The sequence below is a fragment of the Streptomyces sp. NPDC096311 genome, assembly GCF_044763085.1.
In the GTDB taxonomy this organism is placed as follows: domain Bacteria; phylum Actinomycetota; class Actinomycetes; order Streptomycetales; family Streptomycetaceae; genus Streptomyces.
Window position 1 is genome coordinate 56358 of sequence record NZ_JBIWFN010000020.1, and the last position, 52089, is coordinate 108446.

49 protein-coding genes, 1 tRNA gene and 2 pseudogenes (1 of these 52 cut by a window edge) are annotated in these 52089 nt (G+C 68.9%); 11 read left to right on the top strand and 41 right to left on the bottom strand.

Going from position 1 to position 52089, the window contains the following annotated elements; all coding sequences use genetic code 11:
- A protein-coding gene (locus tag ACIRA5_RS39615; RefSeq protein WP_403699346.1) for an ABC transporter permease crosses the window boundary here: on the top strand, positions 1-179 show its 3' portion. It extends 667 nt beyond the left edge of the window; only the last 179 of its 846 coding nucleotides appear in the window; its start codon lies beyond the left edge, outside the window; the stop codon is at positions 177-179.
- 22 nt (positions 180-201) lie between these two features.
- Here ACIRA5_RS39615 and ACIRA5_RS39620 read toward each other — a convergent pair whose 3' ends face one another.
- Positions 202-534: an ATP/GTP-binding protein gene (locus tag ACIRA5_RS39620; RefSeq protein ID WP_403699348.1), complete on the bottom strand. Its 333-nt coding sequence runs from the start codon at positions 532-534 to the stop codon at positions 202-204.
- 220 nt (positions 535-754) lie between these two features.
- Here ACIRA5_RS39620 and ACIRA5_RS39625 point away from each other — a divergent pair, with 220 nt between their 5' ends.
- Positions 755-1783, top strand: coding sequence for an LLM class flavin-dependent oxidoreductase (locus ACIRA5_RS39625; RefSeq protein WP_403699350.1), 1029 nt, complete (start codon positions 755-757; stop codon positions 1781-1783).
- A gap of 267 nt (positions 1784-2050) precedes the next feature.
- Here ACIRA5_RS39625 and ACIRA5_RS39630 read toward each other — a convergent pair whose 3' ends face one another.
- A complete protein-coding gene (locus ACIRA5_RS39630) occupies positions 2051-2443 on the bottom strand; it encodes an SCO5389 family protein (RefSeq protein WP_067369067.1) in 393 nt (130 codons plus the stop codon).
- A 244-nt stretch (positions 2444-2687) separates the two neighbouring features.
- On the opposite strand from ACIRA5_RS39630, the gene nucS reads away from it, so the two are divergent.
- A complete protein-coding gene (gene nucS / locus ACIRA5_RS39635) occupies positions 2688-3359 on the top strand; it encodes an endonuclease NucS (protein ID WP_168511249.1) in 672 nt (223 codons plus the stop codon).
- Positions 3360-3455: 96 nt separating this feature from the next.
- Here nucS and ACIRA5_RS39640 read toward each other — a convergent pair whose 3' ends face one another.
- From ACIRA5_RS39640 to ACIRA5_RS39655, 4 genes are all read right to left on the bottom strand, one after another.
- Positions 3456-6011: an ATP-binding protein gene (locus ACIRA5_RS39640; protein WP_403699352.1), complete on the bottom strand. Its 2556-nt coding sequence runs from the start codon at positions 6009-6011 to the stop codon at positions 3456-3458.
- 270 nt (positions 6012-6281) lie between these two features.
- Positions 6282-6605 (bottom strand): STAS domain-containing protein, encoded by a 324-nt coding sequence (locus tag ACIRA5_RS39645; RefSeq protein WP_030596935.1) that lies wholly within the window; start codon positions 6603-6605, stop codon positions 6282-6284.
- A 213-nt stretch (positions 6606-6818) separates the two neighbouring features.
- Positions 6819-7667, bottom strand: coding sequence for a 3-hydroxyacyl-CoA dehydrogenase family protein (locus ACIRA5_RS39650; protein WP_099943350.1), 849 nt, complete (start codon positions 7665-7667; stop codon positions 6819-6821).
- A gap of 177 nt (positions 7668-7844) precedes the next feature.
- Positions 7845-8957: an RNA-guided endonuclease InsQ/TnpB family protein gene (locus ACIRA5_RS39655; RefSeq protein ID WP_403699354.1), complete on the bottom strand. Its 1113-nt coding sequence runs from the start codon at positions 8955-8957 to the stop codon at positions 7845-7847.
- Positions 8958-8995: 38 nt separating this feature from the next.
- On the opposite strand from ACIRA5_RS39655, the gene ACIRA5_RS39660 reads away from it, so the two are divergent.
- Positions 8996-9568, top strand: coding sequence for a cob(I)yrinic acid a,c-diamide adenosyltransferase (locus tag ACIRA5_RS39660; RefSeq protein WP_403699356.1), 573 nt, complete (start codon positions 8996-8998; stop codon positions 9566-9568).
- Here ACIRA5_RS39660 and ACIRA5_RS39665 read toward each other — a convergent pair.
- Positions 9565-10149: a hypothetical protein gene (locus tag ACIRA5_RS39665; RefSeq protein ID WP_403699358.1), complete on the bottom strand. Its 585-nt coding sequence runs from the start codon at positions 10147-10149 to the stop codon at positions 9565-9567. The genes ACIRA5_RS39660 and ACIRA5_RS39665 overlap by 4 nt on opposite strands.
- A gap of 152 nt (positions 10150-10301) precedes the next feature.
- On the opposite strand from ACIRA5_RS39665, the pseudogene ACIRA5_RS39670 reads away from it, so the two are divergent.
- From ACIRA5_RS39670 to ACIRA5_RS39680, 3 genes and pseudogenes are all read left to right on the top strand, one after another.
- A pseudogene (locus ACIRA5_RS39670) lies at positions 10302-11560 on the top strand (sensor histidine kinase).
- On the top strand, positions 11557-12198 hold the full coding sequence (locus ACIRA5_RS39675) for a response regulator (protein ID WP_403699360.1): 642 nt from the start codon (positions 11557-11559) through the stop codon (positions 12196-12198). The pseudogene ACIRA5_RS39670 and the gene ACIRA5_RS39675 overlap by 4 nt, the downstream one beginning before the upstream one ends.
- Before the next feature lie 146 nt (positions 12199-12344).
- A complete protein-coding gene (locus ACIRA5_RS39680; RefSeq protein WP_352051563.1) occupies positions 12345-14183 on the top strand; it encodes a glycoside hydrolase family 18 chitinase in 1839 nt (612 codons plus the stop codon).
- Between the two features lie 69 nt (positions 14184-14252).
- On the opposite strand, the gene ACIRA5_RS39685 is transcribed toward ACIRA5_RS39680, so the two are convergent.
- The 26 genes from ACIRA5_RS39685 to ACIRA5_RS39810 all read right to left on the bottom strand — a co-directional run bounded on the left by ACIRA5_RS39685 (position 14253) and on the right by ACIRA5_RS39810 (position 42999).
- A complete protein-coding gene (locus tag ACIRA5_RS39685) occupies positions 14253-14699 on the bottom strand; it encodes a DUF2550 domain-containing protein (RefSeq protein WP_054233219.1) in 447 nt (148 codons plus the stop codon).
- Positions 14700-14828: 129 nt separating this feature from the next.
- Positions 14829-15203 carry a F0F1 ATP synthase subunit epsilon gene (locus tag ACIRA5_RS39690; RefSeq protein ID WP_095852572.1) on the bottom strand — a complete coding sequence of 125 codons (375 nt, stop codon included), beginning with the start codon at positions 15201-15203 and terminating at the stop codon, positions 14829-14831.
- A gap of 163 nt (positions 15204-15366) precedes the next feature.
- Positions 15367-16803, bottom strand: coding sequence for a F0F1 ATP synthase subunit beta (atpD, locus tag ACIRA5_RS39695; RefSeq protein ID WP_352052730.1), 1437 nt, complete (start codon positions 16801-16803; stop codon positions 15367-15369).
- Positions 16803-17717: a F0F1 ATP synthase subunit gamma gene (locus tag ACIRA5_RS39700; protein ID WP_403699363.1), complete on the bottom strand. Its 915-nt coding sequence runs from the start codon at positions 17715-17717 to the stop codon at positions 16803-16805. Before ACIRA5_RS39700 ends, atpD begins: the two co-directional genes overlap by 1 nt.
- A gap of 21 nt (positions 17718-17738) precedes the next feature.
- Positions 17739-19328, bottom strand: a complete 1590-nt coding sequence (gene atpA, locus ACIRA5_RS39705) for a F0F1 ATP synthase subunit alpha (protein WP_319746214.1) — start codon at positions 19326-19328, stop codon at positions 17739-17741.
- 124 nt (positions 19329-19452) lie between these two features.
- Entirely contained in the window at positions 19453-20277 is an 825-nt protein-coding gene (locus tag ACIRA5_RS39710; RefSeq protein WP_403699365.1) for a F0F1 ATP synthase subunit delta, read from the bottom strand.
- Positions 20274-20822 (bottom strand): F0F1 ATP synthase subunit B, encoded by a 549-nt coding sequence (locus tag ACIRA5_RS39715; RefSeq protein ID WP_168495588.1) that lies wholly within the window; start codon positions 20820-20822, stop codon positions 20274-20276. Before ACIRA5_RS39715 ends, ACIRA5_RS39710 begins: the two co-directional genes overlap by 4 nt.
- Before the next feature lie 39 nt (positions 20823-20861).
- Complete coding sequence (locus ACIRA5_RS39720; protein ID WP_310766993.1) at positions 20862-21098, bottom strand: F0F1 ATP synthase subunit C; 237 nt, start codon at positions 21096-21098, stop codon at positions 20862-20864.
- A 78-nt stretch (positions 21099-21176) separates the two neighbouring features.
- Complete coding sequence (gene atpB / locus ACIRA5_RS39725; RefSeq protein WP_403699640.1) at positions 21177-21947, bottom strand: F0F1 ATP synthase subunit A; 771 nt, start codon at positions 21945-21947, stop codon at positions 21177-21179.
- Between the two features lie 273 nt (positions 21948-22220).
- Positions 22221-22658, bottom strand: coding sequence for a hypothetical protein (locus tag ACIRA5_RS39730; RefSeq protein WP_403699367.1), 438 nt, complete (start codon positions 22656-22658; stop codon positions 22221-22223).
- 284 nt (positions 22659-22942) lie between these two features.
- Positions 22943-24325, bottom strand: a complete 1383-nt coding sequence (locus ACIRA5_RS39735) for an MraY family glycosyltransferase (protein ID WP_403699369.1) — start codon at positions 24323-24325, stop codon at positions 22943-22945.
- 126 nt (positions 24326-24451) lie between these two features.
- A complete protein-coding gene (gene glyA, locus ACIRA5_RS39740) occupies positions 24452-25693 on the bottom strand; it encodes a serine hydroxymethyltransferase (protein WP_352052735.1) in 1242 nt (413 codons plus the stop codon).
- 179 nt (positions 25694-25872) lie between these two features.
- Positions 25873-26538 (bottom strand): protein-tyrosine-phosphatase, encoded by a 666-nt coding sequence (locus ACIRA5_RS39745; protein ID WP_403699371.1) that lies wholly within the window; start codon positions 26536-26538, stop codon positions 25873-25875.
- Entirely contained in the window at positions 26535-27182 is a 648-nt protein-coding gene (locus ACIRA5_RS39750; protein ID WP_054233231.1) for an L-threonylcarbamoyladenylate synthase, read from the bottom strand. Before ACIRA5_RS39750 ends, ACIRA5_RS39745 begins: the two co-directional genes overlap by 4 nt.
- A gap of 53 nt (positions 27183-27235) precedes the next feature.
- Positions 27236-28081, bottom strand: coding sequence for a peptide chain release factor N(5)-glutamine methyltransferase (gene prmC / locus ACIRA5_RS39755; RefSeq protein ID WP_054233232.1), 846 nt, complete (start codon positions 28079-28081; stop codon positions 27236-27238).
- 122 nt (positions 28082-28203) lie between these two features.
- Positions 28204-29280, bottom strand: a complete 1077-nt coding sequence (gene prfA, locus ACIRA5_RS39760; RefSeq protein ID WP_054233261.1) for a peptide chain release factor 1 — start codon at positions 29278-29280, stop codon at positions 28204-28206.
- 137 nt (positions 29281-29417) lie between these two features.
- Positions 29418-29639, bottom strand: a complete 222-nt coding sequence (rpmE, locus tag ACIRA5_RS39765) for a 50S ribosomal protein L31 (protein WP_033323852.1) — start codon at positions 29637-29639, stop codon at positions 29418-29420.
- 180 nt (positions 29640-29819) lie between these two features.
- On the bottom strand, positions 29820-30959 hold the full coding sequence (locus ACIRA5_RS39770; RefSeq protein WP_403699375.1) for an LCP family protein: 1140 nt from the start codon (positions 30957-30959) through the stop codon (positions 29820-29822).
- A gap of 208 nt (positions 30960-31167) precedes the next feature.
- On the bottom strand, positions 31168-33066 hold the full coding sequence (locus ACIRA5_RS39775) for a trypsin-like serine protease (RefSeq protein WP_403699377.1): 1899 nt from the start codon (positions 33064-33066) through the stop codon (positions 31168-31170).
- A gap of 126 nt (positions 33067-33192) precedes the next feature.
- Positions 33193-35247, bottom strand: coding sequence for a transcription termination factor Rho (gene rho / locus ACIRA5_RS39780; RefSeq protein ID WP_403699379.1), 2055 nt, complete (start codon positions 35245-35247; stop codon positions 33193-33195).
- A 388-nt stretch (positions 35248-35635) separates the two neighbouring features.
- Positions 35636-36565 (bottom strand): homoserine kinase, encoded by a 930-nt coding sequence (gene thrB / locus ACIRA5_RS39785; protein ID WP_054233236.1) that lies wholly within the window; start codon positions 36563-36565, stop codon positions 35636-35638.
- A gap of 428 nt (positions 36566-36993) precedes the next feature.
- Positions 36994-38052, bottom strand: coding sequence for a threonine synthase (gene thrC, locus ACIRA5_RS39790; RefSeq protein WP_067368991.1), 1059 nt, complete (start codon positions 38050-38052; stop codon positions 36994-36996).
- Between the two features lie 6 nt (positions 38053-38058).
- Positions 38059-39357, bottom strand: a complete 1299-nt coding sequence (locus ACIRA5_RS39795; RefSeq protein ID WP_352052755.1) for a homoserine dehydrogenase — start codon at positions 39355-39357, stop codon at positions 38059-38061.
- A 240-nt stretch (positions 39358-39597) separates the two neighbouring features.
- A complete protein-coding gene (lysA, locus tag ACIRA5_RS39800) occupies positions 39598-40989 on the bottom strand; it encodes a diaminopimelate decarboxylase (protein WP_403699382.1) in 1392 nt (463 codons plus the stop codon).
- A 17-nt stretch (positions 40990-41006) separates the two neighbouring features.
- On the bottom strand, positions 41007-42152 hold the full coding sequence (gene nrtL / locus ACIRA5_RS39805) for an ArgS-related anticodon-binding protein NrtL (protein ID WP_403699384.1): 1146 nt from the start codon (positions 42150-42152) through the stop codon (positions 41007-41009).
- Between the two features lie 379 nt (positions 42153-42531).
- Positions 42532-42999 carry a response regulator gene (locus ACIRA5_RS39810; RefSeq protein ID WP_403699644.1) on the bottom strand — a complete coding sequence of 156 codons (468 nt, stop codon included), beginning with the start codon at positions 42997-42999 and terminating at the stop codon, positions 42532-42534.
- 233 nt (positions 43000-43232) lie between these two features.
- Between ACIRA5_RS39810 and ACIRA5_RS39815 the strand changes: the two genes are divergently transcribed.
- Positions 43233-43304 (top strand) — tRNA-Arg (locus tag ACIRA5_RS39815).
- A 275-nt stretch (positions 43305-43579) separates the two neighbouring features.
- Here the strand turns inward: ACIRA5_RS39815 and ACIRA5_RS39820 are convergent.
- The 7 genes from ACIRA5_RS39820 to ACIRA5_RS39850 all read right to left on the bottom strand — a co-directional run bounded on the left by ACIRA5_RS39820 (position 43580) and on the right by ACIRA5_RS39850 (position 49246).
- The gene (locus tag ACIRA5_RS39820) at positions 43580-43915 is read right to left on the bottom strand and encodes a hypothetical protein (protein ID WP_355436547.1); all 336 of its coding nucleotides are present in this window, start codon (positions 43913-43915) and stop codon (positions 43580-43582) included.
- 129 nt (positions 43916-44044) lie between these two features.
- Complete coding sequence (locus ACIRA5_RS39825; protein WP_403699386.1) at positions 44045-45427, bottom strand: tyrosine-type recombinase/integrase; 1383 nt, start codon at positions 45425-45427, stop codon at positions 44045-44047.
- On the bottom strand, positions 45424-45636 hold the full coding sequence (locus ACIRA5_RS39830) for an AlpA family transcriptional regulator (RefSeq protein WP_266941302.1): 213 nt from the start codon (positions 45634-45636) through the stop codon (positions 45424-45426). Before ACIRA5_RS39830 ends, ACIRA5_RS39825 begins: the two co-directional genes overlap by 4 nt.
- Positions 45626-46996, bottom strand: coding sequence for a replication initiator (locus tag ACIRA5_RS39835; RefSeq protein ID WP_403699388.1), 1371 nt, complete (start codon positions 46994-46996; stop codon positions 45626-45628). The genes ACIRA5_RS39830 and ACIRA5_RS39835 overlap by 11 nt, the downstream gene beginning before the upstream one ends.
- A gap of 379 nt (positions 46997-47375) precedes the next feature.
- Complete coding sequence (locus ACIRA5_RS39840; RefSeq protein ID WP_351701390.1) at positions 47376-47570, bottom strand: hypothetical protein; 195 nt, start codon at positions 47568-47570, stop codon at positions 47376-47378.
- Between the two features lie 12 nt (positions 47571-47582).
- On the bottom strand, positions 47583-48902 hold the full coding sequence (locus ACIRA5_RS39845; protein WP_403699390.1) for an FtsK/SpoIIIE domain-containing protein: 1320 nt from the start codon (positions 48900-48902) through the stop codon (positions 47583-47585).
- Positions 48899-49246, bottom strand: a complete 348-nt coding sequence (locus ACIRA5_RS39850) for a hypothetical protein (protein ID WP_266941297.1) — start codon at positions 49244-49246, stop codon at positions 48899-48901. The genes ACIRA5_RS39845 and ACIRA5_RS39850 overlap by 4 nt, the downstream gene beginning before the upstream one ends.
- A 181-nt stretch (positions 49247-49427) precedes the next feature.
- Between ACIRA5_RS39850 and ACIRA5_RS39855 the strand changes: the two genes are divergently transcribed.
- The 3 genes and pseudogenes from ACIRA5_RS39855 to ACIRA5_RS39865 form a co-directional block, all read left to right on the top strand.
- Entirely contained in the window at positions 49428-50168 is a 741-nt protein-coding gene (locus tag ACIRA5_RS39855) for a GntR family transcriptional regulator (protein ID WP_403699392.1), read from the top strand.
- Between the two features lie 303 nt (positions 50169-50471).
- Positions 50472-50828, top strand: coding sequence for a hypothetical protein (locus ACIRA5_RS39860; protein WP_403699394.1), 357 nt, complete (start codon positions 50472-50474; stop codon positions 50826-50828).
- Positions 50829-50928: 100 nt separating this feature from the next.
- A pseudogene (locus ACIRA5_RS39865) lies at positions 50929-51246 on the top strand (transposase); the annotation flags it as partial.
- 282 nt (positions 51247-51528) lie between these two features.
- Here the strand turns inward: ACIRA5_RS39865 and ACIRA5_RS39870 are convergent.
- The coding region (locus ACIRA5_RS39870) for a tetratricopeptide repeat protein (protein ID WP_403699396.1) at positions 51529-52089 on the bottom strand (561 nt) is incomplete at its 5' end.

Genomic DNA, 52089 nt, shown 5'->3' on the forward strand with positions numbered 1-52089 from the left:
AGAGCATGCGCACGATCGGCGAGAAGATGCAGGAGTACGCCGCTCCCAACGCCCTCGCCAGGATGTTCGCGCTGGACAACGAGAGCAGCGGCGGCGGCGCGCAGCTCGGCCTGCTCGCCGGGGTGACGGCGGCCGCGATCGCCGGCGCGTACCTGCTGCTGGAGCGCCGGGACGTGTGAGTCCGCTCCGGCCCGAAGTGGCCTAGAACCTGGGCGCGTTACGGGACCGCTGCACCCTTGAGGTGCGGCGGTCCTTCGCGTTCCAGCAGGCCTTGTGCCAGTGGCGGCGCTCGTCGACGCCCGAGTGCTCCGGCCAGGCCACCACGTGCGGGACGCCGGAGGGGATCATCTGGTCGCAGCCCGGGCAGCGGTAGGTCTTGCCCTCGGCGCTGGCGCCCGCCACATGACGCACGCTCCACTCCTCGCCCTGCCAGCTCTCCGTGGACTGCCAGCCGCCGTACCGCGCGGAGCGGTCGTCCTCCGCGCTCCGGTCGGAGGGGTCGGAACCCTTGGGACGGTTGCGACGCGGGGACACAGGACACCTCACGGAGCTATACAGGAAGCAGGGTCTGCTCCAGCCTACGCGGAGCGGACAGGGGTAGCCGTACCCCACCAACCCCCTCAGATCGCCCTCCCGTCGGCTCATTCTGCAGACAATCCGCAAATCCCTCCGACAGGCCGTGTCCTCGGCACGTGTCGGGCGGTTATGCCGGTGGGGGAGCTCCGCGTCGGAGCCGAGGAAGCAGGAAAGCACCATGCACGTTGGAAGTTTTGTACTGGCAGCCCAGTTCCCGGGCCAGGGCCAGGGGGAGGCCCTGCACCGCGCGGTGCGCACGGCCGAGGTCGCCGAAGAGGCCGGGCTCGACGCGGTGTGGCTGGCCGAGCACCACTTCGTGCCGTACGGGACGTGCCCGTCGGCGGTCACCCTGGCCGCCCTGCTGCTGGGCCGCACCAGCCGCATCCGCGTGGGTACGGCGGTGAGCGTACTGCCCACCGTCCACCCCGTCGCCCTCGGTGAGCAGGCCGCGCTGCTGCACGTGACGTCCGGCGGCCGTTTCATGCTGGGCGTGGGGCGGGGCGGGCCCTGGGTGGACCTGGAGGTCTTCGGCGCGGGCCTGGAGGCATACGAGAAGGGGTTCCCGGAATCACTCGATCTGCTGGTGCGCTGGCTGCGCGAGCCGTCCGTGGAAGGGCGGGGCGAGCGGTTCAGGTTCCGCGAAGTGCCCGTCGTGCCCCGGCCGTCGGAGTCACTGAGCGGCTCCCCCGGCCCCGAGGTCGTCGTCGCGTGCACCTCGCCGGCGAGCGTGCGGCTCGCCGCCGAGCGGGGGCTGCCGATGCTCCTCGGTATGCACGTCGGTGACGAGGAGAAGGCCGAAATGGTATCCCTGTGGCGACAGTTGGCGCGTGTGGCGGGCCATTCGACGGACGAGATCCTCGGGGCGGCCCATGTGTCGGCCGGCGTCTGCCAGATCGCGGACCGGCGCACCGACGCCGTCGAGACACTCCTCAAGGCGATGCCGGGCTGGCTGAGGCAGGGGCTGGACGCGCATGTGACGGTCGACGGCCGCGCCCGCGCGATGCGGGACCCGCTGGCGTACACGGAACTCCTGTGCGGGCTGCACCCGGTGGGCACGCCGCGCCTGTGCGCCGACCGTCTCGCGGCCACCTCGGAGCGCACCGGCATCTCCCGCTTCGCCCTCCTCGTCGAGGGCTCCGGGGACCTGGCGGCGACAGAGGAGAACGTCCAACGACTCGGCTCCGAGGTACTCCCCCACCTCGGCTGAGACAGGTCACCGCGGACGGCGTGGGCCCGGGAGAGGGTGCGGGCGCCCTGGGCCCACCAAGGGTCTCCAGGGCCCCACAACCGGCTTTGTCCCGCCCCGCGGCCCGGACAAAACCCGGTCTCCCTGACCCGACGCACACACCCACCCACCCACGATCCGCGTCCCGCCGTCGGCCAGGGGACCCGGGGACCCGGGGGAGCCTGCCGCCCCGTACAGATGCACCTCCCGCGTACAGAGCGGCAAGCAATGCGGCATCAAGGCGTCACGTCAGCAGTCTCGGAACTCCGGCGACTGATTCAGCAGCTGACTGCGCACCGAGGTGAAGCGTGCCAGTGTGTCGTCCACTGAGGTGTCCAGTGGGAACACCGCCACCCGATGGCAGTTCTGGAAGGCCAGCCGCACACCGAAGTGCCGCTGCAGCGCGCCGCGTATCGCGTCACTCGCGAGCGCACGCAGCAGCTGGCCACGCGCCTGCTCGTCCGGCGGAGGCGTCTGGTTGTCGGCGAAGTTGCCGCCGTCCACCTTCAGCTGAGCCACCAGGGAGCTGATCATCTCCCATGCGTAGGGCAGGGAGGTCCGGACGCAGTCGACGAATTCTGCTTCGTCGACCTCGCCTCGCTCGGCCTTCTCGAGTAGGGCCGGTGAGACGTCGAGCGACATGGGTTCTCCTCTCGCACCCCCAGACCTCGGGGGTTGCCGGACAGGTAAGGGACATTCGCGATGTCGAACACTCTGAGTACACGCATCGCGACCTCCCGTTTATACGGTAAGCAACGTACGGTGACGGCACCAGGAGAATGCGCACATAGCGAACTCCCAGTAGGCCCACAATCAGCCACGACCGAACAGGCGTCTTCCAGGGCGAATCGCGTGGACCTCTGCCCGTCGAGTAGCGTTGCGGACCATGCGTCTCGTCATTGCCCGCTGCTCCGTTGACTACGCGGGCCGGCTCACCGCCCATCTCCCGTCGGCCCCCCGTCTCATCCTGGTGAAGGCGGACGGCAGCGTCTCGATCCACGCTGACGACCGGGCCTACAAGCCCCTCAACTGGATGTCGCCGCCCTGCACCCTGAAGGAGGGCTCGGGCGACGAGGAGGGCGTCTGGACCGTCATCAACAAGGCGGGCGAGAAGCTCATCATCACGATGGAGGAAGTCCTCCACGACTCCTCGCACGAACTCGGCGTGGACCCCGGCCTGATCAAGGACGGCGTGGAAGCGCACCTCCAGGAGCTCCTCGCGGACCGCATCGAAACGCTCGGCGAGGGCTACACGCTCATCCGCCGCGAGTACATGACGGCCATCGGCCCCGTCGACATCCTGTGCCGCGACGGCGAGGGCCGGACCGTCGCCATCGAGATCAAGCGCCGCGGCGAGATCGACGGCGTGGAGCAGCTCACCCGCTACCTGGAGCTGCTCAACCGCGACCCGCACCTCGCGCCGGTCCGTGGCGTCTTCGCCGCGCAGGAGATCAAGCCGCAGGCCCGCGTCCTCGCCACCGACCGCGGCATCGGCTGCACGGTCCTGGACTACGACGCGTTGCGGGGCATCGAGGACGACAAGCTGCGGTTGTTCTGATTCGAACGACTTTGACTCAATCGGCCATGTAGTTCACCGGTCAGAAGTGAGGGCCGGGTCCGAAATCGGACCCGGCCCTCACTGTTGTCGTGGTGCTCAGATCACCGAACCGTTCGGCGACCCGGCGGCGCCGCTGCTCGCCGGAACGCTCACAGAACTGCCTTGCGGAGCGCTGGCAGTGGTGCTCGCGGGGACGCTGGAGGCGGGGCCGCTGGCGGTGTTCGAGGTGGACGGTGGCGTCGTCGGGGTGGTGGCGGTCGCGGAGGGCGACGTCGACGGCGAGGGATCCGTCGAAACCGACGGCGAAGGGCTCGTCGACGGCTTCGGCGAGGTCGACGGCTTGGACGTCGGCGGCTTGGACGTCGACTTGGACGGCGACGTCGACGTACCGCCCCCGCTGTGCGTCCCACTCGGACTGCTCGAAGGCCGCCCGCTCGTGCTCGTCGGCGGCGTCGGGTCGTCCGAGGTCCCGTACGTGCCGTCGGGGCCCGGATCCGTCGGCGTGGTCACCACGCCCGCGTCACCGCTGTCCCCGCCGCCCTTCTTCGCCTTGTCGGCGCCGAGGCTGTCGTCCTGGCCGCCCTGGCTGGCCGAGGGGTTGACCCCGACCTTCTCGGACGGGTTGTCGGTGTTGTTGTTCGAGGTCGCGCCGAGCGTCACCACGGTGCCGAGCACCGCGACGAGCAGCGCGCCCGCGCCCGCGGCCACCAGGTTGCGCCGGGTGCCGGCCACCAGACGACTGCCCACGCCCACGCGCTTCGACGCCGGACCCGGTTCGGCCCGGTAGGTGACCAGCGTCGAGGGCTCCCCGACCGGAGCGGAGAGCACGAACGCGGCCGGTACGCCGCCGGGCGGCGATGCCGACTCCTCGTGCCGCGCGTCGGGTACCTCCTCGCCCGCCGCCGTGCGCCCGCCGGGCAGTACGGCTCCGGAGCGGTCGGCGACCAGCGCGAGGGCCCGGCGGCCCGCGACGGTGCCACGCTTGTCGGCGAGGGCACCGCGCAGCCCGATGGAGGACTCCAGCTCGGCGCGGGCCCGGTCCAGCTGACCGCCGCAGAGCGCGAGGATGCCCAACTCGTGGTGGAAGTAGGCCTGTTCGCCGACCTCGCCGGCGAGCCGGGAGGCCTCCGCGCCGGAGCGCAGCGCGCGCTCCCAGGCGTTCCAGTTCAGTCCCGCGGCGAAGGCGGGCGCGGCCGTGCGGGCCAGCTGCACGACGACGCTCTCGTCCTGCTCGTCGGCCGGGGCCGTGGTGAGCGGGACCAGGACGGTGAGAGCGGCGAGCACGGCGTCGGCCTCGGCGCAGACCCTCTCCGGGGTGACCGAGGGATGTCCGGCCCACCAGGTGTAGTGCTGGGCCGCGATGCGGGCCTGCTCCTCCAGCCCGTCGGCGTATCCGGCGGCCTCCAGCTGGGCCCGCACACCGGCGGCGAGCCGGTAGCGGGAGCCGACCGGGGAGACCAGCGCGCAGCCCGCCAGTTCGGCGAGCGCGGCGTCGGCGTGGGTGTCGTCCACGAGGGCGGGCAGATGCGTCTGGTGCGGCACCTCACCGCCGAGCGCGATGGCGAAGCGCAGGGTGGCGCGGGCCGACCCGCTGAGGCGGGAGGCGAGCAGCGCGGCGGGCGCGGCCCCCTCGGCGAGCGAGGGCAGCGGTACGTCGTGGCCGTCGGCGGCCTCGAACGGCGCGTCGACCGGCAGATCGACCGGGGCGTCCTGGAAGACGCCGAAGTCGTCGAAGGCGTTCTCCTTGGCCTGCAAGTTGTCGCGCTGTCGCAGCAGGGCGCCGGCCTGCATGAAGCGCAGCGGCAGACCCTCGGACTCGAACCAGAGGTCGCCCGCCCAGTTCGCCTCCTCCTCGGTCAGCACGCGTCCGACGGTCCGCTCCAGGAGCTCGAGGCCGCCGCTGCGGTCGAGTCCGCCGAGGAAGACCTCTTCGAGGAGGGAGTCGGTGGAAGGCGCGGGGACGTCGGGAGTCGCGGCGATGGCGAAGGCGCACTCGGGGGTGGCGTCGAGGAGTTCGTCGAGCGCGGTGCCGCCGATCTCCACGTCGTCGAGGACGACGACGGCGCCGATCCCGTGGACGAGTTCGAGCAGTTCGTCCCGTTCGGGGCGGTACAGGGGCGCGTTGTAGACGGCGGCGAACAGGTCGTGCAGCAGGTCGGTCGCCGTGCGCCGGTATCCGCAGAGGCGGACGACGCCGTCGGGGGCGAGGTCCGCGCAGTCGTCGGCGACGGCGTCGAGCAGGCTGGTGCGGCCGGAGCCGGCGGGGCCGGTGAGGCGTACGGAGCGCCCGCGCGCCAGCAGGCGGACGAGCCGCTCGCGCTCCTCCTGGCGCTCCAGGAGCGGCAGTCGGGGCTGGGCGGGGCCCGGCGGTACGGGCGGCAGGGCGGCGCGGGCCAGATCGGCTCGCTCGGCGGCGCTGAACTTCGTGGGCCGCTGCGGTCGCTCTCCCGGCGGGCAGACCTCTATCTCGCTGCCGTCGACGGGGTTGACCGTGAGCAGGAAGTCGCCCGAGACGAGTTGGACGGTACGGGCGAGTGCGGGTGTGTGCTGACCCAGGTCGGCGGTGAGCGCATCACGCGGTGGGCGCGAGCGAGGCGCCTGGCCGTCGTCGTCATGGCCGTACTCTTCGGGTCCCCGGTTGATCGGGTCCATGTTCCAAGCCCCCCAAAAGCGTCGTGTGCGGATCTTGTCGCCGGGAGTCCGGTGACAAGGACCCAGGCCCCTCCCGGCCTTGCTGCACACCGCGCTGTCGCTTCTGGTCCGGTGCCCGCTCGTAGGGTTTCGGGTGGCGGGCAGCCGAACCCTAAACCTTCGCACAGTATCTCCGACAGGCCGGGGTACCGCGCCGTCCGAGACGTCACAGTCTCGTGAGGATTGTGCGCGAGATGCGGTGCGTACGCCGCTCAGGAGGCGTACGCCGGGTCACACCCGGGGCAGTGACTCGACTCCGATGCCGCCCTCGATCGCGAGGATCCGGTGCAGCCGGGTGGCCACCAGCAGGCGCTGCATCTGCGGTGGCACGCGGCGCAGCACGAGCCGCCGGCCGCACCGCCCGGCCCTTCGGTGGGCCCCCATGATGACACCGAGGCCGGTGGCGTCCCAGGAGTCCAGCTCGGACAGGTCCAGCACCAGGTCGCCGACTCCGTCGTCGACGGCCGAGTGCAGGACCGTACGGGCGTCCGCCGCGCTGCGTACGTCGAGGCGGCCCCCGACGACCAGCTCGGCGTGGTCGCCCCTGATGTACATATGCGCTCCCCGAGAGTGCGTCTCGTACTCTGCGTCAGTCTCTCTGCGTCAGTGTCGGTGTCGGTCCGCGTTGTGCGTGTGCACCGTCTGACTGGCTTGAGGCCGCAGAGGTTGCCGTCTGTAAGCGAACCGATACCGAATTCACCTCATGGGGTGACACCCCAGAGGCACGTGCGGTTTCCGTGACGGGTGATGCTGGATGACTCGCTTGATTCAGTGCTTGTAGAAGCCCTGCCCGCTCTTGCGCCCGATGTCACCGGCGTCAACCATCCGGCGCATCAGCTCCGGCGGGGCGAACTTCTCGTCCTGGGTCTCGGTGTAGATGTTGCCGGTGGCGTGCAGGAGGATGTCGACGCCTGTGAGGTCGGCCGTGGCGAGCGGGCCCATGGCGTGGCCGAAGCCCAGTTTGCAGGCGAGGTCGATGTCCTCGGCGGTGGCCACGCCGGACTCGTACAGCTTGGTGGCCTCGACGACGAGCGCCGAGATGAGACGGGTCGTCACGAAGCCGGCCACGTCACGGTTGACGACGATGCAGGTCTTGCCGACGGACTCGGCGAACTCCCGTGCGGTGGCGAGGGTTTCGTCGCTCGTCTTGTAGCCGCGCACCAGTTCGCACAGCTGCATCATCGGTACGGGCGAGAAGAAGTGGACGCCGACGACCCGCTCCGGGCGCTCGGTGGCCGCGGCGATCTTGGTGATCGGGATGGCGGAGGTGTTCGAGGCGAGCACGGTGTCGTCCCGCACGATCTTGTCGAGCGCGCGGAAGATGTCGTGCTTGACCTCGAGCTTCTCGAAGACGGCCTCGACGACGATGTCCGCGTCCGCGGCGGCGTCGAGATCGGTGGTCGCGGTGATCCGGCCGAGCGCGGCATCGGCGTCGTGCGCCTCCAGCCTGCCCTTGCTCACGAACTTGTCGTAGGAGGCCTTGATGCCGTCGAGGCCTCGCGTGAGCGCCTCGTCGGTGACATCCCGCAGAACGACGTCCCAGCCCGCCTGCGCGGACACCTGGGCGATACCGGACCCCATGAGCCCGGCTCCGATGACGGCGAGCTTCCCTGCCACTGTGCGACTCCCCTGACGCGGTGTATATGTCTGCCTCTCGGGCGGACACTAGCGCTCGTGAGGGCCTGTGTGACGAGTTAGTAATGCGTGTCACGGTCTCACGCCGTGAGACGGTCGTCACGTCTCAACCGACGGACTTGGCGATCCTCCCCCGACCGAAGTCAAGGGGATTCCGACCTAGGCGGTCGGTGCGTTAATTCCTTGCGGTTTCACGCTGGTTGGCGCTTCACGGACCGGCTGACGCCGAGGTCTCCACGGCCTGTGACCCGCATGCCCGCGGGCCGGTGTGTCCTTCGCGCCGACCGTGTCAGCGTGCTCCTCGTGACCGCAGGCGGTGCACACGAACCTCGCTCGACTCTTGCGATTGTCCGGATGCACATGCCCACGGACAGGGCACGTCGTTGACGTACGAGCGGGATTCACCGTGCGCACCGTGGCGCCGGTACGTCGGGCACGGTTGCGGACCGCCAACTCGAAGGAATGCCAGCCTTTGTCCAGGATGGCAGGGTTGAGTCCGTACTTCTGCCGAACTCTGACACCGGGCTCCGCCACGGATCCCCTGGCAGTGGCGGTCATGGCCGCGATGTTGAGGTCTTCGAGGACCACGAGGGCATTGCCGTCCACCATCTGACGGGCGCTCTGCGCATGGAAGTCCTGGCGCCGGTCACGGACCCCGCGCATGATGACCCGCATCTTCGCCCGGCAGGCCCTTCGCCTCTCGGATCCCTTCCGCGTGCGGGCAAGCCGCTGCTGGAGGCGCCGGTACCGTGCGGCCTCACCAGGAGAGACGAAGCCACGGTCAAGGAATTGGCCGTCACTGGTGGCGGCCGGAGTGACGACTCCCCGGTCTCCACCCCTCCGGCGGCGCTCCAGCGACACGGCGGGTGCCTTGACGCCGTCCTCCACCAGAAAGCTGACGTACCAGTGTTTGCCGTCGCGGGTCACGGTGGCTGATTTCACCGCGCCGCCGAGCGAGCGGGACCACCGAAAGGTCACCCACCCCGAGGGCTGCCATCGCTGCTTGGACTTCCCTCGCCCGCGGAATGTGCCATGCCTGCGGCACGCTGTGTCCACGTCCCGGAGCGTCTGCTGAAGAATGTGGGACGGCGCGGCCTTCGGCCAGGAGTGCTCGACCTTCGCCTCGGCCACCGCACGCGCCTGCCGCACAGAGCCGACCCACGCACCTCGGCGTCGGTACCCGCGGCGCTGCTCGAGCCCGGTGTTCCCTACCGCCCGGCGGATATTGCCGAACTCCTCCTGAACACAGGCGCCGAAACAGTGCGCAGTCACACATCGGCTCCCCTCGCGAGACCGTCTAAATTGGCCCCATGGTCAATCTGACGCGCATCTACACCAGGACCGGCGACCAGGGCACCACCGCTCTCGGGGACATGAGCCGGGTCGCCAAGACCGATCCCCGGATCTCGGCCTATGCGGACGCCAACGAGGCGAACGCGGTCCTCGGGACGGCGATCGCACTGGGCGGCCTCGACGAGGAGGTCGTCGCGGTCCTCACCCGGGTGCAGAACGACCTCTTCGACGTCGGCGCGGACCTGTCGACCCCGGTGGTCGAGGACCCGAAGTTCCCGCCCCTGCGTGTCGAGCAGTTCTACATCGACAAGCTGGAGGCGGACTGCGACCGCTTCAACGACGAGCTGGAGAAGCTGCGCTCCTTCATCCTGCCCGGCGGCACCCCGGGCGCGGCGCTGCTGCACCAGACGTGCACGGTCGTACGCCGCGCCGAGCGGTCGACATGGGCGGCGCTGGAGGTCCACGGCGACATCATGAACCCGCTGACCGCCACCTATCTGAACCGGCTCTCCGACCTGCTGTTCATCCTGGCCCGCACCGCGAACAAGGAGACCGGGGACGTGCTGTGGGTCCCGGGCGGCGAGCGCTAGGTCCCGTCGGAATGCGACGACAGGCCCTGGCCGCCGGACCGGCCCTGGGTGACCGGGGCCCGTTTGGGCCGGAGCAGATACGTCAGGGCGATCAGGCCGTGGAGCCCCACCGCCCGTAGCGCCACCCACTGGAAGGCGCGCAGCGACGAGGTGTCGCCGGCCCCCACGAACCAGACCGCGCCCTGGAGGAGGGCGCACGCGACGGTCGCCGCGAGGAGGGTGCGCAGCCAGAGGCGGCCCTCGTGGGCGGCCCGGGGCAGGCCGAAGCGCGGGGGCTTCGGCGGGGGCGGGCCACCGGCCAGGCGGTGGGCGGCGTGGCCGTCCAACCAGCGGATGGTGTAGTGGCCGTACGCGACGGTGAAGCCGATGTAGAGCGCGGCCAGGCCGTGTTCCCAGCTCGGCTCGGCGCCGTTTCTGAGGTCGATCGCCGTCACCACGAAGAGCACCACCTCCAGCAGCGGCTCGCACAGCAGCAGGGCCACACTCGTGCGGCGCAGCCCCAGCAGATAGCGGACGGCGAGGCCCGCGGCCAGCAACAGCCAGAAACCGGCCTCGCACGCGACGATCAACCCGACGATCACGGTTCGCTCCTCTCGGTCACCCCTCCAGGCTCGCGTCCGGGGCGGCTCGGATCGTCATCGGCGGTGACGAAGTCCCGGTACATCGAAAGATGCAGTTCCGGACCCTTCCCGGGCATCAGGCGGTGAGCCGGTGCGCCGTGTTGGATGGGGTCATGGCCATGCGACTCCCCCGCCCGCACCGCGACGACGTACGCATCGCGGTCGGTGGACTCCTCGGCGGACTCCTCCTGTGGGGCCTCGGCCTGTTTCCCCGGCGACCGGACGACGCGCTCGTCCTCTGGTCCGGGAACGGGAACGCCCTGGTGCCTCTCGTGGTCGCGGCGGCCTGCGAGCTGCTGCGGCGTACCCGGCCCCGCCCGGCCCTGCTGATCGGCACCGCCGCGCTGACGGTCGACACCATCACGCGGGGCAACGTGGCCACCGTCGTGATGTTCACGGACCTGGTGTACGCGGCCGTCCTGTACGGCACCCCCGCCTCCGCCCGGCGCATCCCCTGGATCACCGGGCTGCTCACGGTGGCCGGTGCGGTGGTGCCCGCCGCGCTCTGGCGCGTTCCCGGGGCCCTGCTGATCGGCGTCGGTATCGGCGTCGTGGCTCTGGCGCCCGCAGCCACCGGCTGGGTGGTCCGTAACCACCGCGACACCGCCGTCGCCGAACGACTGCGCGCCGAACAGACCGCCCTGCTCGCCGAGATGGACCGCGCCCAGGCCGTCGCCGCCTGGGGGTACCCCCTGCTCGAAGAGCTTGGGGGAGGGCGCGGATGGCGCGGGAGTTGCACGACATGGTGGCCAACCATCTCTCCGCGATCGCGATCCACTCCACGGCCGCTCTCTCCATCGGCGACCCGAACACGTCCAAGGACGCGCTCACCGTCATCCGTGAGAACAGCGTCGAGGGGCTCGCCGAGATGCGCCGGCTGATCGGGATGCTGCGCGACGGCAGCGGTGACCGCGAGCCGTCCGCCGCCCCCACCCTCGACGGCCTCGGCTCCCTGGTGGCCGGCGCCCGCACCAACGGACTCGACGTCACGCTCACCACCGCGCACGGCAAGGTGCCCGCCCCGGTCGAACTCGCCGCGTACCGGATCGTCCAGGAGTCGCTGACCAACGCCCTCAAGCACGCGCCCGAGGGCCGTGTCACGGTGACGCTCACCCAGCGCGGCGGCCGGCTCGCCATCGCGGTGACCAGTCCGTACGGCGGTCCGAGCGGCCCCCGCGCCCCCGGTTCCGGCGCCGGTCTGGTGGGGATGCGGGAGCGGGCCGACCTGCTGGGCGGCAGCTTCGAGGCGGGGCCCGAGCCCTCCCCCGAGAGCGGGAACGTCAAGAACGGCAAGGGTGGCAAAGGCGGCAAGGACGGTGCGATCTGGGCCGTACGCGCCACTCTGCCCCTCGTCCAGGGAGAACCCGAATGATCCGCGTGCTCGTCGCCGAGGACCAGTCCGCCGTACGGGCCGGGCTCGTCCTCATCCTGCGCAGCGCGCCCGACATCGAGGTGGTCGGCGAGGCCGCGGACGGCGAGCAGGCGGTCGCACTCGCCCGCGAACTCCGCCCGGACCTGGTGCTGATGGATGTGCAGATGCCCCGGCTCGACGGGGTGTCCGCCACCCGTCAGGTCGTCGCCGAACAGCTCGCCGATGTGCTCGTGCTCACCACCTTCGACCTCGACGAGTACGTCTTCGGGGCGCTGCGCGCGGGCGCCTGCGGGTTTCTGCTGAAGAACACGGAGGCGAGGGACCTGCTGGTGGCGGTGCGGACGGTGGCGAGCGGCGAGGGGCTGATCGCCCCGGCCGTGACGCGTCGGCTGATCGCCGAGTTCGCCGCGAAGCCGGTACGGGAGCCGAGCGCCGACCCGGCCGTGCTCGACGCACTGACGCGCCGGGAGCGGGAAGTGCTGTCCTGCCTGGGTGAGGGGCTCTCCAACGCGGAGATCGCGGGGCGGCTGGACATGGCGGAGGCGACGGTGAAGACGCACGTCAGCCGTCTGCTGGGGAAGCTGGAGCTGCGGAGTCGGGTCCAAGCGGCCGTACTGGCCCAGGAGTTGGGGGCCTGACTCACCTCGCGGGCGCACTGGTCCAGACCTATTGACCTATGGTCCAGACCTTTCTATTCTCGCCGCACTGCGCTTGGTCATGCCCCCGACACCTCCCCCACCGCAGGGGCGCGCCGGTGGCGAACAAACAAAGAAGGAGGCGCAGCATGCGCTTCAGAACCAGAGTCCGACAGCGAACCGTGGCAGGACTCACCACCCTGCTGCTTCCGCTCGCCGCCCTCGTCGGGCTCGCGAGCCCCGCCTCGGCAGCCACCTCCGCCACCGCCACGTACACCAAGACCCAGGACTGGGGTACGGGCTTCGAAGGCAAGTGGACGGTCACCAACACCGGTACCACCAGCATCAGTTCCTGGACGATCGACTGGGACTTCCCCTCCGGTACGTCCGTCACCTCGGCCTGGGACGCGGACGTCACCTCCTCCGGCACCCACTGGACCGCCAAGAACAAGTCCTACAACGGCACCCTCGCCGCGGGCGCCTCCGTCTCCTTCGGCTTCAACGGCGCCGGCACCGGATCTCCGTCCAACTGCACGCTCAACGGCGGCAGTTGTGACGGTGGCACCACCGTCCCCGGTGACAACCCGCCGAGCGCGCCCGGCACCCCCACCGCCTCCGCGATCACCGACACCTCGGTGAAACTCTCCTGGAGCGCGGCCACCGACGACAAGGGCATCAAGAACTACGACGTCCTGCGCGGCGGCACCAAGGTCGCCACCGTGACCACGGCCTCGTACACGGACACCGGTCTGACCGCCGGCACCGACTACTCCTACACCGTCCAGGCCCGTGACACCGCCGACCAGACCGGTCCGGTCAGCGGCGCGGTCGCCGTGCACACCACCGGTGGCGGCACCACCCCGCCGCCCACCGGCAACGCCGTCAAGCTCGGCTACTTCACCGAGTGGGGCATCTACGGCCGCAACTACAACGTCAAGAACCTGGTGACGTCCGGCTCGGCCGCCAAGATCACGCACATCAACTACGCCTTCGGCAACGTCACCAACGGCCAGTGCGCGATCGGCGACTCCTACGCCGACTACGACAAGGCCTTCACCGCCGACCAGTCGGTCAGCGGCGTCGCCGACACCTGGGACCAACCGCTGCGCGGCAACTTCAACCAGCTGCGCGAGCTGAAGGCCAAGTACCCGAACATCAAGATCCTCTGGTCCTTCGGCGGCTGGACCTGGTCCGGCGGCTTCGCGCAGGCCGCGGCCAACCCGGCTGCCTTCGCCCAGTCCTGCTACAACCTGGTCGAGGACCCGCGCTGGGCCGACGTCTTCGACGGCATCGACATCGACTGGGAGTACCCGAACGCCTGCGGTCTGTCCTGTGACACCAGCGGTGCCGCGGCCTACAAGAACCTGATGCAGGCCCTGCGCGCCAAGTTCGGCACGGGCAACCTGGTCACCGCGGCCACCACGGCCGACGGCACCTCCGGCGGCAAGATCGACGCCGCCGACTACGCGGGCGCCTCGCAGTACGTCGACTGGTACAACGTGATGTCGTACGACTTCTTCGGAGCGTTCAACGCACAGGGCCCGACCGCCCCGCACTCCCCGCTCACCTCGTACAGCGGCATCCCGACGCCCGGCTTCACCACGGCCGACGCGATCGCCAAGTTCAAGGCGAAGGGCGTGCCCGCGAGCAAGCTGCTGATCGGCATCGGCTTCTACGGCCGCGGCTGGACGGGCGTCACCCAGGACGCGCCGGGCGGCACGGCCACGGGGCCGGCGCCGGGAACGTACGAGCAGGGCATCGAGGACTACAAGGTGCTGAAGACGTCCTGCCCGGCCACCGGCACGATCGCCGGAACGGCGTACGCGCACTGCGGCAGCAACTGGTGGTCCTACGACACCCCGGCGACCATCGGCACGAAGATGGCCTGGGCCAAGAGCCAGGGCCTGGGCGGCGCGTTCTTCTGGGAGTTCAGCGGAGACACCAGCAACGGCGAACTGGTGAGCGCCCTCACCGGCGGGCTCGGATAGCCGCCAGGCGGCGTTGACGCTCCCCCAGACTTCGTCCGGGGGTCCCCACCCAGCGAGTGAGTGCGGCCTTCAGGCCACATTCACTCGCTGTCCGGGCGGGGCCGCCTCCAGCCACGCGAGGAAACCGGTCAGCGCGTCCTCGCTCATCGCCAGTTCCAGTCGGGTGCCCCGGTGCACACAGGCCAGGATGATCGCGTCGGACAGCAGGGCGAGCTCCTCCTCGCCGTCCGGGGTGCGGCGGCCGGCCACCTCGATCGCCGAGCGTTCCAGGACGCGGCGCGGGCGGGGGGAGTACGAGAAGACGCGGTACCACTCGATGCGGTCGCCGTTGTAGCGGGCGACGCCGTAGCCCCAGCCTTTTCCGTTGGGGTCGCTCTTCTCCGGGACGTCCCAGCGCAGGCTGCAGTCGAAGGTGCCCCCGGAGCGCTGGATCAGCCGGCGGCGGAGGCCGAAGACGAACAGCCCCACCACCACGAGCGCCACTACCAATCCGCACACAGTCAGAGCGAGGACCATCGACACCGACCTCCTCGTCTCCTAGGTAACGGAAAAGAAAAAACCTCCGCATTCGCCTCAGCCGCGGCGGGGTCCGGAGTGATCCGGTCCCCGCCGCGGCTGAGGCAAAGCATCACACAGCGCGGCGACTCAGCGCGCCGACACCGCCCGCAGACGGACGTCCGCGCGGCGCTCGGCGGAGGCATCGCCCTCCGCCTTCGCGCGCTCGAGCTCCCGCTCCACGCGCTGGACGTCGATCTCGTCCGACAGCTCGGCGATCTCGGCCAGCAGGGACAGCTTGTTGTCGGCGAACGAGACGAAACCGCCGTGCACCGCGGCGACGACCGTTCCACCATCACTCGTACGGATGGTCACCGGGCCCGACTCCAGCACACCGAGCAGCGGCTGGTGACCGGGCATGACGCCGATGTCGCCGGACGCGGTACGCGCGACGACCAGGGTGGCCTCGCCGGACCAGACACTGCGGTCCGCGGCGACGAGCTCGACGTGCAGCTCAGCAGCCAAGGTGGGCTCCTCGGGTCACCACCCGGCATGGCCGCCGGGTGTTGGGTCAAAGTCTAATGGGCGTACGGAGGGGGACGGGACGCGCCCCGCGAGGTGCGGTCCCGTCCCCCTCCCTTACGAACACGAGTTCCTCAGGAACCGGAGTCCCTCAGGTACGCGAGGTTCAGGAGACGCCGAGCTCCTTGGCGTTGGCCTTGAGGTCCTCAATGCCACCGCACAGGAAGAACGCCTGCTCCGGGAAGTGGTCGTACTCACCGTCGATGATCGCGTTGAAGGCCACGATCGACTCGTCCAGCGGGACGTCCGACCCGTCGACGCCGGTGAACTGCTTGGCGACGTGGGTGTTCTGGGACAGGAAGCGCTCCACGCGACGGGCACGGTGGACAGTGAGCTTGTCCTCCTCGCCCAGCTCGTCGATACCGAGGATCGCGATGATGTCCTGAAGGTCCTTGTACTTCTGAAGAACCGACTTGACGCGCATCGCGGCCGCGTAGTGGTCCGCCGCGATGTAGCGGGGGTCCAGGATGCGGGACGTGGAGTCCAGCGGGTCCACGGCCGGGTAGATGCCCTTCTCGGAGATCGGACGGGAGAGCACCGTCGTCGCGTCGAGGTGGGCGAACGTGGTGGCCGGGGCCGGGTCGGTCAGGTCGTCCGCGGGGACGTAGATCGCCTGCATCGAGGTGATCGAGTGACCACGGGTCGAGGTGATGCGCTCCTGGAGGAGACCCATCTCGTCGGCCAGGTTCGGCTGGTAGCCCACCGCGGAGGGCATACGGCCGAGCAGGGTCGAGACCTCGGAACCGGCCTGCGTGAAGCGGAAGATGTTGTCGATGAAGAACAGCACGTCCTGGTTCTGGACGTCACGGAAGTACTCCGCCATCGTCAGACCCGCGAGAGCCACGCGCAGACGGGTGCCCGGGGGCTCGTCCATCTGACCGAAGACAAGCGCGGTCTTGTCGATGACGCCCGAGTCCGCCATCTCCTCGATGAGGTCGTTGCCCTCACGAGTGCGCTCACCGACACCGGCGAACACGGAGACACCGTCGTGGTTGTTGGCGACGCGGTAGATCATCTCCTGGATGAGCACCGTCTTGCCGACACCGGCACCACCGAACAGGCCGATCTTTCCACCCTTGACGTACGGGGTGAGAAGGTCGATGACCTTGACGCCGGTCTCGAACATCTCGGTCTTCGACTCGAGCTCGTCGAAGCGCGGGGCCTTGCGGTGGATGGACCAGCGCTCGCCCTCGTACTTCTCGTCGGAGTTCAGCACCTCACCGAGGGTGTTGAACACCTTGCCCTTGGTGAAGTCACCGACCGGGACGGTGATGCCCGTGCCGGTGTCGGTGACCGCGGCCTGGCGGACCAGACCGTCGGTGGGCTGCATGGAGATCGTGCGGACCAGGCCGTCACCCAGGTGCTGGGCGACCTCCAGGGTCAGCGTCTTCTTCTCGCCGTCCTTGGCCGGGTCGGCCACCTCGACGTGAAGGGCGTTGTAGATGTCCGGCATCGCGTCGACGGGGAACTCCACGTCGACGACCGGGCCGATGACCCGGGCGACGCGGCCCGTGGCAACGGCCGTCTCAGAAGTCGTCGTCATTACTTGTCACTCCCCGCGGTCGCGTCGGCAAGGGCTGCGGAGCCACCGACGATCTCGCTGATTTCCTGGGTGATTTCGGCCTGGCGGGCCGCATTGGCAAGACGGGAGAGCGTGGTGATCAGGTCTCCCGCGTTGTCGGTCGCCGACTTCATCGCGCGGCGGGTGGCGGCGTGCTTGGAGGCAGCCGACTGGAGCAGCGCGTTGTAGATACGGCTCTCGACGTACCGAGGCAGCAGGGCGTCGAGGACGTCCTCCGCCGACGGCTCGAACTCGTACAGCGGAAGGATCTCGCCCTTGGGCGCCTCTTCCGCGACCTCTTCGAGGCGCAGTGGCAGCAGGCGGCCGTCGACCGCCGTCTGCGTCATCATCGACACGAACTCGGTGTAGACGATGTGGAGTTCATCCACGCCGCCGTCCGCCGTCGCCGTTTCGATGGCCTCGATGAGCGGCGCCGCAACCTTCTTGGCGTCCGCGTAGGTGGGCTCGTCGGTGAAACCCGACCACGACTCCACGACCTTGCGCTCGCGGAAGTGGTAGTGGGCCAGACCGCGGCGGCCGACGATGAACGTGTCGACCTCCTTGCCCTCCGCCTCGAGACGGGCGGTCAACAGCTCCGCCGCCTTGATGGCGTTGGAGTTGAAGGCGCCGGCCAGTCCGCGGTCGCTCGTGAGGAGCAGCACCGCGGAACGGGTCGCCGTCTCCGCCTCCGTGGTCAGCGGGTGCTTGGTGTTCGAGCCGGTGCCGACCGCCGTGACCGCGCGGGTGAGCTCGGTCGCGTACGGCGCGGAGGCCGCCACCTTGCGCTGCGCCTTGACGACGCGCGAGGCGGCGATCATCTCCATCGCCTTGGTGATCTTCTTGGTCGCGGTGACGGATCGGATGCGACGCTTGTAGACCCGGAGCTGGGCTCCCATGAGTCAGGTCCCTTCCTTACGTCACTTGGCCGCGGCCGGAACGTCTTCGCCGAGAAGCTTGCCGTCCGAGGTCTCGAACTGCTTCTTGAAGTCCGCGATGGCGTCCGCGATGGCGGTGAGGGTGTCGTCCGACATCTTGCCGCCCTCCTTGATGGAGGTCATGAGTCCCTGCTCCTTGCGGTGCAGGTACTCCAGGAGCTCCTTCTCGAAGCGGCGGATGTCGGCGACCGGTACCTCGTCCATCTTGCCGGTGGTACCGGCCCAGACGGAGACGACCTGGTCCTCGGTGGCCATCGGCTGGTACTGAGCCTGCTTGAGCAGCTCGACCAACCGCTGACCGCGCTCCAGCTGGGACTTCGACGCGGCGTCCAGGTCGGAACCGAAGGCGGCGAACGCCTCCAGCTCGCGGTACTGGGCGAGGTCCAGACGGAGTCGGCCGGACACCTGCTTCATCGCCTTGTGCTGGGCGGAGCCACCGACGCGGGAGACCGAGATACCGACGTTCAGGGCCGGACGCTGGCCGGCGTTGAACAGGTCGGACTCCAGGAAGCACTGGCCGTCGGTGATGGAGATGACGTTGGTCGGGATGAACGCCGACACGTCGTTCGCCTTGGTCTCGACGATCGGCAGACCCGTCATCGAACCGGCGCCCAGCTCGTCGGAGAGCTTCGCGCAGCGCTCCAGCAGACGGGAGTGCAGGTAGAAGACGTCACCGGGGTAGGCCTCGCGCCCCGGCGGACGACGGAGCAGCAGCGACACGGCGCGGTAGGCGTCGGCCTGCTTCGAGAGGTCGTCGAAGATGATGAGGACGTGCTTGCCCTCGTACATCCACTGCTGGCCGATGGCCGAACCGGTGTACGGCGCCAGGTACTTGAAGCCGGCCGGGTCGGACGCCGGGGCGGCGACGATGGTCGTGTACTCCAGCGCGCCGGCCTCTTCGAGGGCGCCACGCACGGAGGCGATGGTCGAACCCTTCTGACCGATGGCGACGTAGATGCAGCGGACCTGCTTCTTGGTGTCGCCCGAGCGCCAGTTGTCGCGCTGGTTGATGATCGTGTCGACAGCCAGCGCGGTCTTGCCGGTCTGACGGTCGCCGATGACCAGCTGACGCTGGCCACGGCCGATCGGGGTCATCGCGTCGACGGCCTTGTAGCCGGTCTCCATCGGCTCGTGCACCGACTTGCGGACCATGACGCCCGGGGCCTGCAGCTCGAGGGCGCGGCGGCCGGTGGTCTCGATCTCGCCGAGGCCGTCGATCGGGTTGCCGAGCGGGTCGACGACGCGGCCGAGGTAGCCCTCGCCCACGGCGACGGACAGCACCTCACCGGTGCGCTGCACCGGCTGGCCCTCCTCGATACCACTGAACTCGCCGAGGACGACCGCACCGATCTCGCGCTCTTCCAGGTTCAGCGCGAGACCGAGGGTTCCGTCCTCGAACTTCAGCAGCTCGTTCGCCATCGCCGAGGGAAGGCCCTCGATCTTGGCGATACCGTCGCCGGCGACGGTGACCGTACCGACCTCCTCGCGCGAGGCCGCGTCCGGCTTGTACGACTGGACAAAGTTCTCCAGCGCGTCCCGGATCTCCTCCGGCCGGATCGTGAGCTCCGCCATCTGGGTTCCCTGCTCTCCTTGTTGGGCCCGAAGTTTTCTTGGGGGGTCTGGGGTCAGCCCCCAGGAATCCTCTGCACGGCCCAACCAGGGCCGTAAGTACTACGTGGTTACGCGTATTGAGTTGCTACTGGCCGACGATGCGGCGGCGCGCGTCCTCGAGTCGGTCCGCGACGGCACCGTCGATGATCTCGTCGCCGACCTGCACCCGGATCCCGCCGACGACCTCGGGGTCCACGTCGAGGTTGAGGTGCATCGGGTGGCCGTAGAGCTTCGCCAGAGCGGCGCCGAGGCGCTGCTTCTGTCCGTCACTCAGCGGGACCGCCGAGGTGACGACGGCGACCATGCGGTTGCGGCGCTCGGCGGCGAGCTTGGACAGGAAGTCGAGTCCCGCCTCCAGGCTACGTCCCCGGGGCGCGGCCACAAGGCGCGTCACCAGGCGTTCGGTGGTCGGCTTGGCCCGGCCGCCGAGCAGGCTGTGCAGCAGCTCGCTCTTGGCCGCCTTCGAGGCGGTGCGGTCGGTCAGCGCGGAGCGCAGCTCGGTGTTCGAAGAGACGATCCGACCGAAGCGGAACAGTTCGTCCTCGACGTCGTCGAGCGCGTTCGCCCGCTGGGCGGCCGTGAGGTCGGCGATGCTCGCCAGCTCCTCCAGCGTGTCCACCAGGTCACGCGGCTGCGACCAGCGCGAGCGCACCAGGCCGACCACCAGGTCCGCGGTCGACCCGCCGACCTGGCCGCCGAGCAGGCGCTGGGCCAGCTCGGCCTTGGCCTCGCCCGGCTGCGCCGGGTCCGTCAGGACTCGACGCAGCGACACCTCGCGGTTGAGCAGCGCGGTGACGGCGGCCAGCTCGTCGGCGAGCCGGACCGCGTCCACGGACGTCGAGTCCGTCAGCGCATCGAGACGCTCACGGGCTGCAGCGAGGGCCTCGCGGCTTGCTCCGTGTGCGGTCATCGAGTCGCCTCGGCCTTCTCCTCGAGCTCGTCGAGGAAGCGGTCGATGACGCGGCTCTGCCGGGCGTGGTCCTCGAGGGACTCACCGACGAGCTTGCCGGCCAGGTCGGTGGCGAGCTTGCCCACGTCCTGACGCAGCGCCTGCGAGGCGGCCTTGCGGTCGGCCTCGAGCTGCGAGTGACCGGCGGCGATGATCTCCTCGCGCTGCCGCTGGCCTTCCGCACGCATGTCGGCGATGAGCGTGGCGCCCTGCTCCTGCGCCTCCTGGCGCAGCCGCGCGGCCTCGTGCCGTGCCTCGGCGAGCTGGGCCTTGTACTGCTCCAGCACGCTTTGGGCTTCGACCTTCATGGCGTCGGCCTCTTCGATACCGCCTTCGATCGCCGCGCGGCGCTCTTCCAGAACCTTGTTGATGTTCGGGAGGAGCTTCTTCCAGAAGAAGAAGAACACGATGGCGAAGGCGATGGCGCCGACGAGCAGCTCGGGGCCGGCCGGGATGAGCGGGTTCTGCTTCTCCTCGGCCGCCAGCTGTACCAGGTTGGCGATCACATCAGTGCCTTTCGTCGATTCGTGTCAGTAAGGGGTGAATTACTGACCGAAAACGAACGGCATGACGATGCCGATGAGGGCGAGCGCCTCACAGAAGGCGAAGCCGAGGATCTGGTTGGCGCGGATCAGGCCGGCAGCTTCGGGCTGACGGGCCAGGGCCTGGGTGCCGTTACCGAAGATGATGCCGACGCCGACGCCGGGGCCGATGGCGGCGAGGCCGTAGCCGACGGAACCGATCGAACCGGAGACAGCGGCGAGGGTCTCAGTGGCAGCCATGCTGATTCTTCCTTCTCTTTCTTGGACCGGCGGGGGTTGGCCACCGGACGTTCTGGGGCTTTCGGGGGGGGCGGTGACTCAGTGGTGCTCGGCGAGCGCGCCCTGGAGGTACGAGCAGGCCAGCAGTACGAAGACGTACGCCTGGACGGCCTGCACGAAAAGCTCGAAGAGGATCATGATGACGGTCATCACGAACGAGACGCCGGCCGCGGGGATCATGTAGCTGTTCAGCAGGTACCAGGAGGCGACCGTGAACATGACCAGCATCAGGTGGCCGGCGAACATGTTGGCGAAGAGTCGGACCGCGTGCGTGAAGGGCCGGACGATCAGGTTCGAGAAGAACTCGATGACCATGACGAGGGGCAGCACGCCGCCGAGCGTCTTGTCATAGCCGGTGATGTTCTTGAAGAAGCCGACGAAGCCGTGGCGCTTGAACGTGACCGAGACCCACATGATCCAGACGATCGCGGCGAGCACCACCGGGAAGGCGAAGACCGACGAGACCGGGAACTGCGCCAGCGGGATCACGGACCAGATGTTCATGATCCAGATGAAGAAGAACAGCGAGACCATGATCGGGACGTACTTCTCGCCCTCGCGCTTGCCGAGCGTCTCGTAGACGATGCCGCGGCGCACGAAGTCGTAACCGGCCTCACCGACCATCTGCAGCTTGCCCGGGATCACCTTGGCCTTGCCGAAGGCCGCCCAGAAGAAGGCGACGACAAGGATGGAGGTGAGGAGGGCGAGCAGCATGACCTTGTTGAACTCGAACCCCCCGACCGTGGCGATCGGCTTGAAGAGGAACGAGTGCAGGCCCGGAGCCGGAAAGCCACACCCGTTGTCGGCCATGATCCGACAGCTCCAGTCAAAGGCGAGCTGGGTCTGGTCAGCACTCACCACGGGCTCCTTCGGCGTGACGCATAGGTACGGCAACCTCGTTGTGTCGGCGCGGCGCGCAGCCGCGGTTCGGCACTGGACTGGTGTTACGAATGTGGGGGCGGCTGTGGGGCATCAAGCCTCGCGATTGAGCAGGCGTCAGCTCAGATGCCCGCGCCCGCGATGCCGCAGTTGGCACCGGACGATAGCAGGATCTCCCACATGGCCTTATCCCACCCCTACCCCTCACGACGAGGACCCTGATTTCTCGGGCTTCTCGCTCTTCTCGGGCTCGGGGTCGACATAGAAGATCTTGGCCTTCATGTGCGCCCGCGCCTGCGCCGCCATCCACACGACGGTCGCGAGGACGAGGCCGACCGCGAACGCCTTGGGGTTGAACAGAGACGTGTTTTTGAAGAGTGCCACGAAGATCAGGAGCAGCAGGAGCTGGGCGACGTAGAGCATCAGGCCCATGGCCTGGAACAGCTGCGGGAGCGTTTTTGCCGTCCACTGCAGGACGTAGAGGCCGATCCCCATGAAGAGGATGGCCAGCAGTGTGCCGATGCCCGCGCCGAGCGCGCCTTTGCCACCCGCGACCACGCCACTGACGGCGACGGCGATCGCGCCGACAGCCGCTGTGGGGACAGCGGTGTGCAGTAGGTTCCGGGCGTCATTGGACGGCATGGCGGCAACTCCGCTTGCTTCGGGGGCAGGGTGTCGTCATGGACGAGCGTAGTCCCGGGCTGAGAGAGAACCTCACGCCAAGGGGCCGTCTCACTACGGTCCTTCGGCTCTATCCCGGGTTCTCGTGAACCGTATCACAAACTATTTGATGCGGTCTTTACCTAGAAGGTGTGCTCGCTGTCACACATGAGAGTGAACCTGCGCGTTTGTGCAATATCGAGGGCAACTTGTCTGGTATTGACGCGGTTTGCCGTTGATCCCTCTTGCAGAATTCTTACTTTGCATCAGCGTGAAGATTCGGCTTTGCGCCCCTCCAGGAAGCGCGCACGGGGCCCAATTGCCGTCGCTCCGTTGACTCCTGAGACACCCGTGGTGACCGGCGAACGGTGTTCGCGGACGCCCTCTTCGCGCTCCTGGGCCGCCTTCTCGTGGGACGCCGGCTCCTCGTACGCGACGGAGGCCATCGCCGCCTCCGCCTCGGCCGCCAGGGCGACCCTGCGACGGCGGCGGTAGCGCGGCGGCACCAGGTGCTCGGCCCAGCGCGGGGCACGCGGCGTGAAGCGCGGCAGCAGGAGCAGTACGAGACCCACCGCGCTGAGCGCCGCGATGCCGAGCACGATCCACATGGACGCCGAGTTCACCGAGAAGGCGAGCGCTCCGAAGGCGATCAGTGCCGACCAGAAGTACATGATCAGGACGGCCCTGCTGTGCGAGTGGCCGACCTCCAGGAGGCGGTGGTGCAGGTGGCCGCGGTCGGCGGCGAAGGGCGACTGACCACGCCAGGTGCGCCGCACGATGGCGAGCACCAGGTCGGCGGCCGGGACCGCGATGATCGTCAGCGGCAGCAGCAGCGGGATGTACACCGGCACCGTCTGGTGCACGGTGTTGCGCTCCGAACCGGAGAACAGGTTCATCGCGTCCGGGTCGATCTGCCCGGTGATGGAGATCGCGCCGGCGGCCAGCACCAGGCCGATCAGCATCGAGCCGGAGTCACCCATGAAGATCCGGGCGGGGTGCATGTTGTGCGGCAGGAAGCCCAGACACATGCCCATGAGGATCGACGCGAAGAGGGTCGCCGGAGCGGCGGCCTCGATGCCGTAGCTGTACCAGATGCGGTACGCGTACAGGAAGAACGCGGCGGAGGCGATGCACACCATGCCGGCGGCGAGACCGTCGAGGCCGTCGACGAAGTTCACCGCGTTGATGGTGATGACGACCAGCGCCACGGTGAGCAGGGTGCCCTGCCACTGGGTCAGCGCGACCAGGCCGACGCCGGGGATGGGCAGCCACAGGATCGTCAGACCCTGCATGACCATCACGCCCGCGGCGATCATCTGGCCGCCCAGCTTGATGAGGGCGTCGATCTCGAACTTGTCGTCCAGGACACCGATCAGCCAGATCAGCGCGGCGCCGGAGAGCAGTGCGCGAGGCTCGTTGGAGTCCGAGAAGACCGCGTTGAGGTTCCGCAGATGGTCGGCGACCAGCAGACCGGCACACAGACCGAAGAACATCGCGATGCCGCCGAGCCGCGGCGTGGGTTCCCGGTGCACGTCGCGTGCCCGGATCTGCGGCATGGCTCCGGCCACGATCGCGAACTTCCGTACCGGCCCTGTCAGCAGATACGTCACCGCGGCCGTGATGCAGAGCGTCAGCAGATATTCACGCACGGGCTTCCCCACAGGTCTCGCTGGCCATCTCAGCCCCACACCCTAGCGATGCGCGCATATGGTTGGGGACTTCCGGGTAGCGACGATGGTTGCACGAGTGGCTGTGCACACGTGTGCGTGTACCCCTCACTCGTCCGGATAGGGCGGAAATCTCCCGGCCAGATCCTTTACTTCTTCACGTGCCCGCTTGCTGTCGGCCTCGTCCCGCAGCACCGCCGCGAACAACTTCGCGACCTGCGACATCTCCGCCTCGCCCATCCCCTGCGTGGTCAGCGCGGCCGTGCCCAGGCGCAGGCCGCGGGCGTCGCCGTGGGGCAGCGCACAGGTGTCGAGGACCATTCCGGCGGCGGCCAGACGGCCGCGCGCGCTGCGTCCGTCGAGACCGAGCGGAGCGGTGTCCGCGGTGAGCATGTGGGTGTCGGTCCCCCCGGTGGTGAGGGCGAGCCCCTCCGCGGCCAGCCCCTCGGCCAGCACCTGGGCATTGGCGACCACCTGATGCGCGTACGCCGCGAACGCGGGAGTCGCGGCCTCGCCGAACGCGACGGCCTTGGCGGCGATCGTGTGCATCTGGGCGCCGCCCTGGGTGAAGGGGAAGACGGCCCGGTCGACCCGCTCGGCCAGCTCGCCGCCACAGAGGATCATGCCGCCGCGCGGGCCGCGCAGGACCTTGTGCGTGGTGGCGCAGACGACATCGGCGTACGGCACCGGACTGGGCGCCGCTCCCCCGGCGACCAGTCCGATGGGGTGGGCGGCGTCGGCGATGAGATAGGCGCCGACCTCGTCGGCGATCGCCCGGAAGAGCGCGTAGTCGATGTGCCGGGGGTAGGAGATCGCCCCGCAGACGATGGCCTTCGGCCGGTGCGTACGGGCCAGCGCGCGCACCTGCTCGTAGTCGATGAGCCCGCTCTCCGCCTCCACCCCGTACCCGACGAAGTCGAACCAGCGGCCGGAGAAGTTCGCGGGCGACCCGTGCGTGAGGTGGCCGCCGAACGGCAGCCCCATGGCCAGGACGGTGTCTCCCGGCCGCAGCAGGGCGGCGTACGTGGCGAGGACGGCCGAGGATCCGGAGTGGGACTGCACGTTGGCGTGCTCGGCGCCGAAGAGGGCCTTGGCGCGCTCGACGGCCAGGCGCTCGGCGACGTCGACGATCTCGCAGCCGCCGTGGTGGCGGGCGCCGGGATATCCCTCGGCGTACTTGTTCGCCAGCGGCGACCCGAGGGCGGTCAGCACCGCCTTCGAGGTGAAGTTCTCGGCCGCGATCAGCTGGAGCGTCGTCGACTGCCGCGCCAGCTCCCCCATCAGGATCTCGGCGAGCTCCGGGTCCTGCAGACGCAGAACATCCGCTTCCAGCGTTTGTGTGACCGGCATGGTGGACTCCGGGCCTCGGCGGGGTGCGCTACGTCCAATGTAGAACCGGGACCGGTGGGACGCCCGGTATTACGGCCTATCGGGCGCTCCACGAGAAAACGCCCACAACGACCTACGCGCGCCCGCACCCCCGTCAGCGCCGGCCCGTCCCCGACGCGCCCCTCGCACCGCGGGGCGGATCAGGCTCCCGCGCGCACCCCCGTCAGCGCCGTCACCACCGGATCCAGTGCCTCGTTGATCTCGTCGCCGATCGAGCGGAAGAACGGCAGCGGCGCGCCGTACGGGTCGAAGACCTCGTCCGCCTCCGCCGTCGGAGCCAGCAGCCACCCGCGTAGAGCGGCGGCAGCCCGCACCAGGGCACGGGCACGCTCCACCACACCGTCCTCCAGGGGCGGGAGGGTCGCCGGGTCTATGGCGCGGACCAGCCTGGTGAACTCCTTCAGGGTGAAGGTGCGCAGGCCCGCGGAGTGGCCCATGGAGATGACCTGGGCGCGATGGTCGCGGGTCGCGGTGAGGACCAGGTCGGCCCTGATGACATGGTCGTCGAGGAGCTCGCGGCCGACGAAGCCCGAGGGGTCCGCGCCGAAGTCCGCGAGGACCGTCTCGGCGTTGGCCTCCATGGGGGCGCCCTCATGCCCCCAGGTGCCGGCGCTCTCGACGATGAGTCCGCCCCACAGGGGGTCGCCCAGCCGGTCCGCGAGGGCATGGCGGGTCAGCCGCTCGGTGATCGGCGAGCGGCACACGTTGCCGGTGCTGACGTGGAGGATGCGGAAGGACCCCCTGGGGGACCCATTGGTCCCCGTGATCCCCGTGCCTATGCCACGCCCCGCGTCAGGGGCTGTCAATTCGCCACCTCGAGGTCGGGTACGACCTTCCGGAGCTCCTCCGCCGACAGGGCACCCGCACGCAGCAGGACCGGCACCTTGCCGGTGACGTCGACGATCGAGGAGGGAACGTTGCCGGGGGTCGGACCGCCGTCCAGGTAAACGGAGACGGAGTCGCCGAGCATCTCCTGCGCGGCGTCACAGTCCTCCGGCGCCGGGTGGCCCGTGAGGTTCGCGGAGGAGACGGCCATCGGGCCGACCTCCGTCAGCAGTTCGATGGCGACCGGGTGCAGCGGCATACGGATGGCCACCGTGCCCCGGGTGTCCCCCAAGTCCCACTGCAGGGACGGCTGGTGCTTGGCGACGAGGGTGAGCGCACCCGGCCAGAACGCGTCGACGAGCTCCCAGGCCATCTCGGAGAAGTCCGTGACGAGACCGTGCAGGGTGTTCGGGGAGCCGATGAGGACAGGGGTGGGCATGTTGCGGCCCCGGCCCTTGGCCTCAAGGAGGTCGGCGACGGCTTCCGAGGTGAACGCGTCGGCGCCGATGCCGTACACCGTGTCCGTCGGGAGGACCACCAGCTCGCCACGGCGGACGGCGGACGCGGCCTCACGCAGACCGGTGATGCGGTCGGTCGCGTCGTTGGTGTCGTATCGCCGTGCCATTTAGCGGGCCTCCTCGTACACGTACTGCTGGCTGGGGGTCACGATGCGCGCGCTCACGGCATCGCCTTGCGGGCGGTCGCGAACCGCGGCCGGTTGTTGAGGTCCGGGTGATCGGCCGCGTCGGCCCAGCCCCGCTCCTCGGTGAAGATCCACGGCACCTGCCCGCCCTGGGTGTCGGCGTGCTCGATGACGACGACACCGCCGGGGCGCAGCAGCCGGTGCGCGGTGCGCTCGATGCCACGGATGAGGTCCAGTCCGTCCTCGCCCGAGAACAGGGCGAGTTCGGGATCGTAGTCCCGGGCCTCCGGCGCCACGTACTCCCATTCCGTGAGCGGGATGTACGGCGGGTTGGAGATCACCAGGTCCACCTGGCCGTCGAGGTCCCTGAAGGCCTCCAGGGCGTCTCCCTGACGCAGGTCGACCCTGGACCCCTCGACGTTCTTGCGCGTCCACTGGAGGGCGTCCTCGGACAGCTCCACGGCGTGTACACGGGAGCGCGGGACCTCCTGCGCGAGCGCGAGCGCGATGGCGCCCGAGCCGGTGCACAGGTCGACGATCAGCGGCTCGACGACATCCATCGCGCGGACGGCGTCTATGGCCCAGCCGACGACGGACTCCGTCTCCGGACGCGGGACGAACACCCCTGGGCCCACCTGGAGTTCCAGATAGCGGAAGTAGGCGTGGCCGGTGATGTGCTGGAGCGGCTCGCGGGCCTCGCGGCGCGCGGTCACCTCCCAGTAGCGGGCGTCGAAGTCCACGTCCTTGACGGTGTGCAGCTCGCCCCGCTTCACGCCGTGCACGAAGGCGGCGAGCTCCTCCGCGTCGTTGCGCGGCGAGGGCACGCCGGCGTCGGCCAGCCGCTGGGTGGCCTGGGCCACTTCCGCGAGCAGCAGGTTCACGCTGGTCCTCCGGGGCTGAGCTGTTGTCGTACGGCTTGACGAGCAGGGCTTACAGGTACGGCCTCACAAAGCTGCGGCCGGCCGTCCGGCCGTTGCGCCGTTCGGCCGTCCGCCGTTCCGCCTTACGCGGCCGCGAGCTTCGCGGCCGAGTCGGCGTCGACGCACGCCTGGATCATCGCGTCGAGGTCCCCGTCGAGCACCTGGTCCAAGTTGTACGCCTTGAATCCGACGCGGTGGTCCGAGATGCGGTTCTCCGGGAAGTTGTACGTACGGATCTTCTCGGAGCGGTCGACGGTGCGGACCTGGCTGCGGCGGGCGTCCGCGGCCTCACGCTCCGCTTCCTCCTGCGCCGCGGCGAGGAGCCTGGAGCGCAGGATACGCATCGCCTGCTCCTTGTTCTGCAGTTGGCTCTTCTCGTTCTGACAGGAGGCGACGACTCCGGTCGGAATGTGCGTGATGCGCACCGCGGAGTCGGTCGTGTTGACGGACTGGCCGCCGGGGCCCGACGAGCGGTAGACGTCGATGCGCAGGTCGTTCGCGTGGATCTCGACGTCGACCTCCTCGGCCTCGGGCGTGACCAGCACACCGGCCGCGGAGGTGTGGATACGGCCCTGCGACTCGGTCGAGGGCACCCGCTGCACGCGGTGCACCCCGCCCTCGTACTTCAGGCGCGCCCAGACACCCTGACCAGGCTCGGTGGCACCCTGGCCGCCCTTGGTCTTCACGGCGACCTGGACGTCCTTGTAGCCGCCGAGCTCGGACTCGGTGGAGTCGATGATCTCGGTCTTCCAGCCGACGCGCTCGGCGTAGCGCAGATACATGCGCAGCAGGTCGCCGGCGAACAGGGCCGACTCGTCGCCGCCCGCGCCCGCCTTGATCTCGAGGATGACGTCCTTGTCGTCGCTGGGGTCGCGCGGGACCAGCAGCAGGCGGAGCTTCTCGGTGAGCTCCTCGCGCTGCTTCTCCAGCTCCTTGACCTCGGCCGCGAAGTCGGGGTCGTCGGCGGCGAACTCCTTCGCCGTGCCGATGTCGTCCCCGGTCTGCTTCCAGGAGCGGTACGTCGCGACGATCGGGGTCAGCTCGGCGTAGCGCTTGTTCAGCTTGCGCGCGTTGGCCTGGTCGGCGTGGACCGACGGGTCAGCGAGCTTCTTCTCCAGATCGGCGTGCTCGCCGATGAGTTCCTCGACCGCCTCGAACATCTCCGGCTCCAATGGACTGTCCCCAGCTCCATCATGGGCTCAGGGACGTAGGTAAGACGAATGTGGGGGCTGCACCGCAAAGCGCCGGTCCCGGCGCCCCCGTGCCGGGGACGCCGAAGACCGGCGCTGTGGGCTCGCTACTTCTTGGCAGCGGCAGCCTTGCCGAAGCGGGCCTCGAAGCGGGCCACGCGGCCACCGGTGTCGAGGATCTTCTGCTTGCCCGTGTAGAACGGGTGGCACTCGGAGCAGACCTCGGCGCGGATGGAGCCGCTGGAGATCGTGCTACGGGTGGTGAACGACGCGCCACAGGTGCAGCTGACCTGCGTCTCGACGTACTCGGGGTGGATGTCGCGCTTCAAGGTGTCTCCTAGTTTCGGGAGGGCGCCGGGTCGCCACCGCGGGATGCGGGTGCGTGAACCGGAGCCGACGTACCAGTCTGCCAGGACTGGCGCCATCCCCCAAAACCGGGGGCTTGGGCGATCTATTCCCGAGCCTGCGTACGGGGCTCGTACGGGCCCCCGCGGGGCCTGGGTACCGGCTCAGCTCGAACTGACGACGCCCTTCGCGGTGCCCGTGGCCGTGCCCTTCGTGGCCGCCTTCGGGATCGTCCGGTCGTTCTTCAGGGCGGTCCACACCAGCTTCGCCTTGGCCTTGTCGACGAGGACGCGGTTGGCGTCCGCGCTGTCGTACTGGACCGGCATCGTCACCATGTTCATGTTCGACGAGCTGATGCCCTTGAGGCCGTTGGCGAAGGACGCGAGGTTCTTGACCGTGCCGAGGTCGGAGTCGGTCGTGACGGTCTTGGTCGCGGTGTCGGCGAGGTCGTACAGCTTGGTGGGGCTGGACAGCACGCCGATGTGCTTGACCTGGTTGACCAGGGCCTTGATGAACGCCTGCTGGAGCTGGATGCGGCCGAGGTCGGAGCCGTCGCCGACGCCGTGCCGGGTGCGGACGAGGCCGAGCGCCTGCTGTCCGTCGAGGGTGTGCGTGCCGGCGGTCAGGTTCAGATGACTGTCGGGGTCCTTGATGTTCTTGGTGGTGGTCACCCGAACACCGCCGAGGTCGTCGATGAGCTTCTGGAAGCCGCTGAAGTCGACCTCGATGTAGTGGTCCATGCGGATACCGGACATGGATTCGACGGTCTTCACCGCGCAGGCGGCCCCGCCGGTGGAGTACGCGGAGTTGAACATCACGCTGGTCGCGGCGTCGTGGGTGACGCCCTTGGCGTCGGTGCAGGAGGGGCGCGGGACGAGGGTGTCGCGGGGTATGGAGACCACGCTGGCCTTCTTGTGGCCCTCGTATATGTGCACGATCATCGCCGTGTCCGAGCGGGCGCTGCCGTCGTCGGTGCCGCCGCCGAGGTCCTTGTTGCTGCCGGAGCGGGTGTCGGAGCCCAGGACCAGGATGTTCTCGGAGCCGTTGTCGACCTTCAGCGGCCGGTCGGTACCGAGGGCCTGGTTGATGTCGACGGTCTTGATGTTGCCGTTGAGCTTGAAGTACACGTACCCGGCGCCGGCGCCCCCCAGCACCACGATGCCCGCGGCGGTCCAGGCCGTGATGAACAGGGCCTTGCTTCGCGTGCTGCGCGGCTTGCGGCGGCTGCCCTTCGCGCGGCGAAGCGGGGCGCTCGTTCCGGGATCACCCGGGGTGCCGGGTTCCGGCATGCTCTCGGCAGGCATGTGCTCCTCTTGTCCTCGTTGCGGTCGGTTACCCCCTGTTTTCAGGGCCAATCCCGGGCCGGTGCGCCATGTGGTGCCTCATGGTCGCTCCGTACGGTCAGACGGGGAAACTCGGGCAAGGGTTGCACAACGCACTGCGCCCACCGCGTGGCGCGATGGGCACAGTGCGTGACGGGCGAGTTCGGGGAAACCCCGCTCACCTGCGGCTTCAGCCGAAGATGTCGTACTGCTTGAAATCAGTGCCGATCTTGATGGCTGTGGCAAAGATCTCACTGGTCGCCTTGCCGGTACCGGGGTAGAGGTAGAGCGTGCCGGCGGGCGTACGAGCCAGGAAGTCGGCCTTGCCGTCACCGGTCACGTCGCCCACCGCGTCGAAGGCGTTGTAGCCGGCCCAGGTGCGCACCTTGATCCGGCTGGAGAACGCGCCGGAGCCCGCCTTGCCGGTGCCCTTGAAGAGGTAGACGTACGAGCCGGTCTTGCTGCGCGCGATCAGGTCGGCCTTGCCGTCGCCGGTGAAGTCGCCGTGGGCGCGCAGGGAGTTGTACTGGTTCCAGCCGGAGCTCACCTTGACGCGGGCCGAGAAGGTGCCGTTGCCCTTGCCCGGGTAGATCCACAGGACGCCGCCGGAGTCGACCGAGAGCAGATCGGGCAGGGCGTCACCGGTGACGTCGCCCGGGGCGACGACGCGGGTGCGGGTCTTCCAGTCGCTGAAGAGCTTGGTGTCGGCCCACTTGCCCGTGGACGGCAGGTAGTGCCACCAGTGGATGTCGCCGTTGGAGGTGCGGCGCTCGACGACGTCCTGGTAGCCGTCCCGGTCGAGGTCGCTCTGCAGGACGACGTTCGACGTGCTCCAGCCGCCCCACGACTGCCGGGCCCCGAACGAGGTGCCGTTGGAGTCCTTCTCGTACAGCGTCTTGGTGGACGAGTTGCGGACGAACAGGTCGGCCTTGTGGTCACCGCTCAGGTTCGTGTCGTCGACGCGCGGGTAGGCGGCACCGACGTACGAGCTGACCTTGGTGAAGACGCTGTACGCGCCCTTCTCCACGCAGTCCACCACGCCCCAGGAGACGACGCCCACGATGCGGCCGCCCACGATCAGCGGGCCGCCGGAGTCGCCGTTGCAGGCCGAGGTGGTGCCGGTGTCGCTGCCGGTCGCCGGGTTGCCCGCGCAGACCATGTGGCCCTTGATGAACTCGCCGCCGTAGTAGCCGCCGCACGTGGCGTCCGACTTGATGGGCAGCGTGGCCGTCTTCAGGGTCTCGGAGATGTCCTGGGTGGCGGAGGAGGTGCGGCCCCAGCCGTAGAGCGTCGCCTTGGTGCCGGAGGCGTACGAGGCGGTGTCGCCCGACGTCGTCATCCGGATCGACTTGGCCTTGACGGGCCCGTCCAGCGTGAGGACCGCGATGTCGTTGTTAATGGTCGACGCGTTGTAGGAGGGGTGGTTCCACTGCCGCAGGACGGGGGTGGCGGTGCCGCCGTGCAGATCGGTTCCGCCTGCCGAGGGAAGCTGCGAGGTGCCGGTCACGACGGCGCCGTGGGCCTTCCAGTCGTAGCCCTTGACGCAGTGCGCGGCGGTGAGGATCTTCGTCGGCGAGACGACGGAGCCGGCGCAGAAGAAGCCGACGTCGTCGCTGGTGCTGCTGGTGCCCTTGTCGTCGGAGTACAAGAGCTGGGCCATCCACGGGGCGGTGGTGATGGTGGTCGTGGTGCCGCCGATGATCTTCGGATCGACGGAGGCGCTGCTCGTGTTCGCGCTCGTGCTCGTGCTCGTGCTCGTGCCGACGGTCGCGGTCTTGCCCGTACCCGTACCCGTACCTGCACCTGTACCCGTACCCGTGCTCGCGTCGATGCTCGTGCTCGTGCTCGGAGAGGACTTCGTCGTCGACTGTCCGGCCGTGCCGTCACTCGCGATGGCCCTGGCGATCCGCTTCTCCAGCGTGGCCAGACTCGGCGAGGTGCCGGTCGTCCTGGCGAGCGGAGCCGACTGCGCGGTGGCGGCGTTCGCCGACGACATCAGGAGCGCACCCCCGACGGCCGCCGCCAGGGTGGCCGCCGCGACGGGCACGGCGATGCGTATCCGGCGTCTGTGACGACCGCGCCCGGACATGGACGTATCCACTCAAGTCCCCCCTGAGACTCATACGTTGAAAGAGAGCGCGATCGTACATGTGTCCCAGGCAGCACAAAGGGCCGCCCCCGTCACCGGGAGCGGCCCTCAGCTGTGCGGATGTCGTCAGTCGTTGCCCGGCATCGGCGTCGTCTTCTGGATCTGCAGCAGGAACTCGGCGTTCGACTTCGTCTGCTTCATCTTGTCGAGCAGCAGCTCGATCGCCTGCTGCTGGTCGAGCGCGTGCAGCACGCGACGCAGCTTCCAGGTGATGGCGAGCTCGTCGCTGCCGAGCAGGATCTCTTCCTTACGGGTACCGGACGCGTCGACGTCCACCGCCGGGAAGATGCGCTTGTCGGCGAGCTTCCGGTCGAGCTTGAGTTCGGCGTTGCCGGTGCCCTTGAACTCCTCGAAGATCACCTCGTCCATGCGGGACCCGGTGTCGACGAGCGCGGTCGCGAGGATGGTCAGCGAACCGCCGTCCTCGATGTTGCGCGCGGCACCGAAGAAGCGCTTCGGCGGGTAGAGGGCCGTCGAGTCGACACCACCGGACAGGATGCGGCCGGAGGCCGGGGCGGCGAGGTTGTACGCACGGCCCAGACGCGTGATCGAGTCGAGCAGGACGACGACGTCGTGGCCCAGCTCCACGAGGCGCTTGGCACGCTCGATGGCGAGCTCGGCGACCGTGGTGTGGTCCTCGGCCGGGCGGTCGAAGGTCGAGGAGATGACCTCGCCCTTCACCGACCGCTGCATGTCGGTGACCTCTTCCGGACGCTCGTCGACCAGGACGACCATCAGGTGGCACTCGGGGTTGTTGTGTGTGATCGCGTTGGCGATCGCCTGCATGATCATGGTCTTGCCGGTCTTCGGCGGGGCCACGATCAGACCACGCTGGCCCTTGCCGATCGGCGCGACGAGGTCGATGATGCGGGTCGTCAGCACGCCCGGGTCCGTCTCCAGACGGAGGCGGTCCTGCGGGTAAAGGGGCGTCAGCTTGTTGAACTCCGGTCGCCCGCGCCCGGAGTCGGGGGCCATGCCGTTGGTCGAGTCCAGGCGCACCAGCGCGTTGAACTTCTCGCGGCGCTCGCCGTCCTTGGGCTGACGGACCGCGCCCGTGACGTGGTCACCCTTGCGCAGGCCGTTCTTGCGGACCTGGGCGAGGGAGACGTACACGTCGTTCGGGCCCGGCAGGTAGCCGGACGTACGGATGAACGCGTAGTTGTCGAGGATGTCCAGGATGCCCGCGACGGGGATCAGGACGTCGTCGTCGGCGAGCTGCGGCTCGTTGGCGGCGAACTCGTCGCGGCCACGACGGCCCCGACGGTCGCGGTAGCGCCCGCGACGGCCGCGGCGGCCGCCCTCGAAGTCGTCGTCGTCCTGCGGGCCGTTGTCACGCTGCTGGCGGTCCTGGCGGTCCTGACGGCCGCCGCCCTGCTGCTGACGGTCCTGCCGGTCCTGGCGCTGCTGGCCGGCGCCGCCCTGGCCCTGGCCCTGCCCCTGGCCCTGCTGCTCGTCGCCCTTGCCACCGCGGCGGTCACGGTCACGGCCGCCCCGCTCGCGGTCGCCACGCTCGCCGCGGTCACGGCGGTCCCGGCGGCCCTGCCGACCGTCGACGCCGTCACCGGCATCGGTCCTGGTCTCGGCGGGGGCCTCGACGACGGCGGCCTTCGGCTCGCTCTTCGCCTCGGCGGTGACCGTCTCGGGGCTGCCGGCCTCGGCCACGGCACGGCGACGGCGGCGCTCACCCGCGGGGGCGTCGTCGCTGGCCGGCTGGCCGGGGATCTCGATCTGCTGCTGGGCCACGGCCTTCTCGGCCGCGGGCTTCTCGGCGGCCTTCTTCTCGGCGGCCGGAGCAGCGTCGTCGCCGGTACGGGCCTTGGAGGTGGCCCGGCGCTTCGGCTTGGTCTCGGTGGCGGCCTCGGCGGTCTTCGCCGGGGCACCCCCGCCCGCCTGCGCCTCCTTGATGACCTCGATCAGCTGGCTCTTGCGCATCCGCGCGGTGCCCCTGATACCGAGGCCGGACGCGACCTGCTGCAGCTCGGCCAGCACCATGCCCTCGAGGCCGGTACCGCGGCGCCGCCGGGAGCCGGCACCGGAGGCAGGCGCGGCAGAGGCGTCCGTGGCGGGCGCGGCAGCGGTCTCCTCGACACGTGCGCCCATCAGATCGGTGGTGTCGCTCACGAAGGGTCCTTCCCTGGAGCGGACGTCGGCCTGTCTGGCTCGGCGACCGGTTGTGCTGTCCGGCATTGGTCCTTGCTGTGTGGACCGTGCCGGGGCGGTGGTCCGCCAAAGAGGCGGAAGACATATCTGGTGATGACGATTCCGGAGCCGTGGCACTGAATTGCGGTGTCATCGGCACGGTCACGCCGGTTCCGGAGCGTGCTCAGCACTGCTCAGCGCATAGCACCCAATGCATGGCACAAAGCAGTTTGGGAGGCTCCCGGAAGAATGGTTGTCCCGGACGGGGACACGAAGCACCTCGCCATGGTGGGGTCGGGTGCAGACTTGAGGTTAACACTACCGGATCCAACAAACATTCCCCCTCTCCAAATCCGGCAACCGCGCGCTGTCAATGGACGCCCGCCGGGGCGAGCGGCAGGACGCACGCCCCCGCCTCGTCGAGGTCCAGCCGATTGGCGGCCCAGCCCTGACCTGCGAGATGAGCGACCTTGTCGGCGGATTCCTCGTCGGCCAGCGCGAGGACAGTGGGGCCCGCGCCGGAGATCACCGCGGGGATGCCGTCGGCCCGCAGCCGCTCCACCAGCGCCGCGCTCTCCGGCATGGCCGGGGCGCGGTACTCCTGGTGCAGCCGGTCCTCGGTGGCGGGCAGCAGCAGCTCGGGGCGCCGGCTGAGGGCCTCGACGAGCAGTGCGGCCCGGCCCGCGTTGGCGGCGGCGTCGACGTGCGGAACGGTGCGCGGCAGCAGACCACGCGCGGTCTCGGTGAGAACCGGTTTTCCGGGAACGAAAACCACCGGAACGATGGAATCGGCGGGGTCCATCCTGATCGCCCGCGCGGCTCCGGCCTCCATCCAGGAGAGCGTGAATCCACCCAGCAGACATGCCGCGACATTGTCGGGATGGCCCTCGATCTCGGTGGCGAGTTCAAGAAGCGCGGTGTCGTCGAGTTTGCTGTCGCCGCCTATGGTCACGGCGCGCGCGGCGACGATTCCGGCGCAGATGGCGGCCGAGGAGGAGCCGAGACCCCGTCCGTGCGGAATGCGATTGGCGCAGACGATCTCGAGGCCGCGCGGTTGTCCGCCCAGCAGATCGAAGGCGGTGCGCAGGGAGCGTACGAGGAGGTGGTTCTCGTCGCGGGGCAGCGTCTCGCTGCCCTCACCTGCGATGTCGATGTGCAGCCCGGAGTCGGCCACCCGGACGACCACATCGTCGTACAGCCCCAGTGACAGGCCGAAGGCGTCGAAGCCCGGCCCGAGGTTGGCGCTGGTGGCGGGGACGCGCACCCGGACGGCGGCGGCGCGGAACGCTGGACCGGCCATCGCTCGATGACTCTCCTTGAGCTGCGTGATGTACGAGATTTTCGATGTGCTGCGAGAGGAACTGAGTGTTTCGGATGAACTCTGATGAACTGCGAGAGGGACTGCGATACGTACGGAAGACCCGGAGACCGCAGTGACTGTCCTGACTGCACTGACGGCGCGGCACCGCGGCATATGCGGCGGGCGGGTTCGGTACAGCCTATCGAAGGAAGGTTCTGTGGCGACATAGGGCGCACAGGAGGCGCACGATGCGTGTCGTAAGCCCCCCGTGCACCCCCTGTCGGGTTGCGGTAGGGGTGACCTTGGCGGCGGCCGGATTTCGCCAACTTCTGGCGAAATTCGCCCGCCGCTGATGGCCTCTGACAGGCCCCGACGGCTTTTGGCGGATGTGCGCCAGGCGGCTTTACGCCAGTCCGAGCCGCTCCGCTTTACGCCAGTCCGAGCCGCTCCGCCGCCGCGGCCGCGTCCACAGGAACGGTAACCGGCTGCGGGGCGCCCGCAACGGCCCAATCCGGATCCTTGAGCCCGTTTCCAGTGACCGTGCAGACGATCCGCTGGCCGGGGTCGACCTTGCCCTGCTCGGCGGCCTTCAGCAGACCGGCGACCGACGCGGCGGACGCGGGCTCGACGAAAACACCCTCCTGCGCGGCCAACAGCCGGTAGGCGCGCAGGATCTCACGGTCCGTCACCTCGTCGATGAAGCCGCCGGACTCGTCCCGCGCGGCCAGCGCGAACTTCCACGAGGCCGGGTTGCCGATGCGGATCGCCGTGGCGATCGTCGACGGGTCCTTGACGACCTCGCCGCGCACGATGGGCGCGGAACCGGAGGCCTGGAAGCCCCACATGCGCGGGGTGTGCCCGGCGATGCCGTCGGCGGCGTACTCCGTGTAGCCCTTCCAGTACGCGGTGATGTTGCCCGCGTTGCCCACCGGCAGGACGTGGATGTCGGGCGCGTCGCCGAGCATGTCCACGATCTCGAAGGCGGCGGTCTTCTGCCCCTCGATGCGCACCGGGTTGACCGAATTGACCAGCGCCACCGGGTAGTTGTCGGACAGCGAGCGCGCGAGCGTCAGGCAGTCGTCGAAGTTGCCGTCGACCTGGAGGATCTTCGCCCCGTGCACGAGGGCCTGACCCATCTTGCCGATGGCGATCTTGCCCTGCGGGACGAGCACGGCACACACCATGCCCGCACGCACGGCGTACGCGGCGGCGGAGGCGGACGTATTGCCGGTGGAGGCGCAGATGACAGCCTTCGCGCCCTCCTCCTTGGCCCGGGTGATGGCCATGGTCATACCGCGGTCCTTGAAGGACCCGGTCGGATTGGCGCCCTCCACCTTCAGGTGGACCTCGCAGCCCGTGCGCTCGGAGAGCACCTGCGCGGGCACGAGCGGCGTACCGCCCTCACGGAGCGTCACGACCGGCGTGCTGTCGGACACCGGAAGCCGGTCCCGGTACTCCTCGATGATTCCGCGCCACTGGTGGGTCATTGCTGGTTACTCTCCTTCAACCCGCATGATGCTGGCGACACCCCGCACGGTGTCGAGGCTGCGCAGCGCCTGCACGGTCCCGTTCAGGGACGCGTCGGACGCTCGATGGGTGACGACGACGAGAGAGGCCTCGCCGCCTCCGTCTTGTCGTCCTTGCTGGCGCACCGTATCGATCGATACGCCGTGCTCGGCGAAAACGGTGGCCACCTGGGCGAGAACACCAGGTTTGTCCGCCACGTCGAGGCTGATGTGGTAGCGCGTCACGACCTCGCCCATGGGCGAGACGGGCAACTGGGTGTACGCGGAGTCGCCGGGCCCGGTCGCACCGCTGAGCTTGTTGCGGCAGACGGCGACGAGGTCACCGAGCACGGCGGAAGCGGTCGGGGCGCCGCCGGCGCCCGGCCCGTAGAACATGAGCTGCCCGGCGGCATCCGACTCGACGAACACCGCGTTGTACGCGCCGCGCACGGAGGCGAGGGGGTGGCTCAGCGGAATCATCGCCGGATGCACACGCGCCGTCACCGATCCCCCATCCGCCGCCCGCTCACAGATGGCGAGCAGCTTGATGGTGCAGCCCATCTCCTTCGCCGAGGCGAAGTCGGCGGCGGTGACCTCGGTCATGCCCTCGCGGTACACGTCGTCGAGGCGCACACGCGTGTGGAAGGCGATTCCGGCGAGGATGGCGGCCTTGGCGGCCGCGTCGAACGCCTCGACGTCGGCGGTCGGGTCGGCTTCGGCGTACCCGAGCGCGGTGGCCTCGTCGAGGGCTTCCTGATAGCCGGCCCCGGTGGAGTCCATCTTGTCGAGGATGAAGTTCGTCGTCCCGTTGACGATCCCCATCACGCGGTTGATCTTGTCACCGGCGAGGGACTCGCGCAGCGGCCGGATCAGCGGGATGGCGCCGGCGACGGCGGCCTCGTAGTAGAGGTCCCGGTTGTTCGCCTCCGCCGCCGCGTGCAGGGCTGCCCCGTCCTGGGCGAGGAGCGCCTTGTTGGCGGAGACGACGGAGGCGCCGTGCTCGAAGGCGGTGGTGATGAGGGAGCGGGCGGGCTCGATACCGCCGATGACCTCGACGACGACGTCGATGTCCCCGCGTTTGACGAGGGCGGTGGCGTCGGTGGTGACGAGTTCGGGATCGATGCCCTCGCGCACCTTGGAGGGCCGGCGGACGGCCACGCCCGCCAGCTCGACGGGGGCCCCGATCCTGGCCGCAAGGTCGTCGGCGTGCGTCGTCATGATGCGCGCCACCTCTGAGCCGACAACCCCACAGCCCAGCAGCGCCACCTTCAGCGGACGCGTACGCATCATCCGACCTCGTTTCCTCATACCGTCTACGGTTGGACCAGTCTCACTCACCGGACGGGAGTTTCTATCCCTGGTCCGGATCGTGAGACATCTATTTCATTTTTCCGACAGTCGGCGACAGGAGATCTTCCACCTGCGCCGACCGTCCCTTCCGACCTCGCCCAGCCGGTCGTCCCGGCCTCGACCACCCGGTCGTCCCGACCTCGACCAGCCTCGGTCATTCCTCCCTCGACCGGCCGGTCATCCCACGTCGAGACGCAGGAGGTCCTCCTCCGTCTCCCGGCGCACGATCACCCGTGCCTCACCGTCGCGCACGGCGACGACCGGCGGGCGCAGGGCGTGGTTGTAGTTGCTGGCCATGGACCGGCAGTAGGCACCCGTGGCGGGTACGGCGATGAGATCGCCGGGGGCCAGGTCGGAGGGCAGGAAGGCGTCCTTGACCACGATGTCGCCACTCTCGCAGTGCTTGCCGACGACACGGACGAGCATGGGCTCGGCGTCGGACGTACGCGAGACGAGGGCGACGCTGTACTCGGCGTCGTACAGCGCGGTCCGGATGTTGTCGGACATGCCCCCGTCGACGGAGACGTACGTCCGCAGCCCTTCGAGCGGCTTGATGGTGCCGACCTCGTAGAGCGTGAAGGCGGTGGGCCCGACGATGGCCCGCCCCGGCTCCACCGAGATCCGAGGCGTCCGCAGCTTCGCGGCCTCGCACTCCCGCGTGACGATCTCGCCCAGCGCCTTCGCGATCTCGTGCGGCTCGCGGGGATCGTCGTCACTCGTGTACGCGATGCCGAGACCACCACCGAGGTCGATCTCGGGCAGCTCGACCCCGTGCTCGTCACGAACGGCGGCCAGCAGCGACACCACCCGCCGGGCGGCGACCTCGAACCCGGCCATGTCGAAGATCTGCGAACCGATGTGCGAATGGATGCCCACGAGCTCGAGCCCGTCGAGCGCGAGCGCCCGCCGCACCGCCTCCGCGGCCTGCCCGTCGGCCAGCGCGATCCCGAACTTCTGGTCCTCGTGGGCGGTGGCGATGAACTCGTGGGTGTGCGCCTCGACCCCTACGGTCACGCGGATCTGCACCCGCTGCCGCTTGCCGAGGGACTGCGCGATGTGGGCGACGCGGACGATCTCCTGGAAGGAGTCGAGAACGATCCGCCCGACCCCGCTCACGATGGCGGTGGTGATCTCTTCCTCGGACTTGTTGTTCCCGTGGAAGGCGATGCGGTCGGCGGGCATCCCGGCGGAGAGGGCGGTGGCGAGCTCACCGCCGGAGCACACGTCGAGGTTGAGCCCCTCCTCGTGCAGCCACCGCACGACGGCGCGCGAGAGGAAGGCCTTCCCGGCGTAGAAGACATCGGCGTCGTGCCCGAAGGCGGTCCGCCAGGCACGGGCACGATCGCGGAAGTCGGCCTCGTCGATGAAGTAGGCGGGGGTGCCGAACTCCTCGGCGAGCCGGGTGACTTCCATCCCACCGACACGGAGGACGCCGTCGTCCGTACGGCTGACGGTGTGCGCCCAGACCTTGGGGTCGAGGGCGTTGAGGTCGGCGGGCGGGGCGCTGTAGTGGCTCTCGGTGAGGACATCGGCGTGACGGGGCCCGGCGGGGTGTGCGGAACGGCTCATTTTTCTCTCACAGACGGTCACAGATAGTCAGGGGCGCTGATACCGAGCAGGGACAGGCCGCCGGCCAGCACCGTCCCGGCGGCTTCGGCGAGCGCGAGCCGGGCGCGGTGGGCGGCCGAGGGTTTCTCGTCGCCGAGCGGCAGCACGGTGTGCTGGAAGGCGAGGAGGGCGTCGGCGGTGGTGACGAGGTGCCGGGCGAGCCGGTCGGGCGCGCGGTGCAGGGCCGCCTGCGTCAGCACGGCCGGATACCCGGCGAGCGTCCCGACGAGCTCGTCGCCGCCGGGTACGTCTTCGGGTACGTCACCGGGGTCGCCGGTGCAGCCGAGCGCGGCGGCGTTACGGGTGAGGGCCCGGGTGCGGGCGTGGGCATACCGGACCCGGAAGAGGGGGTTGCTCTCCCGCTGAAGCAGGTGATCGGCGCTGATCCGCGGCCGATCGTGGGACGCGGGGTGCAGCAGGGCCCACCGCGCGGCGTCGGGGCCGAGGGGGGTGGGGTCTTCGGGGGCGGGGGTGGGGCGGAGGGTTGTGATCTGGGGGTGGGGATGGTGGGGACGCGGGCGGCGGGGACGCGAGGGATCGGCCTGCGGCGCGTTGATGTGTGGGGGCTCGGCACCCGCTGACTTGGCCTGCGAGAGGTCGGTGCCTGCGGGCTCGGCACGCGAGAGGTCGGGGGCCGCCGACTCGGCACGCGAGGGATGGATGTGGTGCACCTCCGCACGGCCGCCCTGGGTGGCTACGATCCGTACGAGCGTGTCGGCGACGACTTCGGCTCGGATGTCGTACGGGACCCGGAGCGGGACGATCTGCCCGGCGAGGACGTCGCCGTGCCCATAGGCGTCACGTCGGCGCTGGATCTCCCGTACGAGAGAGGCGCCCGCGCCACCCCCCAGCCGAATGTTGAGGAACCCCGGCCCGGTGATCGCGACGTCGGCGACACCTTCGCTGCGGGTGAGGTGGGGCCGCAGGATCTCCGCGACCTGCCGTGCCGGCCGCCCGGCGGGCCGCGCCAACTGCAACGCGATGTTCGTGGCGTAGTCCCCACACCCGCCCGGCCCCGGCGGCGTCACCACCGCCCGCACCGGCACGACCACACTCAGCTCACCCTCGTCCACGGCACGACGCACCGCGCGCAGCACGGTGCGGGAGAGCTCGACGGGGGTCACGGGACAAGCGTAGGGGAGGAGGGGGGTGGGTAGGCGACTCTGTTTAGCAAGGGTCCGGGATGTGGACGGAGTACGGAGGGCAAGGTGTTCTCACTGGCGAGGGGGAATGACCGTCCACGTCGTCGAGTGTCGACCGTGGTGTCGGAGTACCGGGAACGACGTGGACGGGGTAGGGGGTACGACAACCCGGACGGAGTGCGGGGACACCGGCGAAGTAGGGCCCTAGCCGCACGACGACCGCATCCGGGCGACGACCCCTCCCCCTCTCACGCAACACCAATCGCCCATCACGGATCACCGATCACCGGCACACGGGCGGGCACGTGCCCGCAGGGCAGACCACCGTCGGCTCCTCACCCCTCAGCGGCGCGGCGCCCGCTCAATGACCGGCGCGCTGGGCCTCCTCGGCCCCGAGCTCCTCGGCGCCCAGCTCATCGGGCCCGAACGCCTCCCCGCCAAAAGCACCGCCACCACCGGCCCCGCTCCCGCTCCCCCGCCGCTCCATCAACTCCCGTACGAGTCGCACGAGTTCGGCAGGTTCAAAGGGCTTGGCAAGGAAGGCGTCAACGCCGACGTCCAGTCCGCTCTCGACCTCGTACTGCGTACAGGCACTGACGATGGCGAGGGGAAGATTCCGGGTCCGGGGGTCGGCACGCAGCCGGGCGGCGGTACGCAACCCGTCGAGCCGAGGCATGACCACATCCAGGGTCACCACATCGGGCCGCACGTGATGCACGACGTCCAGGCATTCGGCACCGTCGGCCGCGGTCACGACCTCGATGCCCTCCAGCTCGAGGTTGACCCTGATCAGCTGCCGGATGACCTTGTTGTCGTCCACAACAAGCACCCGACCGGACGCGCCTGGCACAACTCGAGAGTAGGTCCGAGCCCACCGCGCCGTCCGGGTTTTCCCCACTTCCACCCCCGTGCGGGGGTCCCGACCACCCCAAGGACGCCCCTCGCGGACGCCTCCACTCCCCCTCCCCCGAACACCGCCCCGCCCCCACATAAACCCATGCCAGCCCCCCACGAAAGAGCTGGTAGGGTTCTACCCGTCGCCGCGAACACCGCGCCCGACACGCCCCCGTAGCTCAGGGGATAGAGCAACGGCCTCCGGAGCCGTGTGCGCAGGTTCGAATCCTGCCGGGGGCACCTTGTATGAGGTGCCCAAAGACCCCGCCATCAGCGGTTTCGCTGAGAACGGGGTCTTCGCGTATGCGCAGGCACATGCCGCCGAAAGCAGCCGTTTGCCAGTGATCACGTAATGGCGACGTAATGATCTTGATGGGCTTCGCGGCAGGTGAGAAGGCGATCAGCGAGGTTCTGAGCGTAGCCGTGTGGACCACCTGTGGACAGGCCGGAGCCCCGGACCGCTCGCAGCTCGCGGCTCGGCCTTCGATCGATCATGTCGGAGACGTCATTCGAGATCAGATCGACGAGTTGTTGATCTGATCACGGGTCAGTCGCACCGGCTCACCGGTGGCGTTGTCAAACCGGCGCCTCACAAGGATGCTGAACCCGAGATCATGCAGAGCCATCTCGGCGACGTTGGTGTTCGCCGGGTCCCGACCCTTCAGCGCATTCCGCACGAGCACGAGTGCGGGAACGTTCTTCCCGCCGACCACCGCAAGCACGTCGTAGTTCTCGTCTTCGGGCGTATGCAGGGCAGCGACAGCGACGTCCGCGAGTGTAAGGACGGCTTCGCTAGCGTCCTTCAGGCGAACACGGGTCTCTGTAGGCGTACTAATGGGCTCGGGTGCCATGGTGTCTCCTCAATCGGACCTGGCCGGATCGTTCTCCGGCCGTACAGCCCAGGAGGGTACTCACCGCGGCAGGCCGAAGCCCCGGACCGCTGTCAGTCCGGGGCTCCCGTATCTGATCAGGTCGTTGTGTCAGTCCGCTGAGTCCTCCCGGAGCCCCTGCATGATCCGGTCGTTCATCTCCTGTTCCTGGCCGTCGATGCACTTGGCGTAAATCTTCAGCAGGACGTCCACCGAGTGGCCGGCGCGAGCAGCGACCTCTGGCGCAGGCACTCCGGAGTTGAGCCACTGGGAGACGCCCGCGTGACGTAGGTCGTACGGCCGGAAGGCCAGGACCGAGGCCGCCTGATCCGGGACGAGCGCCAGTTCACGAGCCTGCTTCCACGCCCGCGAGTACGACGAGGCAGCGATCACGTTGCCCCGCTCACTGGAGAACAGGCGCCCGTCCTCCGCCGTGCCGAACTCCTCCAGGTGCTCGCGGAGCAGCCGCACCAACGGGGGCGGAATCGGCACGATGCGCACCTCGCCTTGTGCCCGCTGCTTCAGGCCACGCCGATCATGCGCTTCCCCGGAATCCGTCCACGCCTTCCCAGCCGTAGGACGGGTCTCCGTCAGCTCGATACGCCCCCAGCCGGAAGCCGGAAGTGTGCAGTCGGAGCGGCGGAGTCCCAGCGCCTCCCCCGGCCGCATGGCCGCGTAGTACAGGCACCCGAAGAACGCCCGCAGTCGCCGACCGCTCGCACGGTCGTAGCCACCCACGTAGGTGAGCGCGGTCAGCAGCTCCCGAGCCTGCCGAGGGTTGACGACCACCCGACGGTCCACCTCCTGCACAGCCCGCTTGCCCCGTTTACGTCGCACCCGGCTCATCGGGTTGGACGTGAGGTACTCCAACTCGACTGCGAATTCCAGCGCGTTGAAGACCACCGCCCGCCGACGCCGGTACGTCTGGGTGGCCGCAAGCTTACCGTCCAGCCTCCGCCCCAACCCGTCGATCAACCCATGAACACGGGCGATCTCCTGCAACTCCCCCACTGGAAGAGAGGCCTTGTCGATCCACCGTACGGCCGCCGCGATCTCGTCCGGTCGCTCCCGCTCTCTGCGGTTGACCGGCAGGACATACGAGCGCAGCGCCCGCCGCAGCACCTCAGGAACGGGCCGCCCCCGCCCCGGTTTGACGAGGAGAGGAACGACCGTCGCCAGAGCATCGGTCATGCTGTCGCGTTGCTTCGCGGACGCTTCGGCCCAGCGCGCTTCCACGTACTTCCGCGCCAGGTCGAGGAACGACAACGCCGCCTTTCCCCCGCGAAGCGAGTCGGGTAGACCGGTGACGGTGTCGAACGGTTCGCCCTTGTCGGCGGCGCGAAGGAGCTTGGCCCGGAAGCGGTCCGCGAGCGCCTTCGTCTTGTGCGACTCGTGGAACGGCTCGCCGTCAACGGACCAGCGGACGAGGTACGTCGGCTTCTTCGCGGAACGGTTGATGCTCAGCTTCCAGATGACGACCTTGTACGACTTCATGAGGCCACCCCCTCCGCCCGTTCCTCCAACCAGTCGTTGAGCACGTCACGCCGGACTCGCAGCTCACCGTTCGGTAGCCGTATGCAGGCGGGGGCGATGCGGAGCTCCCGCCAGCGGTAGAAGGTGCGTCGGGAGATGCCGCCCAGTTCGTCGAGCACCTGCCGCACGGTGAGGAGCTCGGCCGGCTTCGCACGGGTGTCACGCGCCATGGGAAGCACCGCCCTCCCGCACCGAGGCAGCCAGGAGCGCCGCCTCCGGCGAGTAGCCGCGCCCGGCGTAGCGCCACTGACCGACCGTGAAGACTGGCCGCGGGCCGATGCCGAGGGCCGTTCGCTGCTCCACCGCACGATGTTCTGCGCGGGCCCGCCGGAGTGCGGTCAGGGTGGTGGAGTAGCGACGCGATTTGCTGGAGAAGTGGCCGCCGTAGCCGAGCATGTGCGCCCAGCGCCGCAAGCCGAGCGGTTCGAAGTCAGGCAAACCTCCGAGCCACCAGCACGTACCGATCATGCGAAGCACGTGAGGGCGTACGGGCAACAGGACCAGGTCCCGCGCCCTGTGAATACGGCCGTCTACCGCGCCGGCGGTCTCGGCTCCCTTCGTCGCGTACTTGGCGATGTAACCGGCTACGGCCGCCGAGGTCAGCCGCTCCCCCGTTCCGAAGGCGGAGATAGGACGTACGTCGATCTGCTCGCCGAATCGCAGCGCACGCGCCCCGACGACCTCCCGACCGGGAGCGTTGAGACTCACGTTCTCGACTGCACTGTGCGCAGCATCCGACAGCAGAGCAGTCGTCGCCCAGCCGGGCGGAGTCGAGGCCGGCCCCTCCGGTCCATCGAGGCGGATGACGGCATGGAAGTGGACCAGCCCGCGACGCTGATATTCGGCGACTTTGGCGTACGACAGCCGAACCCTCTCGGCGAACTCACCCCGTGAGAGCCCGACCCTCCTGGCGATCTCACGGCGCAGTTCCAGAGCGAAGCGGTGCCAGAGTCGGCCGGAGTGTGCTTGCCAGAGCACGGCTCCGGCGTAGTCGTAGCAGCGAGGACAGAGCGGTTCACCGAGCCGCGGGTCGTCGTCCGTGTGCCGTGCGTGGCAACCGGCAGGCGAGCCGTGCGGGCAGGTGGCCCCCGCCTTACGGGGTCGGCATGCTCGTACCCGGCCGTCGCGTTCGCGGCGGGTATGAACAGGACCGAAGCCGGGAGCGGTGAGGGTGGCGAACACCCGAGGGTGCTCGCCGACCTCCTCTCCCACGTTCTTGCCGCCGATAAGTCCGGCACGGATCAGTTGGTACGTGTCCGACTGATAGACGCGGGCGCAGGTCGGGCAGACCGTTGCCCTGCGGTTGCCGCATGCGGTGAGCAGCCGACCGCCGTAGACATCCGAGCCGTACGAGAGCAGGGCCTCCCCGGTCGACGAGTCGACGACCGTCGCGTTGCCGACGAGGTGAATCGGATTCGTGCAGCCGCCAAGGCGGACGATCTGACGCCGCCAGGCCGCGAACTCCGGTTCCGCAGCCCTGGCGATCAGCGCAGAGACACCCTTCGGGAGGGTGGCAGCAGGCGAGGTCACTGACAACCACCGCCGCCGAACGCCTGCCACATGACGGCGGAGATCCCTTGAGGACGCGTCTTGGCACTGAATCGAAGTGTCGGATCGGTGAGCCAGACAGCGGCAGCGTGCGCCGGGCAGAGCCAGCGTTCGAAGCCGTCGAGTCCGACGAGAACAACCTGTTCCCGGCCGACGCAGGTCGGCTGCTCCCTGTCCCTCAGCTCGCACTCGGGCGGAGGAGATTTGCGCGAACGATGCGCGGTGGACAAAGTGAGGGTGCTCCTTTCACTGCTCACGTGGCGGATGGAGTGGGTTCCTGACGGGGTCGGGTTTGGCGACTTCGCGCCCCGTCGGGAGCCCGTCGTACGGGCCTTGTCCAGCTCGGGTCGTACGGGATGGATCAGAATCGGAGTTCTCCGAGAAAGGCGCCCACTCCGTCGAGAACCGTTGCCACGACGGGCGCGGCAATCGTTCGGGCGAGCAGGAATCCGAAGGCTCCGCAGAGCAGCAGGTCGGCCCAGCGCAGGTAGCGGATGCGCAGCAGGAACCAGATCAGCAGGCCCAGCAGCAGCACCGCGGAGGCGGACACGAGCACGGTGGTCCCCTTTCACTTCGCGTCCAGCAGTTCGGGAAGGTGCGGGGTCAGGTGCGCGAACTCAGCCGCGATGGCTTCCGCCTCCGCTTCGGTCACGAGGTGGGAGCGAGCACGTTCCCAGCCGTCGCCGGAGGCCAGTACCGCGGTACCGGCTTGTTCCGGTGTGATGGCTTGCGCTGCCTTGAGCGCATCCGGGTTGAGGTCCCCGAGAGCCATCGCCGCCGTGCCGGGATCGGCAACGCGGTGGCAGACCCGGCCGCCGAGTTGGGCACGTAGGGCCGTGACGCCCGGCCCCAGGTCGGAGCCGACTCGCTGGCCGGCGACGACGAGGAAGACTCCGAGTGCCGCGCCGAGTTGAGCAAGCCGGATCAGCGCCGTACCGGCCGCCTGTGCTTCGTCTTTCTCGTTCCGACTCGCGACGAGGAACAACTCAGCGATCTCGTCGACGATGACGACTACCGGGACCGGTCGATCCTGCTCCGGCAGACCCCAGATGTTCCGGACACGCGCCGCACGGCAGACGGTCATGCGGTCGAGAGTGAGATCAACTAGTGCAGCCAGGAGTTTGACTGCCTGCTCACGGTTGGTCGCGAGCGCCGACAACCGCGGCTCATAGAGCGACAGCTCCATACCGCCCTTGCAATCGACGCCGACCAGGGCGACAGGTTGCGGAGCCAGGCCCGCCACGAGCGCATTGATCAGAGTGGACTTCCCGGAGCGAGTGGCCCCGACGATCAGCCAGTGCGGCACACGCCGCAGATCAATCACCCACGCAGCACCGGTCTCCAGCGCACCAACAGCAACGCGGAGGAGATGAGCAGGCCCACGCTGCTTCGGTATACGAGGGAAGGCCAGCGGGTCGGTGACCGAGGCCGTGATCCGAACGGTTCCCGGCTTTCGGGGGGTGACGCGGACCGCGTGCACCTCCCAGTTTTCCGCCATGGCGGGCGCAGCCTTGACGAAGTGCTCCGGCACCTGGCCCGGGAGAAGGCGCACCAGCAGCCAGAAGCCCTCGCTAGTGGGCCGTATGAGCCCGAACCGGGGCACCAACGGCTGAGGAGGCGGAGCACCCTTGCCAACGAGCCCGGACACCACCGTCAGGGCAGGACGACGGCTCACGGCCAGGCCGCACCCGGCCATCAGCGGCCGCCACGTACGGATGACACGGCAGCATGCGACCGGGAACCCAAGTAAGAGCCACCAGGTCACGGGGTAGCGGCAGCGCAGGGCCGGGCCTACAAGAAACAGGCCCGACACCAGCACTGCGGCCACCACCAGGAACCAGCTCGGCAAGGTCGTCCCGGCCGAGGTGGTGGAGGCCAGGATCGTCACTGCCCGGCCCCCTTCCCGGCCGGAGCCGGAGCGTTCAGGGGCCGAATCTCCGTCGCGCGGAAGGCGATTCCATGCCGCCCCTCGTTCTCCCACGGCGTGGCGACCAAGTCCCTTACGGCCACCGGCATACCGAGCTGCACGCCGCTGGGCTCACCCGGCACGTTCACGGTCACGACGTCAGCCGATGCGCCCGCCATCAGGCACAAGCCGACTTGGTACACGGTCTTGCCCGTGTCCCGGTCCACGCGGAGCTGACCGGTCTCACGGTTGGCGACCCGCGGAGCAGGGGGAACGGCACAGATGATCCCCGTGAACTTCGCGGTGTCGATCGGAAGGCTTGCCACTTGTCTGGACTCCTCATCCCTTGCGTCCGAAGGCCAATCCTTCGGGCTGCTTTACAACCCGTAGTACGGGTGCAGACTCCAGACTGCGACCCGTAGTACGGGTTGTCAACCGCCCTGCGATGGGGGACGCTGTCCAAGAAGTTGGGCAAGCTGCCCAGAAACACGGCCACGGAGGGCCTGCATGCCGCCACAGAACACGCAGCCGAAGTACCGGCAGATCGCCGACTACCTGCGCGAAGGCATCCTGAACGGCACGTACCCCGCCGGCCAGCCGCTCCCTTCCGAGGAGTCATTGGCCAAGCAGTTCGGTGTGACGCGCCCCACGGTCCGTCAGGGCCTCACGGAGCTGCGGGCATCCGGTCTCGTCGAGGTCATCATGGGCCGAGGCACTTTCGCCCGCTCACCCCACAGCCGCCCTAGCCTCACCCGCCCCCGCGGCGTCCGCCGCACCCCGGACGGAGGCTACGTAGACGCCGACGGCATCCGATGGGCCAACGCGGAACCGCCCGTAGCCACGCGCACGGACGCCCCGCTCGCGCTCGCTGACCTGCTGCGCATCCCGCCGGGCGAGCCGATGTTCACCTACGACGCGCTGCAGACCGCCGACAACGGCCGCCTCCGCCAACTCCACCGCACCTACGTGCCGTTCTCCGTACTGGTCGACACCAAGTACGAAGAGGAAGCGCCCCCGCCGGCCCCTGACCTCTACGCGGCGCTCGCCGACCTGGGCCACGAACTCCACTTCACGGAATACATCCGCACGCGCATGCCACTCCCGGACCAAGCCCAGGCCCTCCGGCTTCCCGAAGGCGTCCCTCTGCTCCACATCATCCGCGTGACGCTGACCGCGGCAGAGAAGCCCCTCGCCCTGGAGGAGTTCCACCTTCCCGGCGACGACCTGGAACTGTCCTTCAGGCTGTAACAGACGGCCCTGTGCAACAGACGGCCCAGTTGGCTCAGACTTTCTCTACTGCTTCAAGGCGGCTCGCTCCGCTCCCCGCGCGCGGCCCGGCCCCCGGCCGGGCTGCGCTCCTGTCTCCGCCCCGCTCCAGCCCGGCCGGTGCCCGTGCCGCGCGCACAGCAATCAGCCACTTGCCGTCGGAGAAGGGGTGCGTCGTGGCTGGGGCGGTCGGCTCCACGGCTTTAGACACCTCACGTTGCTATGCCGTCAAGCGGCTCGGGTCTCGCTCTCGAACAGCGGCGAGCGCGCGGATACCCTTGCCGCATGACCGGATCGACCTCTGTCCAGGGCTCTTTGCCAACGTGGGACCAGGTAGTCGCGTTGCGGGACTTCATCCACGGACGGACATACGCGGCCGCGGCGCCCACGATCCGGATCAACGGAGAGCCGCCGCACGCGCCGGGATCTGATCTGGCCCGCGTGGCGGAGGTCAACCAGAGCCTCTACCAAGTCACGTCTCACCTGTGCAGTCGGCTGTATGCCGAACTCGGGACAGGCCATCCCGGCCCCGTCGCCGAGGCGTCGTGGGAGGCCCTGATCTCGATCAGCGCGGCTTGGCGCGAGGACCCAGAGCTGCCGGAAGGAATGAGGGAACTGCTGCCGGTCAAGCCGCCTCGGTGACGGTGAGTCCGGGCGGTGCTGCAGGAAACGCGGACTCCTCATCGAAGAGTTCACGCTTCTGAAGGCAGTGGTATAGCTGGCCGATCATGCGGTTGAGACCGCCTACGTTGACGCCGGCCACCTTGCCTCAGCCGCCGGACTGGTCCCCGTTCCCCGCGATTCCGGCCGCCGCACCGGCAACCTGCACCGCCCTAAGCGCTACAGCCGCCGCCTACGCAGAGTCTTCTACCTCTCCGCGCAGACCAGCATCATCCACGACGGCCCCAACCGGGAGTACTACCTCAAGAAACGTGGCGAGGGCTGCAAACACGTCCAGGCCATCATCGCCCTCGCACGACGCCGCACCAGTGTGCTGTGGGCTCTTCTACGCGACGACCGGGCCTTCACCCCCACCCCGCCCATCACGCAGACGGCTTGACTCAGCCCAAGGCCACAAAGTCAGCAGCGTGGCTGAGGCCGACGGGGCCGCAGCGAGACACACGCGCACCTGATCGGTCGGCGTGCCCGCCGTCGTGGCTGACTTTCGTCGGCTGAGGCACAGACGACCTACGGGACGAGGCGCCGCCCTCACTTGCGAAGGGCGGCCACAGCCTTGACTCGGTCATTGAAACTCCAGCCCAAAGCCGTTCCGCCGACCTTGAATTCGGCCTGCGAGTGACGCTAAAGATTATGAGATGAGGTCTACGAGATATCGCTTGTTTCACTCATGAACCTGCCCCGACTCGGCTTGCTTCACCTTCTTGTATACGCGGGCCACCTCTTCCGACGCGCCCGCCTTTTTATAGGCATCAGCCGAGAGTAGCCAAACTTCACTTACCTTCACGATGTCGACATCGGCTGCACCAAGAGTTTCCGCCAGTTCGCCTAGCGCCTCTCCGGCAGAGGTATAGTCGCCGAGTTCTTTGAAAATTGATACTGCTCGCCAACCAGCAGATATGGCCGCATCGTAACGAAACAAGCCTCTAAGAGCGAGCCCGGTTCCATTCCACGCGGCGGCTTGACTGTCTTTGTTGTTGATTTGTTCGGCGAGGGTGCGCGCGGTGTCATAAGCGGTGAGAGCCTCATCATAACGGTGCAGTCTCTCCAGCGCGCTACCGGTATTGCTCCAGGCTACGGCTTGACCGTCTTTATCGTTGGTCAGCTCGACGAGAGCACGCGCGGTGCCATAAGCGGTGAGAGCCTCATCATAACGGTGCAGTCTCTCCAGCGCGCTACCGGTATTGCTCCAGGCTACGGCTTGACCGTCTTTATCGTTGGTCAG

Excerpts from the sequence above, each read along its gene's own strand:
- prfA (WP_054233261.1), bottom strand. The coding sequence starts at position 29,280 with ATGTTCGAGGCGGTCGAGGAACTCATCGGCGAGCACGCCGATCTGGAG.
- thrB (WP_054233236.1), bottom strand. The coding sequence starts at position 36,565 with ATGGCCGGTCCAGCGTTCCGCGCCGCCGCCGTCCGGGTGCGCGTCCCC.
- ACIRA5_RS39675 (WP_403699360.1), top strand. The coding sequence starts at position 11,557 with ATGATCCGCGTGCTCGTCGCCGAGGACCAGTCCGCCGTACGGGCCGGG.
- ACIRA5_RS39860 (WP_403699394.1), top strand. The coding sequence starts at position 50,472 with ATGACCGGATCGACCTCTGTCCAGGGCTCTTTGCCAACGTGGGACCAG.
- lysA (WP_403699382.1), bottom strand. The coding sequence starts at position 40,989 with ATGAGCCGTTCCGCACACCCCGCCGGGCCCCGTCACGCCGATGTCCTC.
- ACIRA5_RS39640 (WP_403699352.1), bottom strand. The coding sequence starts at position 6,011 with ATGGACCCGATCAACCGGGGACCCGAAGAGTACGGCCATGACGACGAC.
- ACIRA5_RS39750 (WP_054233231.1), bottom strand. The coding sequence starts at position 27,182 with ATGGCACGGCGATACGACACCAACGACGCGACCGACCGCATCACCGGT.
- atpD (WP_352052730.1), bottom strand. The coding sequence starts at position 16,803 with ATGACGACGACTTCTGAGACGGCCGTTGCCACGGGCCGCGTCGCCCGG.
- atpA (WP_319746214.1), bottom strand. The coding sequence starts at position 19,328 with ATGGCGGAGCTCACGATCCGGCCGGAGGAGATCCGGGACGCGCTGGAG.
- ACIRA5_RS39625 (WP_403699350.1), top strand. The coding sequence starts at position 755 with ATGCACGTTGGAAGTTTTGTACTGGCAGCCCAGTTCCCGGGCCAGGGC.
- ACIRA5_RS39685 (WP_054233219.1), bottom strand. The coding sequence starts at position 14,699 with ATGGTCCTCGCTCTGACTGTGTGCGGATTGGTAGTGGCGCTCGTGGTG.
- ACIRA5_RS39660 (WP_403699356.1), top strand. The coding sequence starts at position 8,996 with ATGGTCAATCTGACGCGCATCTACACCAGGACCGGCGACCAGGGCACC.
- ACIRA5_RS39630 (WP_067369067.1), bottom strand. The coding sequence starts at position 2,443 with ATGTCGCTCGACGTCTCACCGGCCCTACTCGAGAAGGCCGAGCGAGGC.
- ACIRA5_RS39775 (WP_403699377.1), bottom strand. The coding sequence starts at position 33,066 with ATGTCCGGGCGCGGTCGTCACAGACGCCGGATACGCATCGCCGTGCCC.
- ACIRA5_RS39680 (WP_352051563.1), top strand. The coding sequence starts at position 12,345 with ATGCGCTTCAGAACCAGAGTCCGACAGCGAACCGTGGCAGGACTCACC.
- ACIRA5_RS39710 (WP_403699365.1), bottom strand. The coding sequence starts at position 20,277 with ATGACCGCACACGGAGCAAGCCGCGAGGCCCTCGCTGCAGCCCGTGAG.
- ACIRA5_RS39645 (WP_030596935.1), bottom strand. The coding sequence starts at position 6,605 with ATGTACATCAGGGGCGACCACGCCGAGCTGGTCGTCGGGGGCCGCCTC.
- ACIRA5_RS39795 (WP_352052755.1), bottom strand. The coding sequence starts at position 39,357 with ATGCGTACGCGTCCGCTGAAGGTGGCGCTGCTGGGCTGTGGGGTTGTC.
- glyA (WP_352052735.1), bottom strand. The coding sequence starts at position 25,693 with ATGCCGGTCACACAAACGCTGGAAGCGGATGTTCTGCGTCTGCAGGAC.
- ACIRA5_RS39720 (WP_310766993.1), bottom strand. The coding sequence starts at position 21,098 with ATGGCTGCCACTGAGACCCTCGCCGCTGTCTCCGGTTCGATCGGTTCC.
- ACIRA5_RS39825 (WP_403699386.1), bottom strand. The coding sequence starts at position 45,427 with ATGAAGTCGTACAAGGTCGTCATCTGGAAGCTGAGCATCAACCGTTCC.
- ACIRA5_RS39830 (WP_266941302.1), bottom strand. The coding sequence starts at position 45,636 with ATGGCGCGTGACACCCGTGCGAAGCCGGCCGAGCTCCTCACCGTGCGG.
- ACIRA5_RS39770 (WP_403699375.1), bottom strand. The coding sequence starts at position 30,959 with ATGCCTGCCGAGAGCATGCCGGAACCCGGCACCCCGGGTGATCCCGGA.
- ACIRA5_RS39730 (WP_403699367.1), bottom strand. The coding sequence starts at position 22,658 with ATGCCGTCCAATGACGCCCGGAACCTACTGCACACCGCTGTCCCCACA.
- atpB (WP_403699640.1), bottom strand. The coding sequence starts at position 21,947 with ATGGCCGACAACGGGTGTGGCTTTCCGGCTCCGGGCCTGCACTCGTTC.
- thrC (WP_067368991.1), bottom strand. The coding sequence starts at position 38,052 with ATGACCCACCAGTGGCGCGGAATCATCGAGGAGTACCGGGACCGGCTT.
- ACIRA5_RS39820 (WP_355436547.1), bottom strand. The coding sequence starts at position 43,915 with ATGGCACCCGAGCCCATTAGTACGCCTACAGAGACCCGTGTTCGCCTG.
- ACIRA5_RS39700 (WP_403699363.1), bottom strand. The coding sequence starts at position 17,717 with ATGGGAGCCCAGCTCCGGGTCTACAAGCGTCGCATCCGATCCGTCACC.
- nucS (WP_168511249.1), top strand. The coding sequence starts at position 2,688 with ATGCGTCTCGTCATTGCCCGCTGCTCCGTTGACTACGCGGGCCGGCTC.
- ACIRA5_RS39855 (WP_403699392.1), top strand. The coding sequence starts at position 49,428 with ATGCCGCCACAGAACACGCAGCCGAAGTACCGGCAGATCGCCGACTAC.